Genomic DNA, 56,367 nt, shown 5'->3' with positions numbered 1-56,367 from the left:
CAATATAAAACCAAGATTATTACCGTACAACTGGTTTCATAAAGCAACCAAAACGGAGCCTGCCATGCCTGCCGATTCGCCCACCATCGCCGCCTCAACGCTCTCATCTAAAGTGGTGCTGCTATTCGCCACCGCCTGCGGCCTGGCGGTCGGCAACGTCTACTACGCCCAGCCGCTACTGGACGCCATGGCCCAAAGCTTCGGCCTGGCCCCGGCCACCGTGGGCATCGTCATCACGCTGACCCAGGTGGGCTACGGCCTGGGCCTGCTGTTGCTGGTCCCCCTGGGCGACCTGCTCGACCGCCGCCGGCTCATCGTCACCTAGACCCTGCTCTCGGTGCTGGCGCTGCTGGTCGTGGCCCTGGCGCCGAACGGTACCTGGCTGCTGCTGGGCATGGCGGGCGTCGGCTTGCTGGCGGTGGTGACCCAGGTCCTGGTGGCCTACGCCGCCAACCTGGCGCAACCGGAACAACGCGGGCGGGTAGTCGGCGTGGTCACCAGTGGCGTGGTACTGGGTATCCTGCTGGCGCGTACCGTGGCCGGGGGCATGGCCGACCTGGCGGGCTGGCGTTCGGTGTACCTGCTGTCCGCCGGACTGACCCTGATGGTGGCCCTGGCCCTGTGGCGGGTCTTGCCGGCCGTGCAGCGACCAGCGGCAGCCCAGGGCTACCTGCAACTGCTGGGTTCGCTGCTGTGCTTGTTCAAGGAGGAGAAGATCCTGCGTGACCGGGCCGTGCTGGCCATGCTGATCTTCGCCGCGGCCACCACCCTATGGACGCCGCTGGTGCTGCCCCTGAGCGCCCCGCCGCTGTCGCTCAGTCACACCCAGATCGGCCTGTTCGGCCTGGCCGGGGCCGCCGGCGCCCTGGGTGCGGCACGGGCCGGACAGCTGGCCGACCGGGGCCTGGCGCAATGGACCAGCGGCCTGGCCCTGGGCCTGATGCTGCTCTGCTGGATCCCCATCGGCCTGACCCAATGGTCGCTGTGGGCCCTGCTGGCTGGGGTAATCGGCCTCGACCTGGGCCTGCAGGCCGTGCATGTCACCAGCCAGAGCCTGATCTACAGTGTGCGACCCGAGGCCCAGAGTCGCCTGGCGGCCGGCTACATGCTGTTCTACTCCATCGGCAGCGCCGCGGGCTCCATCGCCGCCACCAGTACCTACGCCTGGGCCGGCTGGACCGGCGTCTGCCTGCTGGGCGCGGGCATCAACGCGATAGCGCTGGGCTACTGGCTGTGGAGCCTGGCCCCGCAGCGCCCGCGCGCCAGCCAGCCCTGCCCGCTGGAAAGCGCCTGACGCTCAGAAACCCACGTCCAGCACCACGTTATCCAGGTAGGTACCGGCCGGCGGCGTGCTCTGGTCGGTATAGATCCTGGCGTTGTAGTTGAACACCTGGCTGCCGGTGCCCAGGCCGTTGCCGGGGTTGACCTCGGCATCGGTACTGGAACGCCGGGCGCTGCCGACGCTGCCCCAGCGGGTGGTTCCGGCGCTCTTGAAGATGTCGTAGGCCAGGAAGTTGCCGCCGGAGACCATGCGCCGCCGACCGCCAACGCTGATCGGGTTCTGGCCGTCGCTCAAGCCCACGGTGTAGGCGCTGCCCTTGGTACAGGCCAGGTTGATGGTCTGCCCGCTGACCGTGGCAAAGGCGCTGATCACCGGTGCGCTGCCGAAGCTGATGTTGGGTGCGGTGATCACGCAGTCGTTGGACACCGTCATGTTCACCGTGAGGCTCTGGGTGCCGCTGCCCACATCCCGCCCCAGGCAGATACCCAGGGCACCGATCCCCGAGCAATAGTTCCAGCTCCAGAAGATGCTCAGGTTCTCGGTATAGACCCCCGCCGCGACATTGCCGCCGGTGACGGTGCCCAGGTAGATCGGTACCGTCTTGGCCACCGTGGGGCTGCCCAGCAGGCCCAGCAGGTCGATGATCGAATTGCGCGCGAAGTCGAAGGCCACGCCCCGGGTGATGGGATAGCTGGTGCTGTTGTTGGCATACAGGGTGTAGTTGATGACATCGCCGGTGGGCCCGACCATGCCACTGGTACTGGAGGTGATGGTGGCGTAGAAGTGGTCGGTGGTGACCAGCAGCGACAACAGCGAGCCGGTGCACCGCAGCCCGGCATTGGTGGTGGAGGCCGGTTGCGAGGTGGTGCGCACCAGGATCGAGCTGACGGTGCCGAACGCCGCCGGGGTGGTGCTGACCGTGGAACAGAGCGCCAGGGCCGGCAGGGCCAGCAGCCAGGCCAGCAAGCCCAGGCCCCATCGTCCCCATGCCCGGCCCCGGCCGGCCTTGAATCCATTCATCTGTCGTCCTCCTGTGGTGGCTACGCGGCTACTGGCAAGCCAGTGGGCCGATCAGCGGGATCTGCTGTTGCTCCAGGTCGATGTCGAACTGCGCCTGGCAATGGCTGCCATCGGCCAGGCCGACCTCCAGGGTGTTATGCGCCGAGAGGTTCTCCAGGTACACCAGGCCATCCCAGCCGACCACCGCCCGCGCCCCGCTCTGCTGGTGGATGACGCTACTGCCCAGGGGCAGTTCCTGCTGGCGAGCGTCCACCAGGACGATGCTCGCGGCGATCACCCGGGTCAGCGGGAACTCCAGCAGGTAGCCGCTGCCACGGCGCACCGCGACCCTTTGCTCGACGTTCGGGCTCTGCACGTTGGCCGGCAGGTTCAATGGATCGATCTCGTACTTGCCCCGGTAGTAGGCGCTGCTCCAGGGCACCAGCAGGTGGCCATTCTGGTCGGTCTGGCCCACCAGCTGGTTCTCGTAGCGCACCGGGATGTCCTTGTAGCCACCGGTGCTGACCACCACGAAGGCATCGTCGATACGGTTGGCGGCGAACACCTCGCGGTCCATCCAGACCAGCGAACCGCTGGCATCGGCCCAGCGCGTCTCGGCCTCGCGAGTGCCATAGACCCCGGCTTGCAGGCGCACCGACTGCAAGCGCCAGGTCAGGTCGGCCTGGCGGTAGTCCGGGCCATCGCCGGTGGCGTAGCCGAGGTTGTAGCCCAGCCCGCCCTCCAGCGGCACCGAGCGGCTGAAGTTGACCCGCTGGCGGTTTTCCCCGGCCTTGCTGCGCTCGTTGCTCAAGCTCAGGCTGCCATACATGTCGAAGGGCACCACCAACTGGGCCTGCATCGCCCACTGGCGTTCGCCGATCTCGCGGTTGGCCGACAGGTAGAAACTGCTGTTGCGCCACAGCGGTTTGCTCCAGGTCAGGTTCAGCAGCCGGGTGCGGGTCGAATCGGCGGCGCGCACGTCGAAGTAACCGGCGCCGAGGCTGCCGAAACGCTCCAGGTTCAGGCTCAGGGTCAATTGCTCGCTGCGCTGGCTGAGGCTGGTGTAGGGGCTATCCACCACCGTCAGGTCGGCGTACCGGTCGCGGCGCTGCACGCGCTGGTAGGACAGGCTGTAGCGCTGGCTGCTGTACTGGTAGCCGAAGCTCAGTTGCTGGCCGCCATTGCCGTCGAAGCGGCTCTGGCTGAAGGCGGTGTTGAGGATCCCGAACTGGCCCAGCCGCAGGTTGCCGCCGAGCCCGCCCAGGGCCAGGGACTGCGAGGCCTCGGCATGGCTTTCCAGGGTCAGGCTGTCGCTCAGGCCGTGGCGCAGGCTGGCGGAGGTCACGCCGGGGCCGTAGCCGAAGTCCCGCAGGGTGTAGTCGCGACGCAAGGTACCGGCGGCCACCGAGAAGTCCGTCAGGCCCTTCTGCAACAGGTTGCTGGTGACATAGAACGGCACGGTGGTGGACACCTGGCGTCCCAGGGCATCGGTGGTGACCACCACCGCCTCCCCCGCACCGTTGATGAAGGGAATGTTGGTCAGGGTGTAGGGCCCAGGTTGCAGTTCGGCGCTGCTGGCCTTGTAGCCATTGATGAACAGGTCCACCGAGCTGGGCACTGCCGCTTCCCCGGCGAACTGCGGCAAGGGATAGGTCACCAGGTCCGGGCGCACGGCGAAGTCCCTGGACAACTGGACCCCGCCCAGGCGCACCGAGCTGCTCCAGGGCAAGGCGCCGCTGACCAGGTCGCCAGCCTCGTAGGTCAGCATGCGTTCGTCATCGGAGAAGCGCCAAGTGGTGTCGTAGCGCCGATAGCCGTTGTTCAGCGAAGCGCTGCGGGCCCCGGACAGGGTCCGCCGGTATTGCCCGCTGTTGGAGAGCGTGCCCCAGCTATCGAACAGCCGCAGCTCGTTCCCCGCGGCCAGGTAGCTGCCGCCGTCGTCGGTGTCGTTGAAATAAAGGTCATAGTTGAGCAACGCGCCGAAGCTGCTCAGGGCCGGGGTCCGCGGATAGGCCTGGCGGCTGCCGATCAACTGCTCCGGCAACCAGTCCGGCGGTACGTTCAGCAACAGGCGCTGGCCCTGGCTGTCGTAATCGCTATGCAGCCCCGGCAAGGCTTCGAGATCGACTTCGCTCTCCAGTTGCTGCGCCAGCTTGATGCCCGTCTCGCGCAAGGCGCTGGCCGATATGAACAACCGCCCTGCACGTTGCTCCACCGCCACCACCTTGCCCGTATCCATCTGGTTGATCACCAACTCCAGGAACAGTTGCGCATCGGCCATCGACTCCAGGCTGCTGGGCGGTGGAGGCAGCTCGCCAGCCTGGATCGGGGCCGCCAGCAGCAAGCCCCACAAGCCAGCCAGCAGCCTTTTCCAGTACCAAGAGCGACGAGCCGGATCCTGGCTCATGAGCGGTTCAAGTCCATCCATGGACCTCTCCATCCCTGGGCGCATGGGCTAACGCCCGCGCCTCCGTCCTTGCCTCCTCCTTGCCGCCGACATCCGGGCGGCGATCTTCGCGCCGTTCAGCGTGAAGGTGGCAGGTCCTGGAACTGCGGCGCGCCATTGACCCGCAGTTGCAGGTTCGAATCGCCGGCCAGGGTTTCCGAGAGCGGCCAGCGCATCACCGCTCCAGGCAACACATAGCCCAACAGGCCCGGCGCCAGGGGGCGGTTCTGCCCGCCCTGCTTGAAGGCGACATCCGTCAGGCGGGCATGCACCGCGCCCTGGTTGCGCATTTCGAGGAAGGTCTTGCCATCGGCGTTCACCTTGCGCCAGCTGAGGTTGGGCACGCCGATGCTCTTGGGGTCCCTGGCCCGGGTGGTGTCTTCCTTGCTCCACAAGCCCGCACCATAGGCGAACAGCGGCACGGAATAACGCATCTGGAAACGAATCGCGGCCACACTCTTGGCATCGCTCTGGGGGCCTGGAGGGGTAGCGGAAGGGATTTCATCGATGATGATCCGATAGGCCAGCTCCTGGCCCGGCGGGATGTCCCGGGTACGGGTCAGGCGCACCAGCTGCTTTTGCCCGGGCTCGATCTTCGCCACCGGTGGGCTGCCGATCACATCCCGCTGGTTCTGGTACTGGTCGGCAAAATCGCTCTGGCTCCAGGCGAAGACCCGGATCTGCAGGTTGGCGGTCTCGCTGCCACGGTTCTCCAGCCACAACGCGCTGGCCTGCTGGTCGGCCTCCAGCACCGGGTCGATGGGCCAGATCAACACCGAACTGGCAGCCCAGGCTCCCGGGGCGCTGGACAACAGCCCGGCCAGTACCAGGTAACCGCAGGCCCGCAGGCCCCGTACAGATAAACGCATACTGCTACTCCTTGTCCGCCTGCCGGCTGGTCCTTGAATCGCCCCATCACCACGACAGCTGCACCTGCAGCACATCGCTGTATGTCCCCCCAGGCTGATTGCCCGGCAATTGCACCTGTCCATAGATCGGCAGGCTGATGTTATTGGCATCGCTGTAGGCCACCGCCACGCTCTGGCCGATCCCCAGGCTCTGGCTGTAGGCCGCATCCCGGAACAACTTGTAGGCCACCCGGGCGGTACCACTGGCAATCTGCATGTTCCGCCCGCCGTTGTTGTATTGGCCGCCGTCCACCGTCATGTTCAAGGTCACCCCCGGGGTGCACTGCAACTGCACGCCACCGGTCAGGGCCACGTTCACCGTGGCGGTGGACAACGCCGACTGCGTACCGAACGCCAGGCTGCCGTAGTTGCTCGCGCCCCCCACCACCAGGCACCCGGCAACGACGGTAGCACTGACCTGGAAACTCTGGCTGGTGGCCGCGGCGATCCAGCCGGGCCAGACAGCGGCACAGATCAGCGCCAGCAGCGCATGACCATGGCGAGCCATGGCATCAGAAGGTCAATTGCACGGACACCGTGTCGGTATAGGTGCCCGCTGGGAGCCCGGCCTTGCCCACTGCCTGGCCATAGATGTTGACCGTCTGGGCCACGCCGGTGCTCGGCGCCAGGGCGATCACCCCATTGATCGCCAGGATCTGCGAATGCCCGGCATCGGTATACAGGTCATAGGGCACGTAGTTGCCCACCCCGTCGTACAAGGCCCGGGTGCCGCCGGTGGACTTGCCGTCGTTGCTGCCGCCCTGCACGGTGATGCTCGGTGTGGTGCCGGCCGAACAGAGGATCGACAAGGCACCGCCACCGCCACCCAGCACCTGGCCGCTGGCGGTGGTGAACAGGCTGTTGGTGGTGCCGAAGTTCAGGGCCCCGAAGTTCAAGCCGGTGGTGCCGCCCACCCCGTTGACCTGGCAACTGCTGGTGAGGATCAGGGTCGAGGTGATCTGGCCGGTGACCGTGGTCGCCCCATGGGCCGTGGAGGCCATGAGCAGGCCCAGCAATGGCCAGCCGATTCGGGATACAAGCGCGTGCATGATGTACGTCCTCTCGTGGTTTACCAATCCAGCGTGATGGTCAGGGTGTCGGTGTAGACCCCTGCCGGAACCGCGCGGGTATTCGCGACCACCGAGCCGAACACCGGAATGGGGATCCGGCTGCCGCTGCTCACTGCGAAATTGCGCTGCTGGCCGATGCTGTAGCTATCGCTACCCGAGGCATCGACGAACAATCGATAAGGGATGGTCTGGCGGCCGTTGCTCAGGCGCCGGGTCGTGCCGTCGCCGTTGAGGCCGCCGTTGATGCTCACCGTGAAACCGGTGACCGAGGGATTGCAGGCCACCTGCAACTGGCCGTCGGCATCGTTGGTGAGGCTGGCCTTGATGGGGTTGACCCAGGTCGGCCCTTGCTGGCCGAAGTCGAGCATGCCCGGATCCGTGACGGGGTGGGTGGCGGAACCACCGCTGCTGACCTGGCAACTGGCGGTGATCACCAGGCGCGCCTGGATCTGCCCGCTGATGGCCGCTTGCGCATCCTCGACCACCAGGCACAGCGAACCCAGGGCGATGATCGTCCAGGCCTTGCCTTTCATTGCACCCATCCCGGTTCCATCAGGACTCCCACTTGAGCCGTGCACTTGCAGCGGCTGTTCCTGTTCTGCGCGAGATCCCCCGCGACAGCGTCGATGCCCCTGGCTACCAGGTCAGGGTCACCTTCAACACATCGGAATAACCCCCGGCCCGCGGAATCTCGGCCAAGGGCTCGATACGCCCGTACAAGGGCAGGTCCACCGTGCCGGAATCCGGCACCCGGCCACTGACCGGGACATTGACCGGCAACGGGATACGCCGCGCCGGGTCCTGGTAGAGGCGGTAAGGGATCGGCTTGCCGGCAGAATCAGCACCAGCCAGGTAGCGCACTTCGCCGACGCCGCCGTGCAGGCCGCCATCGATGCGCAACTGGTAGGGGGTATCGGGATTGCACTCCAGGCGTGGCTGGCGGCTGCCACCCAGCGCCGCACCCAACGGGCCGCGGGCGTCATCCAGGCGCGCGGTGGTGCCGAAGTCCAGGGTGCCGAGCTGGGCCACCCCCGCCTCGCGCTGCTGCCCTACCAACTGGCAACCACGCGCCACATCGACCCGGACCTGCACCTGCAAGTCAGCGGCTCCTGCCGTTACGCCGAGCAATGCGCTCATGACTGCCAAACCCTTACATCCATTCAAGGCCTCGATTCCCTGATGAGAAGCATTAGCTGCCATGAGGTTAGCAACCCGGGCCAAAACCGCCAGTTTGCGTATTAATTTGCCCCAGGGCCCGCCCCAGGCACTTGCGCAACCACAGCCATGCCTTTTCGAGATCGCCGGACGACTGGATTTCCATTGGTCAATTGGCTGCGGTGCTTTTAAGGTGGGCGCCCCGGAACCATCAGAGTCATCACCGTTGGCCGCTTTACCGCCAACACCTGCATCGATCCCATGGCGCTGGCGTTCTGCCAGGCCCGATCGGCAAACGGCAGCGCGCGCCGGGTCGACCCGGGATCACTTTCACCACAAGGCCCGGAACCTGGACTACACCCTGGGCCCTGGCCAGTTGCAGGAAGTCGGCCCCAAACATCCACTCGACCGAGTAGCCCCATGAGATCCATCACCGTTACCGAACTGGTCTGCCTGCACCTGCAGGATGCAACGCTCAAGCATTCATCGCTGTTTGGCCTGGAGCGTTTCTCTGCCGCTGAACTTGCGGCAAAAGGCTATGAACGAGTGGGCGATCCCCGGGACTTCCACCTGTATGAAAAAAACTGCGCGACACGCCATCACCAGCGAACACTGGAGGTGGGGTTCAAGTGCTACTTCCGTGATCGTCAGCTGGTCGGCAGTGGCTTCAACCTGTCTCCCGGGGCCCGCCTGACGTCCATGCTCAAGTACAGGAAACGCCTCGCGGCACGGGACAACATTCCCCCTTCGCAACTGGCGTTTTATTTCTCGGGCGACAAGAAAGAAGGCGCCGTGATTCTCGATGACCGGCACGTAATGCGTTTCAACCAGTGGAGCCACCAGGGCGCCTACCTGATAGCGACACTGGAGAGCGACCTCGACCTGAGCAACCCGCTGGGCAGGACCTCCACCAAGGCGGTGAAAATGACCCTTGAACATCACAGCCTGGAATCGATGCGGGATGGCGCCAGGAATCCCAGGCATCCCGCGGCATTTCGCCAACTGGCTAAAGCACTGCACGATGCAAGCATTTGACGGGGAACAGATCGTCCCTCTGGCAGAAGCGCGTTAGTGCGCCATTCAAGATGGCCAGCCGCAGGTGCTATCGGCGTTTGACGTGAGCCTGGCCATTCATGCGCACAGTCTCGCAGAGCTGGACAGCGCTGGAGCAAAGGCCGGGGACCCGCCCCTTGCGCCCGATGACAGGGCCTTCCAGGCGGACCGCAGCGGCCGCAGGATCGACCTCACCCTGACTGCCGATTGCGCCAGCCAACAGGGAGTGAGCCGCTCTGAACTTAAGGCTCCTGAAAACCCAGTGCCCCCTGGCCCGTCGGCGCAAAGCCGCCCAGGCAGCAAAAACCGCCGATCTCCTTTATCCTGCCCGCCCTTCTGCTGCTTTCGAGTGTTGACGCTGTTCATGGATACCCTTGCCCAACTGCGGGCCGGCCAGCTGGCCGGCATCAAGCGCCTGGACCTGTCCTGTGGCCTGACTGAGTTCCCCCGGGAGATCTTCGATCTCGCCGACTCCCTGGAGATCCTCAATCTCAGCGGCAACGCCCTGCGCAGCCTGCCCGACGACCTGCACCGGCTGCCCCACCTGCGCATCCTGTTCTGCTCGGACAACCTGTTCAGCGAACTGCCGGAATGCCTGGGCCGTTGTGCACACCTGAGCATGATCGGCTTCAAGGCCAACCGCATCGAACGGGTTCCGGCCGCCGCCCTGCCGCCCCAGCTGCGCTGGCTGATCCTCACCGACAACCGCATCACTGAACTGCCGGACGAACTGGGTCGGCGCCCGCTGCTGCAAAAACTCATGCTGTCCGGCAACCGCCTGAGCGCGCTGCCGCAAAGCCTGGAGCAGTGCCAGCGCCTGGAGCTGCTGCGGATCGCCGCCAACCGCCTGACCGAACTGCCGCCGTTCCTGCTGGCCTTGCCGAGCCTGACCTGGCTGGCCTATGCCGGCAACCCACTGGAATCCCAGGTCGATGCCGCAGCCCTGGCATCCACACCCAGTATTCCCTGGGAGCAACTGGTGCTGGCACAGCGCCTGGGCGAAGGCGCCTCCGGGGTGATCCACCAAGCGCAGTGGCAGGCTCCCGGGCAGCCAGCGCGGGCTGTGGCGGTCAAGCTGTACAAGGGCCAGATGACCAGCGACGGCTCACCGCTACATGAAATGCACGCCTGCATCAGCGCCGGCCTGCACCCGAACCTGATCCGGGTCGAGGGCCGCATCGTCGACCATCCCCAGGGCCAGGACGGCCTGGTGATGCAGTTGATCGACCCCAGCTATGCCAACCTCGCCGCGCTGCCGAGCCTGGACTCCTGCTCCCGGGACGTCTATGCGGAGGACGCGAGATTCAGCGCCGCGGTCATCCTGCGCATGGTTCGGGGCATCGCCTCGGTGGCCGGCCACCTGCACGCCCAGGGCATTACCCACGGTGACCTGTATGGCCACAACACCTTGTTCGATGCCCAGGGCGATTGCCTGTTGGGGGACTTTGGCGCAGCGTCGTTCCACGCCCAGGACGACACACCTCAGAGCCAGGCCCTGCAACGCCTGGAAGTACGGGCCTTCGGCATCTTGCTGGAGGAATTGCTCGATCGCCAGGATGGCTCGCTGGCCCCGGCGCAGCATCAGGGCCTGCGGGAACTGGTGCAACGTTGCCAGCAACCGCACGTCCTGGCGCGCCCGGCTTTCGAGCAGGTGATCCGCGAGTTGGACAACCTCTAGAAACGACTTCGCCGGCCAGCAGGCCCCCTTGCGGGAGCCCACTGGCCGGCGAACGAACCGTGCGGCGCGGCTTAGCCGGCCAGGCCGACGAACATGTCCTGGACGTCGTCGTGGTTATCCAGGCCTTCGAGGAACGCCTCGACTTCGGCCATCTGCTCATCGCTCAGGCCACTGACCGGGTTCTTCGGCTGGTAGCCCAGCTTGGCCGAGAGCACGGTGAAGCCTTGCTCCGGCAGGGCCTTCTGTACCGCGTCCAGGTCCGCAGGCTCGGTCAGGAACAGGGTGGCGCCCTCTTCGCCCGGCTCGAAATCCTGGGCCCCGGCCTCGATGGCCGCCAGTTCCGGATCGGCATCCGGAGTGTCCGGCGAGGCCTCGATCATGCCCACGTGGTTGAAATCCCAGGACACCGAACCCGAAGCGCCCAGCTGGCCCTTGCGGAAGGCCACGCGGATTTCCGCTACGGTGCGGTTGACGTTATCGGTCACGCACTCGACGATCAGCGGCACCTGGTGCGGGGCGAAACCTTCGTAGGTCACGCGGTGGTACTGCACGGTCTCGCCCAGCTGGCCCGAGCCCTTCTTGATCGCGCGCTCCAGGGTTTCGCGAGGCATCGAGGCCTTTTTCGCTTGCTCGACCACCAGCCGCAGGTGGGCGTTGGTGGCTACATCAGCGCCGTTGCGTGCAGCGATGGTGATCTCCTTCACCAGCTTGCCGAAGATCTTGCCCTTGGCATTGGCTGCTGCTTCTTTGTGTTTAACCTTCCACTGTGCGCCCATTACTCACTCTCTTTGATCTATGGCGTCGAGTTGGAATTGGCCGACGCGAGGCGCAAGTTTATACGTCCTCTGGGCCCTGATCGACCAAAAAGTCAGTGACCGGCCGAGCTCCGGCCCTTGTCGGACTTGCCGGGAGCGCAGCAGCGGCTCCCGGCGCGAGGACCTCAGGAGCGCACCGGCCTGGCCAGCAGGGGTTCGTTGGAGGCCTGCGCAGGCACCGGCTCGCCCCCCCTGGGCCGGCTGTTCCAGAACGGCACCAGCAACAATGCCGCCACCAGGGCGCAGCCGGCGAACAGCAGGAACACCGTCACCGTATCGAAGTAACCCGGCAACAGGCCGCCGAGGATCGCCCCCACCGAACCGCAACCGTTGACGAACCCGGCCGCCGTGGCCCCGGCCCCGGCCGCGCCGAAATCGATGGCCGCCGCGCCGCTGATCATCGAGTCCGGTCCGTACAGGGTCAGGCCCATGACGAACAGCAGCGCCACCACCAGCGCTACGCTGCCGCTATGCAGCGCGCCCATGAACAGTCCCAGGCTCAGGGTCAGGGCCAGCAAACTGAGGACGCAGGCCGGCATGCGCCGGGCGCCGAACAGCTTGTCCGAGGCCAGCCCGATCATGATCGGCCCCAGCAACCCGGCCAGCTCGAAGGCCGTGGGCACGATCGCCGCGCCGACCTTGCCCACCGAGGGCATCTGCTCGTAGACGATCACCGGCCCCCACAACAGGATCGCGTAGCGCGCCGGCTTGAGCAGGAAGTACGCCAGCCCCAGCACCAGCACCGTGCGATTACGCAGGATCGCCTGCAGTGGCGCCCAGACCCCAAGGCGACAACCCTGGGCAGGCTCCTGGGCCGTCGTCACCTCCTCCACCGCCGGCAGGCCCACGTCCTGCGGGGTATTGCGCTGGAAGATGAAGAACAACAACGCGGTCAGGCCCACCACCACCGCACTGGAGATGAACGCTGCATGCCAGGTTCCCACCAGGGTGTAGGCCCACCAGCCGGCGAAGGGCGAGGCCACCAGGCCGCCAAAGGCGTAGCACGAACTCCACAGGCCCAGGACCCGCCCCCGTTGCTCGGCGGGAAAGAAGCTGCCGATGTTCTTGCACAGCCCCGACCAGCCGGTGGATTGCGCCAGCCCCTGGACCAGCATGCAGGTGGCGAATATCGGCAAGGTGGCGAAGCTGCCCATCACCAGCGCCGCGGCAGCGGAAATCAACAGGCCGCCCAGCACCACCACCCGCGGGCCGAAGCGGTCGGCGAACATGCCCCAGGTGAACTGCCCCACGGCGTAGGCCGCCAGGTAGATGGCATCGAGGTTGGCCATGGCCATCTTGTCGAGGGTGAAGTCGGGATCGTCGGCGATCCCCAGCTTGGCGACGGAAAAGGCCTTGCGAGTGAAATAGAACGCCGCGTAGGCGATCCAGGTGATGGCGAAAATCTGCACGCGCCAACGTTTGATGGTGCCGATCTGCTTGTTCATCGTGATTCTGACCTCAGGGTGAGTGTGCCGGCTGGATGCGAAGCAAACGCCTGTGTTTTTTGTTGTTGAGCACGGCGGCAGGGCCCTTGTGGCGGGCGCTGCCGGTCAGACGGGGCCTGTTGCGCTCCCGGGCGGGAGGCTGCGATCGCACGCACAGGCCCCAGGACCCGGGGGCGATCGACCGACCGGTCACCGGGCCTTGAAAGATGGAAGCAATTAGCAATTAATAAATGAAATCGATTTATCGTATTTCAAATATAAGCCCAGCTTGTAAGAGGTCGTCGTCATGTCGGTTTCCCATGCGCAGTTGAAAGCCTTCCATGCCGTGGCCGTGCACGGCAGCTTCACCCGGGCCGCCGAGCGCCTGTACCTGACCCAACCGGCCGTCTCGGACCAGGTGCGCAAGCTGGAGGAGCGTTTTGGCGTCCTGCTGTTCCATCGCAACAAGCGCTCGGTGCAGCTCACCGACCTGGGGCAGCGGTTACTGGCCATCACCCAGCGCCTGTTCGTCGCGGAAGCGGAAGCCAAGGAACTGTTGCAGGACTCCCAGGCCCTGCAGACCGGCAGCCTGGTGCTGGCGGTGGATGCGCCAGTGCACGTGCTGGCGCAGGTCGCCCGCTTCTGCCAGTTGTACCCGGGGATCAACGTGCGCATCGAGACCGGCAACACCGACGAATCCCTGCTGCGCCTGTTCAGCTACCAGGCCGACCTGGCCCTGCTGGGACGCGAGGTGGACGACGAGCGCCTGTGGTCGCTGACCCTGTGCAATGACCCGATGGTGGCGTTCGTCTCGCGCAATCATCCCTGGGCCGAGCGCCAGTCCATCTGCCTGGCCGACCTCGACGATACGCCCATGGTGCTGCGGGAAACCGGCTCGGTGACGCGCCAGATCGTGGAGGCGGAAATGCACCGTGCCGGGCTGCGGATCCGCCCGGCGATCCAGGTCGAAGGCCGGGAAGCGGCGCGCGAGGCGGTGGTGGCGGGTATCGGCGTGGGTGTGGTGTCGGCGGCGGAATTCGGTGCCGACTCGCGGATCTGTGCCCTGCCTATCGTCGACTGCCAGCAGCGCATGACCGAGACCCTGGTGTGCCTGCGCGAACAGCGTTCGCGGCGGATCGTCGCCACCTTCCTCGACCTGGTGCTCGACAACCAACAGTCCCACCCGTAGCCGCTGCCGAGCCACGGCGAGGCTGCGCGAAGGTCCGCAAGGCCTTGCCCTGGAACCCTCCAGCGCCGCGTCTGCTACACAGCCGTACACAGCCTGCGCCAGCGGCTACCGGGCTTGCGGGGCCAGACCGATGAAGGCCTGGATCAGCCGCAGCTCCCGGCGCCGCTCCAGGCAGCCGATCATGTGCTGGTTGACCAGGCCCGCGCCACGAATCGGTACCACCCGCACCCGTGGGTCGTGGCCCACTTCCAGCGAACTGACGATCCCGACCCCCAGGTGCGCGGCCACCGCCTCGGTCACCGCCTCACGACTGTCCAGCTCCAGCAGCACCCGGGGCTGCACCTTGGCCAGGGTGCACGCCTCGTCGAAGGTGCGGCGGGTGATGGAGCTGGGCTCGCGCAGCACCATGATCACCTGGTCCAGCTGCTCGATGGCGATGCCTTCGGCCAGCTCCAGCCACTCATGGCCCTGGGGCACCAGGGCGCACATCCGCGACTGCCCGAGGCTTTGCAGGTGCAGGCCCTTGCGCTCCTCGACCTCGGTCAGCACCGCCACGTCGGCATGCTCCGAGAGCAACGCGGCCAGGGTCTCCTGAGCGTTACCCAGGCGCAGGTTGACGGTCACCCCCGGATAACGCTCGCGCAGGCGGGCCAGCATCGGCATGACCACGTGCGGGCCGTCCGCCGCCACTTCCAGGCGCCCGGTCAGCAACTGGCGATTGGCCTCGAGCATGGCCTGGGCTTCTTCGGCGAGGCCGAACATGGCGCGGGTGATGGCCGCCAGCTTGGTGCCCTCCTCGGTCAGCTCCACCCGTCGGGCAGTACGCCGCAGCAGGGTGATCTGGTAGTGCTCCTCCAGGGCCTTGATGTGCCCGGTGACCGCCGGTTGGCTGATGAACAGGCGTCCGGCAGCCCGAGTGAAGCTGCCTTCACGGGCCACGGCATCGAACGCACGCAGTTGGAACAAATTCATATCTATCGGCCTCACTTATGGCAGGCATAACAACAAACAATTTGATTGATGGTAAGGCAAATTGCAATTTAGTCGCCGTAGCTAGGGTCTGTTGCCATTTCGCCGCGACCGCGCCGGAGCCAGTTTTAGCGCGGGGCTAGGCAAGAGACGCGAGGTTTGGCCGTCCAAATGAGCCGTCGAGTAACGACGCGCCGCGCTAAAACCGGCCCGTCCCTTCGGGTTGCGCGGCAACGTGGTTTGCGTCGAAACGGCAACAGACCCTAACTCCCATCATCTTCGAGGACACAGCATGAGCATCGCCGAGCCAATCCTGCTTACCCCTGGCCCACTGACCACTTCCGCCCGTACTCGCCGGGCGATGCTGGTGGACTGGGGCTCCTGGGATGAACGGTTCAACCAGCTGACCGCCAGCCTGTGCACGCAATTGCTGGCCATCGTCAACGGCGCCGACAGCCATCATTGCGTACCCCTGCAGGGCAGCGGCACCTTCGCCGTGGAAGCCGCCATCGGCACCCTGGTGCCGCGGGACGGCAAGGTCCTGGTGCTGATCAATGGCGCCTACGGCAAGCGCCTGGCGAAGATCTGCGAAGTGCTCGGCCGTGACTTCAGTACCTTCGAAACCGCCGAGGACGAGCCCACTACCGCCGCCGATGTCGAGCGCCTGCTGCTGGCCGACCCGTCCATCAGCCACGTGGCGCTGATCCACTGCGAGACCAGCACCGGCATCCTCAATCCGCTGCCGGAGATCGCCCAGGTGGTCGCCCGCCACGGCAAGCGCCTGATCATCGACGCCATGAGTTCCTTCGGCGCCTTGCCCATCGATGCCCGCGAGATCGCCTTCGATGCGCTGATCGCCGCGTCCGGCAAGTGCCTGGAAGGCGTGCCTGGCATGGGCTTCGTCTTCGCTCGCAAGGAGTCCCTGGCCCAGGCGGCGGGCAACGCCCATTCCCTGGCCATGGACCTGCACGACCAGCACGCCTACATGGCCAAGACCGGCCAGTGGCGTTTCACCCCGCCGACCCACGTGGTGGCTGCGCTACACGAAGCCTTGCTGCAATACAACGAGGAAGGCGGCCTGCCGGCACGCCTGGCACGCTACAGCGACAACTGCCAGGCCCTGTTGCAAGGCATGGGCGAGTTGGGCCTGCGCAGCTTCCTGCCAGCGGCGATCCAGGCGCCGATCATCGTTACCTTCCACGCCCCACAAGACCCGCGCTACCAGTTCAAGGACTTCTACGAACGGGTCAAGGCCAAGGGTTTCATCCTCTACCCGGGCAAGCTGACCCAGGTCGAGACCTTCCGCGTCGGCTGCATCGGCCACGTCGACCGAGCCGGCATGCAGGCCGCGGTCGCTGCCGTGGCCCAGGTGCTGCGGGAAATGGAAGTACTGGATATCTGATCGCCCCATCACCGTGCCCGCCGGGCACGGCCGTCCTCGCCTCTTGTACAGGTCCTTGAACGATGAACTACACCAACCCCAACCAGCTGCAAGCCGCGATCCTCGATTGGGCCGGCACCGTGGTCGATTTCGGCTCCTTCGCCCCGACCCAGATCTTCGTCGAGGCCTTCGCCGAGTTCGATGTAGAGGTCTCCATCGAAGAAGCCCGCGGCCCGATGGGCATGGGCAAGTGGGACCATATCCGCACCCTGTGCGACCTGCCGCAAGTGGCCGAGCGCTACCGCAAGGCTTTCGGCCGCACCCCGACCGATGCCGACGTCACCGCCATCTACGAGCGCTTCATGCCGCTGCAGATCGAGAAGATCGCCGAGCACTCGGCCCTGATCCCCGGGGCTTTGGAGGTGATTGCCAAGCTGCGTGAGCAAGGCATCAAGATCGGCTCCTGCTCCGGTTATCCGAAGCTGGTGATGGACCGGGTGGTGGCCCTGGCCGCGACCAACGGCTATGTCGCCGACCACGTGGTAGCCACCGACGAAGTGCCCAACGGCCGCCCCTGGCCGGCCCAGGCCCTGGCCAACGTGATCGCCCTGGGCATCGACGATGTCGCCGCCTGCGTGAAGATCGACGACACCGTGCCGGGGATTCTCGAAGGCCGCCGCGCCGGGATGTGGACCGTGGCCCTGACCTGCTCGGGCAACGCCCTGGGCCTGAGCTACGAGGGCTACCGCGCCTTGGCCAGCGATACCCTGGCCAGCGAGCGCCAGCGTATCCACAAGCTGTTCGAGCCATCGCGCCCGCACTACATGATCGACACTATCGCCGACCTGCCCCAGGTGATCGCCGATATCAACCAGCGCCTGGCCCGGGGAGAAATGCCCCAGGGACAATAAGCCCTTCGATCAAGAACGACAGGACGGCGACTTTCACCAGTCGCCGTTTTTTTTCATCGACGTGAGACCAGAACCACCCACAAGCGACGAAAGCCCCCGGTGCGCCAGGCAAACCTAAAAAAAGCGGCTTACAGTTAAAGCACTCCGTCGCTCAAGAACGGAGGCTTCAGACCTGATGACCGAGGAAGCCCCCATGCCGTGGAAAAACACCGAGGCGCGCTATAGCACCATGACGATCGCCCTGCACTGGCTGATGCTGGTGCTGCTGGCCGTGGTCTACGCCTGTATCGAATTTCGCGGCATCTTCCCCAAGGGCAGCGGTGGCCGCACCCTGATCACCGAAGCCCACTTCATGCTCGGCCTGACGGTGTTCGTACTGGTCTGGCTGCGGTTGTTCGCCCGGGCCCAGGGCGTGGCGCCAAGGATCCAGCCCACGCCACCGCAGTGGCAGAGGCTGCTGGCGACGCTGATGCACTGGGCGCTGTACCTGTTCATGATCGCCATGCCGCTGCTGGGCTGGCTGACCACCAGTGCCAAGGGGCACCAGGTGATGTTCTACGGCCTGGACCTGCCGTTGCTGCTGCACGAGGACAAAGCCCTGGCCAAACAGCTCCAGGGCTGGCACGAGTTGCTGGGCACCCTGGGCTACTGGCTGATCGGCCTGCATGCCCTGGCCGGGCTCTATCACCACTATGTGATGCGCGACAACACCCTGCAGCGGATGTGGCGCCAGCGCGGTCAGGCCTGACCGGCGAAGCCGCGGCGCCCCTGCAACCCTCCGCTGTGGACGAAGATCAATCGACAACCCGGGGCGAAGCGCCCGGCCCGGACCTGCTCGTACAGGGCCAGCAGGGCCTTGCCGGTGTACAGCGGCTCCAGCGGCAGGCCGCTGGCCTTTTCGGTCTGCTCGATGAATGCCTCCAGCTCCCGGTCCACCTTGGCGAAGCCGCCACGGCTGGCGTCCAGCAAGGCATAACCTTCGAGCGCCCTGCCGGCTTCCCCCAGGATACCGGCGACTTGCTGCGGCACTCCGTGGTCCATCGGCACCGCCAGGGCACCATGCACCGGGTGCGTCCCGGCCTCGGCCAGCACCAGTCCGGCCAGCGTGGTACCCGTACCGGCGGCCAGCCACCAACCGTGGTAATCGCTCCAGCCCAGGGCCGGCAGTTGCGAGCGCACCTGCTCCAGCAGCGGCACGCAGCCCAATGCACCGGCCAGGCCGCCACCGCCCTCGGGTACCGGGTACAGGTCGGGGTACTGGGCCTGCCAGGGTGTCCAGAAGCCCGGTTGGTGGCGCGCCCGGTAGCCGCCGTAGCCAAGCCAGTGCAGTTGCATGCCGAAGCGCTCCAGGTCGAGCACGGTGGGTGTGTCCTGGCGCTGCCCGCGCAGCAGCCCGACCGTGGCGAAGGCGAAACGCTGGCCAGCGGCGGCCAGGGCATGCAGGTGATTGGAATGGGCGCCGCCGAGGCTGATGATGCCCTGCGCGCCCTGGCGGCGCGCCGCCTGCAGGTGGTGGTTGAGCTTGAACCACTTGTTGCCGCTGATCAGCGGGTCGATCAGGTCCAGGCGCAGTACTGCCACCTCGACCCCGGCCTGGTGCAGCCACTCCAGCTCCAGCCGCTGTAGCGGCGCCTGGGGCAAATGAGCGAAGGACTCGGCAAGGGACATCGCTGGCAACTCGGCAGACAGGGGGCGCGCATTCTAGCAACCCTGGACAAGATCGCCGTGCCCCAGCGACACAAGCTTCGTGTAGCCGCTGCCGAGGCCGGAGGGATCAGAGTTCGGCAGCCAGGCGCGAACCCTGGTTGATGGCGCGCTTGGCATCCAGCTCGGCCGCCACGTCGGCGCCACCGATCAGGTGCACGTTCTGCCCGGCGGCCACCAGGCCATCGTGCAGTTCGCGCAGCGGGTCCTGGCCGGCGCAAATCACCACGTTGTCCACCGGCAGCACCTGGGGCTCGCCCGCTTCGCCGATGCGGATATGCAGGCCGGCGTCATCGATCTTCAGGTACTCGACGCTGTTGAGCATCTGCACCTGCTTGTTCTTCAAGCCAGTGCGATGGATCCAGCCGGTGGTCTTGCCCAGGCCGTCGCCGACCTTGCTCTTCTTGCGCTGCAGCAGGAACACCTGGCGCGCCGGCGCATGGGGTTCGGCCTTGATCCCGACGATGCCACCGCGAGCCTGCAAGTGGGTGTCGATGCCCCACTCCTTCCAGAACGCCTCGCGATCCTGGCTGGTAGCCACGCCCTGGTGCACGAGGAACTCGGAGACGTCGAAGCCGATGCCGCCAGCACCGATCACCGCCACCTTCTGCCCCACCGGCTTGCGCTCGAGCAGCACGTCCAGGTAGCTCAGGACCTTGGCGTGTTCCACCCCGGGAATCGCCGGCACCCGTGGCGCGATACCGGTGGCGAGGATGATTTCATCGAACCCGCCGGCGACCAGTTGCTCGACATCCACCCTTGTATCCAGGCACAGCTCGACGTGGCTGGTCTGCAGCTTGCGCTTGAAGTAGCGCAGGGTCTCGTAGAACTCTTCCTTGCCCGGCACGCGCTTGGCGATATTGAACTGGCCACCGATCTCGCTGGCCGAATCGAACAGGGTCACCTGGTGCCCACGCTCGGCGGCCACGGTGGCGGCGGACAGACCGGCCGGGCCGGCACCGACCACGGCGATCTTCTTGATCTGCTGGACCGGCAGGTAGTTCAGCTCGGTTTCGTGGCAGGCACGGGGGTTGACCAGGCAGCTGGTCAGCTTGCCGCCGAAGGTGTGGTCCAGGCACGCCTGGTTGCAGCCAATGCAGGTGTTGATCTCGTCGGCGCGGCCGGCGGCGGCCTTGTTGACGAAGTCCGGATCGGCCAGGAACGGCCGGGCCATGGACACCATGTCGGCATCGCCCTCGGCCAGGATCTGCTCGGCCACTTCCGGGGTATTGATGCGGTTGGTGGTGATCAGCGGGATCCCCACCGAACCCCGCAGCTTGGCCGTGACCTTGCTGAACGCGGCGCGCGGCACCTTGGTGGCGATGGTCGGGATGCGCGCTTCGTGCCAGCCGATGCCGGTGTTGATGATGGTGGCGCCGGCCTTTTCGATGGCCTGGGCCAGTTGCACGATCTCTTCCCAGGTGCTGCCGCCTTCCACCAGGTCGAGCATCGACAAGCGGAAGATGATGATGAAGTTCGGGCCTACCGCCTCACGCACCCGACGCACGATCTCCAGCGGCAGGCGCATGCGGTTCTCGTAGCTGCCGCCCCAGCGGTCGGTACGGTGGTTGGTATGGGCGGCGAGGAACTGGTTGATGAAGTAACCCTCGGACCCCATGATCTCGACGCCGTCGTATTCGGCCTTCTGGGCCAGGGTCGAGCAGGTGACGAAGTCGCGGATCTGCTTCTCGATTCCCTCCTCGTCCAGCTCCTTGGGCTTGAACGGGTTGATCGGCGCCTGGATGGCGCTCGGCGCGACCTGCTTGGGGCTGTAGGCGTAACGCCCGGCGTGCAGAATCTGCATGCAGATCTTGCCACCGGCCTCGTGCACCGCGCGGGTGACGATCAGGTGCTTCTGCGCCTCTTCTTCGGTAGTCAGCTTGGCCGCTCCGGAATACACCCCACCTTCATCGTTGGGGCCGATGCCGCCGGTGACCATCAGGCCCACGCCGCCACGGGCGCGCTCGGCAAAATACGCCGCCATGCGCTCGAAGCCGCCAGGCTTTTCTTCCAGGCCGGTGTGCATGGAGCCCATCAGGGTCCGGTTGCGCAGGGTGGTGAACCCCAGGTCGAGGGGGGCCAGCAAATGCGGGTACGGGGCAGCAGCCATGGCGTCACTCCAGATCGGGCTATCACGGTAGGTGCGGAAGCTCTGCGGCTTCCGTCGGTAGTGCGGCACAGACTAAAAGCACACCCGCTGTAGGCTCAATGACCGTAACTGACAAGTTATTGATCCAAACGTACAGCGGCCCTTGGCAAGCGCCGGTCGCCGCCCTACCCTAGGCGACGAATCCTGCACACGGTTGTCGACTGTTTTCCCATGCGCAAACTTCTGTACATCATCCTCGCCCTGGCCCTGGTCGCCGCCATCAGCAGCTATGGAGCCTGGACCTGCGACCGCCCGGGGGCGCACTACCTGTCGGACCTGCGCATCACGCTGGCGGTGGACCATGGCGTGCCCGCCGACCACGGCAACCTGCTGGCGATCCAGCCGGAGCTGTTTCCCACTGACTACCAGAGCAGCGCGCGCCTGCACCGTAAGCTCGCGGCTTACCTGCAGCAGGCTCGTGAGCGCGGCCTGGTGAATGCCAAGACCATCGTCGTGCTGCCGGAACATATCGGTACCTGGCTGATGGTCAGTGGCGAGAAGAACGAGTTGTACCAGGCCACCACCTTGAAGGAAGCCATGAACTGGCTGGCGGTGAGCAACCCGCTGCTGTTCGTCAAGGCCCTGGCTGCCGCCAAGGGCACCAGCCGGCTGGACGACGCCCACCTGCGGATGAAAGCCCAGCAGATGGCCAGGGATTACCAGGAGCTCTTTGGCGGCCTGGCCCGGGAATTCCAGGTGACCCTGGTGGCCGGCTCCATCGTGCTTCCCGACCCCAGCGTCAACCAGGGCAGCCTGCAGGTGGGTACTGGCGCCCTGTACAACAGCGCCCTGGTGTTCGGCAGCGATGGCCAGCCCATTGGCCAGCCGCAGCGCCAGATCTATCCCAGCCTCTCCGAGAGCGGCTATATCCAGGGCGATGCCGAGGCAGCGCCGCAGGTCTTCGAAACCCCGGCCGGACGTCTCGGGGTACTGATCGGCAGCGATAGCTGGTATCCGCAGAACTACCGCAAGCTCGACGCACAGCAGGCACAGCTGGTGGCTGTACCGGCCTTCATCATGGGCAAGGGCCACTGGGAGCAGCCTTGGCGCGGCGACCACAGCGCAGCCCTCGAAGCCCTCGCGCCGAATACCAGCGAGGGCACTGCCTGGCAGCACCTGACCCTCACCAGCCGTACCTCCCGGAGCCTGGCCAGCGGCGGTGCCAGCGTATTCCTGCGTGGCCAGTTCTGGGACCTGGGCACCAGTGGCCAGAGCTTCCTGAGCAGCGCTGGCCAGACCTTCGCCGACGATGGCAGCCGTGGCGCCCGTCTGCTGAATCTCTGGCTGTAGATCCTTGAGAAGCGCACCGATGCGCCTGGGCGACCTGTCGGTGGGTTTCGTCCATAGCCTGGCGGATGCGGTCCGCAGCCATGGCCAGGACCCTGTTCCCCTGCTGGAGCAGTACGGATTGGACAGCGCGCGCCTGGCCGAAGCCGGGGCGCGCCTGTCGATCCCGCGCTACATGCGCCTGGGCCACGGGGCGATCCAGCTCACCGGCGATCCGGCCCTGGGGCTGCGCATGGGCCGCCTCAGCCGCCTGAGCCAGGCGGGCCTGGCCGGTGTCACCGCCGCCCAGGCGCCCACCGTGCGTGAAGCGGCACGCTGCCTGACGCGCTTCGAAGCCCTGTACGGCTCCAACTATCGCGGTCAATCGAGCTTCTGCGAGGACGCCGACGGCGCCTGGCTGCGCTTCTACTCCATCAGCCCATACAACGCCTACAACCGTTTCGTGGTGGACTCGATCATCTCCGGCTGGTTGCAGCAGTTGTCCAACCTGGCCGGGCAAGCGCTGCATGCGCAACGGATCGACATCGAGTTCCAACAGCCCGACTACCACGAAGCCTATGCCCTGCTCGGCCCTGCTACGGTGCACTTCGGCGCCGAGCACAACCAACTGCGCCTGGACCAGGCCAGCCTGGCCCTGCGCAACCCCGAGCACTGCCCGAGTACCTGGCGCCACCTGCTGCTGTTGTGCGAAAGGGAACTGGAGCAACTGACCCGCACCCGCAGCCTGCGCGAACGCATCATTCAGTTGCTCGGACCTTTGCTCAACGGTGGCCGGGAGCCGGACCTGGAGGAAGTGGCGGCGCGCCTGAAGCTGCCGACCTGGACCTTGCGCCGCAAGCTGGCCGAGGAAGGTACGCAGTTCCGGGCGATTCTCAACGACACCCGGCGCGACCTGGCCATGACTTACATCCGCGACACCGAACTGGCGTTCGGCGAGATTGCCTATCTGTTGGGGTTCGCCTCAGCCGAGGCATTTCAGCGGGCCTTCAAGCGCTGGAACGGCCAGACTCCGGGGGAGTTTCGTCGCAGCCACCGCCAGTTCGGCTAAAAAAAAGCCACCGGCTTTACAGCTCGGTGGCATCGTCTGCTGGCTCTAGAGGATCCAGCTCAAAAGCCTGGTACTCCAGCAGTTCCTCTTGATACTCGTCCATGCGGACTCCTTTGCACGTGGGTTCAATGCCCTGGATCACCGTCGGGACCAGCATAAGTTGCCGGTATGACAGAAAAAATACTACCCCCTCGGTCAACTTTTCTGCCATTGAAACGTAACGGCAGGTAAGAAATTTACCGAAAATCCGTACAAGGGTTTCAGGACGAGTGACGGCGTACGCAGTAACGCGCGACAAGACAGGGAAGCAATAACTCGGAAGGAGTTGCCCAGGTGCGGCCCAGACGACGCCGGGCAACACCTTTGCACTATGGCCTCAGCGGCTGCTGCCAGGCAGGGCCTGGATCGGCTCGCTCGGTGGCGGCAGGGTACTGGCTGGTGGCGGGGTGATGGTTTCACCCGCCGGAGCTGGCTCACTGACGGGTGCCGGTACTATGGGCGCGGCCTCCACCGGTGGCGCCAGCGGCTGGGAAGCCGCCGGCTCGACAGCCGGGGCTGCCGGTGGTGCCGGTGCCGCCGCGGCAGGCTGCGGAGCGGTTTGCGGCTTGGGTTCTGGCTGGGAATCGGCTGGGTTGTCCGGCTTGCTCTCCGGAACCCCCAGGTCGGCCTTGGGTTTTTCCTCGATGTGCGCTGCGGCCTTGGCCTCCTGGGGCAGGAACAGCTCCAGCAAGGCGAAGTAGCGCTCATAGAACTTGGCGGAAGACACGGTCTCGCTGGCCACCTTGACCATCGAGTCGTCGGTGGAGCCGATGGGCATCGACACCGAGCCCAGTACCCCTACCCCGAGGCTCGCCGAGTTGTTCAGCTTCTTCAGGGCGTAGCGGTCCTGCAGGGCATTGGCGAATACCGTCGAGCGATGTCCTGCGGTACCGTCCTTGGCGCAAACCACGTTGAAGCTGATTTCCAGATGGGTCTCGCCGGTCTGCTGGAAACTCTTGTGGCCACTGACCAGCTTCGGATCGTTGCTGGTGATGATGTAGCCCTGGCTGAGCAACGCACGTCGCGCGGCTTCGCAGGAGGCGGCATCGCTGACGGGGTAATTACGCGAAAAGGTGCCGGAATCGTCGAAGCTTTCATGCTCGTAGATGGCGGTCTTGTTCGATGAACAACCGGCGACTGCGGACAACAGCAACACTCCGGCTGCAACGCGCAGGTGAAATGATCTAAACATCGAAAATCCTGAGGAAAACGCTTCGGCGCGTATTGTGCTACAGATCAGCATCGCGCAGTTCGGCTAATTGATGGCGTTGATCTCACGCAAGGTTACTGACCACCGTTTACCGGAAAAAGTCGTTCGCTCAAATGTTCGATCAGTACTCGCAGCTTGGCAGCGGCATGCCGGCTCGACGGCCACAGCAACCAGAAGGTGCCGTTGAATTCCAGGTATTCGTCGAGTACCGCCTGCAGCTCTTGGCGCTCGATGGCGGACCGCACCATGAAGTCCGGCAAGCAGGCAATGCCCAGGCCGCTGCGGGCTGCTTGCTCCAGTGCTTCGGTGGAGCTGCTGGTCAAGCGAGTCGGCAACAGCGGTTCAGGCTGGTGGAGCCGAGGCTTGAATGGCCAGGCCTCAAGCTTGCCGGTGTGATGGAAGATGTGCCGCAGGCAGGCGTGCTCATGCAGCTCCTGGGGCGACTGGGGCAGCCCGCGGGCCTGGAAGTAGCCGGGGCTGCCCACCAACACCATGCGGAAACGCCCCACCTGACGGGCCAACAAGCGTGAATCCTTGGGGTTGCCGGTGCGTACCACCAGATCGAAGCCCTCTTCCACTACGTCCACCATACGGTCGGACAGGTCGACATCCAGCTCGATCTGCGGATAGCGCAACATGAACTCCGCCAGCACCGGCATCAACAGGCTATGGGCCTGGGGCGCGCTGATCCGCAGTTTGCCCACGGGGGCACTGGCCGAATCGCATAACTGGAATTGCGCCAGCTCGACCTCGGCGGCAATCCGGCGGCAACGCTCAAGGAGCCCCGCCCCTTCGGCGGTAAGGCTGATACTGCGGGTGGTGCGATGAAAGAGGCGGGTTTCCAGCCGCTCCTCCAAGCGCGCAATGCTTTTGCCCACGGCCGAGGACGACACCCCCAGGAGGCGCCCGGCCTCGGTGAAGCTGCGAGTCTCCGCCACCTGCATGAACACCGGGATACTGCCCAACCAATCCATTGTCGACTCCGGAATTAAGGACTTGTATGTCCGATAAGTTCGGAACCTTAGCCTATTTTTCCCTGATAGACAGCGCCCTACCCTGTATCTCCCTTTTCACCATGGAGCCTTCCATGAATCACCCAGTCGATGCCTGCGAGCTGCTGCCCCCTGTCACTGAAACGTCTGAACGCCTTCCCGTCGGCGGCCTTCTGGCCCTGGCGAGCGCAGGCTTCATCACCCTGTTGACCGAAGCCATGCCGGCCGGATTACTGCCACAAATGAGCCAGGGCCTTGAGGTTTCGCCGCCTCTGATCGGGCAACTGGTCACCCTGTATGCCTTGGGTTCGCTACTGGCGGCAATTCCCCTGGTGACCCTGACTCAAAGTTGGCGACGGCGCCCCCTGTTGCTGATCGCCATTGGCGGGTTCGCCATCGTCAACAGCATCACCGCTCTTTCCAGCGACTACAGCCTGACCCTGGTCGCCCGATTCTGCGCTGGGGTCTTCGCCGGTTTGCTCTGGGCCCTGCTCGCCGGCTACGCCAGCCGCATGGTGGCGCCTCACTTGCAGGGACGGGCGATCGCCATGGCCATGCTCGGTGCGCCTGTCGCGTTGTCCATCGGTATTCCGGCGGGGACCTTGCTCGGCAACATGGTGGGTTGGCGCATGAGTTTCGCCATCATGACGCTACTGACCCTGGGGTTGGTCGTCTGGGTACTCCGGCAGGTGCCGGACTTCCCGGGGCTACGCCCCCAGAAACGCCTTCCCCTGCGTCGGGTCCTGGCATTACCGGGCGTCAGGCCGGTGTTGTTCGTGACCTTCACCTATGTGTTGGGCCACAACATTCTCTACACCTACATTGCGCCCTTTCTTGAACCCGTCGGCCTTGGCGGACAGATCGAACGTGTGCTGCTGGTATTCGGCCTGGCCGCCCTGCTGAGTATCTGGGCGATCGGGTTGCTGATCGATCGCTGGCTAAGGGCACTGGTGCTGGTCAGTTGCCTGCTGTTCATCGCCTCGACCCTGCTGCTGGGGCTGCTTCCCCAGGGACCGACGACGATCTATGCCGCCACGGTGATCTGGGGGCTTTCGTTCGGAGGTATTCCCACCCTGTTGCAGACCGCACTGGCCAAATCTGCTGGCGAACATGCCGACACCGCGCAATCGATGCTGGTGACCTTGTGGAACCTGGCGATCGCCGGGGGCGGCCTGGGCGGCGCAATGCTGCTCCAGGGGCCGGGGGTGACCAGCTTTCCCTGGGTGATCGGCGGCCTGCTGCTGATGGCCCTGCTGGTAGCGATTGGAGCGAAGCAACAAGGGTTTGCGGTTTACCGCTAACCGCTCACGGATAGGGATCAGCCCCGCAAAAAAAGACCCCGGCTTTTAGGCCGGGGTCTTTTCAACACAGGGAAACAGGCATCAGTAACGCTTGATATCCGCCTGGTTTTCCAACTGCTTGCGATAGGCCGCAAAGTCTTGCTGGCCTACGCGCGAGGCCAGGAAGCGGCGGTACTGGGCCTTCTCTTCCTCGGTCGGCGCCGCGGCTTCATTGACCGCGTTGAGCTGCAGCACCAGCAGGTTGCCGTTAGGCAGGGTCACGCTGGTGAAGCTCGGCTTGTCCTTGGACTCAGGCTTGCTCATGCGGAACAGTGCCTGCAGCACGGTCGGATCGATACCTTCCTGGCCACGGGTAACGGCTTTCGCCACTTTCCAGTCCTGGCCGTCCACCGGCTTGCTCAGCGCAACCTTGCCATCACGCAGGCTGGCGATCAGTTCTTCAGCCTTGGTCTTGGCCGCAGCACTGGCGTGCTCCTTGGCCAATTGCGTGCGAATGGAACTGGCTACGCTGTCCAGGGGCAGTTGCTCGGGCTTGCGGTGCTCCTTGGCACGCAGTACCACGACGGTTTCCGGATCCAATTCGATGGCACCGCTGTTGGCACCCTCGTCGAGGACTTCGGTACTGAAAGCCGCCTGGATCACCGCGCGGTTGGCCGCAATACCGTCGCCACCCTCACGGCCGAACGGCGCGGAGGTATGCACGGTGAGCTTCAAGTCCTGGGCCGGCTGGGCCAGGTCGGAGGCTTCGAACGACGAGTCTTCCAGCTGCTTGGTGGCATCCACGAAACGCTGTTCGACCTGTTGCGCCTTCAGCTCGCGGGTCAACTTGTCCTTGAGGCTGGCGAAGCTTGGCACTTCAGGCGCTTCGACACCGAGCAGCTTGATCAGGTGGAAACCGAAATCACTGCGTACCGGGGCGGAGACCTGGTCCTTGTTCAGCGCATACAGCGCTTTCTCGAAGGCTGGATCGTAGACACCGGGGCCTGCGTAACCCAAGTCACCGCCGTTGTTGGCCGAACCTGGATCCTGGGAGAACTCCTTGGCCAGCGCCTCGAACTTCTCGCCCTTGGCCAGGCGAGCCTGGATGTCTTCGATCTTGGCCTTGGCCTGGGCTTCATCGACCTTGTCGTTGACTTCGATCAGGATGTGCGCGGCACGGCGCTGCTCGGCCAGGTTTCCGATCTCTTTCTGATAGAGCGCTTGCAGGTCTTCGTCCTTGACGCTGACCTGGTCGAAGAACGCGGCTTTCTTCAGCTCGATGTAGTCGATCACCACTTGGTCAGGAGTCATGAACTCCTTGGCGTGCTGGTCGTAATAGGCCTTGACCTCGTCATCGGTCAGCTTGATGGCTGCCGGATCGGCCTTGACGGTGAGGGAAGCGAAGTCGCGGGTCTGCTTTTCCAGACGGGCGAAAGCCAGCACCTGGGCGTCGGTGACGAAACCGCTGCCAGCCAGGCCGGCGCGGATCTGGCCAATGAGCATTTCCTGGCTGAGCATCTGCCGGAACTGCATGCGGCTGTAGCCCAACTGGCGAATGACCTGGTCGAAACGCTCGGGGCTGAACTTGCCTTCAACCTGGAATTCCGGCGTTTGCAGGATCACCTGGTCCAGGGCACCTTCGGAGAAGGCGAACTTGGAGTCCTGGGCACCTTGCAGCAGCAACTTGCGGTCGATCAACCCTTTCAGGGCCGCTTCACGCAGCATCTTCTCGTCGAGCAGGGAGGCATCGAAGTCCTTGCCCAATTGCTGCATCAGCTGGCGGCGTTGCATGTCGACGGCCTGGCTCAACTCGTTCTGAGTGATCTCCTCGCCGTTGACCTTGGCCGCATCCTGTTTATGGCTAGTCGCGTTGAAAATGGCATCGAAACCGGTCAACGCCATCAACGCGACGATGACCCCGATGATGGTTTTGGCAATCCAGCCTTGTGAATTGTCCCTGATATTCTGCAGCATGCGTCCCCCAGAAACGGCTGTACTTCTGTTCAAGCAACCGTGGAGCGTGGGTAGAGTCCGGATAGAAGAAAGGCGCATCCGAGGATGCGCCTTCTCGTAACTGGCGGAGCGGACAAGAGCTGAACCTGCGACTCTCGACGTGAACCGGTAGCACCGGTCGACTGGCGCCCCGCTGCCAGATCAGGCATGACCCCGACCCGGATGGGCAAAGGCCCTGAAGAAACTTAGTTGACCGCTTCTTTCAGAGCTTTACCGGCTTTGAAACCTGGCTTTTTAGCAGCAGCGATTTCCAGAGTCTTGCCGGTCTGTGGGTTACGACCAACACGAGCTGGACGATCAGTTACCGAGAAAGTACCGAAACCAACCAGCACAACAGAGTCACCGGCCTTCAGAGCGCCAGTAACGGATTCGATCACTGCATCCAGCGCACGGCCAGCAGCAGCTTTCGGGAGATCAGCAGATGCAGCGATAGCATCAATCAGTTCCGACTTGTTCACTCTAAGTCCCCTTATATATCTATGAGTATGATTCTAAGTTTTTTGGTGAAAGCAAAAACGAGTGCTGAATGGCCTACAGGCATTTAAGAGCCGCTTTATAACAAGGGCTCTAAAAAGCTGTCAAGGAAGCCCCCCAGGCTAATGCGTACTAATGCGTGCTAATTCTTTCCTTAGAGTCAGACTCGCGTTTTTCGTCCTTTGCAACTATCTCGGGAGCCACATCCGGCAAGGGCTCCGGCGCGTATTGCAGCGCAATTTGCAGGACTTCGTCAATCCATTTAACTGGTTTGATCTGCAGATCCTGCTTGATATTGTCAGGAATTTCTTTCAAATCGCGAACGTTCTCTTCAGGGATGATCACGGTCTTGATTCCGCCCCGATGAGCCGCCAGTAGTTTCTCTTTCAAACCACCGATAGCCAATACCTGACCACGCAGAGTGATCTCACCGGTCATCGCTACATCGGCTCGTACCGGAATGCCGGTCAGGGCCGAAACCAGTGCCGTGCACATGCCGATGCCCGCGCTTGGACCGTCTTTCGGGGTTGCGCCTTCGGGCATGTGGATATGGGTGTCGCGCTTCTCGTGGAAATCCAGCGGAATGCCCAGGCTCTTGGCGCGGCTGCGCACTACGGTCTGCGCTGCAGTGATCGATTCGACCATGACATCGCCCAGGGAACCGGTCTTGATCAGTTGCCCCTTGCCTGGCACCACGGCCGCCTCGATGGTCAACAGCTCACCACCCACCTGGGTCCACGCCAGGCCGGTCACCTGGCCGATCTGGTCCTGCTGCTCGGCCAGGCCGTAGCGGAATTTGCGCACGCCGAGGAAATGCTCCAGCAGGTCGGAAGCGACCTTCACCGAGAAGCGTTTTTCCATCGCGTGTTCCTTCACCGCCTTGCGGCAGACCTTGGCGATCTGGCGCTCCAGGCCGCGCACACCGGCTTCGCGGGTGTAGTAGCGGATGATGTCGCGGATCGCCGCCGGATCGAATTCCAGCTCGCCCTTCTTCAGGCCGTTGGCCTGGATCTGCTTGGGCGCAAGGTACTTGACCGCGATGTTGATCTTCTCGTCCTCGGTGTAGCCGGGCAGGCGAATCACTTCCATCCGATCCAGCAGGGCCGGTGGAATGTTCATCGAGTTGGAGGTGCAGAGGAACATCACATCGGACAGGTCGTAGTCGACCTCCAGGTAGTGATCGTTGAAATTGTGGTTCTGTTCGGGGTCCAGTACCTCGAGCAGTGCCGACGCAGGATCGCCGCGCATGTCGCTACCCATCTTGTCGATTTCATCGAGCAGGAACAGTGGGTTGCGCACGCCAACCTTGGTCATCTTTTGAATCAATCTTCCCGGCATCGAACCGATGTAGGTCCGACGATGCCCACGAATTTCCGCTTCGTCACGCACACCACCCAGGGCCATGCGCACGAACTTGCGGTTGGTGGCGTTGGCGATCGATTCCGCCAGGGAGGTCTTGCCGACCCCGGGCGGGCCCACCAGGCACAGTACCGGGCCACGAATCTTCTTCACGCGCTTCTGCACGGCGAGGTATTCGAGGATCCGTTCCTTGACCTCTTCCAGGCCGTAGTGGTCGGCATCGAGGATGTCCTCGGCACGCGCCAGGTCCAGGCGCACCTTGCTCTGGGCCTTCCACGGCACCTGCACCAGCCAGTCGATGTAGGAGCGAACCACAGTGGCCTCGGCGGACATCGGCGACATCTGCTTGAGCTTGTTCAGCTCCGCCTGGGCCTTGGCCATGGCGTCCTTCGGCAGTCCGGCGGCATCGATGCGCTTCTTCAGCTCTTCGATTTCGTTGTGGCCTTCGTCACCGTCGCCCAGCTCTTTCTGAATGGCCTTCATCTGCTCATTCAGGTAGTACTCGCGCTGGCTGCGCTCCATCTGCTTCTTGACGCGGCCACGGATGCGCTTTTCCACTTGCAGCAGATCGATCTCGGCATCCAGCAGGGCCAGGACATGCTCGACCCGTGCGGACAGGTCGATGATCTCGAGGATTTCCTGCTTCTGCTCGATCTTCAGCGCCATGTGTGCCGCCATGGTATCCACCAGGCGGCTGGGCTCATCGATACTGTTGAGGGAAGAAAGAACCTCGGCAGGTACCTTCTTGCCCAGCTGTACATATTGCTCGAACTGGGACAGCAAGCTGCGGACGAAAACTTCCGACTCGCGGTCGGGGGCTTCGACCTCATCAATCAGGGCGACTTCGGCACGGCAGTGGCCGTCCACTTCGCTGAAGCGTTCGACAGCGCCGCGCTGCTCACCCTCGACCAGCACCTTGACGGTGCCATCGGGCAATTTGAGCAACTGCAGCACAGTCGCAATGGTACCTACGCGATAGAGCGCATCCTCACCGGGATCGTCATCAGCAGGGTTTCTCTGTGCCAGCAGCAGAATCTGCTTGTCGCCCGTCATCGCTGCCTCGAGGGCTTCGATCGACTTCTCGCGCCCCACGAACAGCGGGATAACCATGTGCGGATAAACCACGACATCACGCAATGGCAGGAGAGGCAATTCGATGGTTGTCTTCATGATTTCGCCTCTACGGCGGCCATACGGCCGTAAACAGGTGGAAGTAAGCGTGAAACCAAGATGGGGGCTGCCTGAAAAAAAAACAAGCTCAAAGACAGCGTTTCAAAGACGCTAAAAACAAAGGGGCCCGAAGGCCCCTTCTTTCACTCAAACAGCCCGAAGCTTACGCGTCGGGAGCTGCCTTGGCAGCCGGCTCACTGTTTTCATAGATGAACAGTGGCTGGGACTTGCCTTCAATAACGCTTTCGTCGATCACTACTTTACTCACCTCGGACTGCGAGGGGATCTCGTACATAGTGTCGAGCAGTACGCCTTCGAGAATCGAGCGCAGACCACGGGCGCCAGTCTTGCGTTCCAGAGCCCGCTTGGCCACGGCCTTCAGTGCGTCGGCACGGAACTCCAGGTCGACACCTTCCATCTCGAACAGCTTGCCGTATTGCTTGGTCAAGGCGTTCTTCGGTTCGGTGAGAATCTGGATCAGCGCAGCTTCATCCAGCTCGTCCAGGGTTGCCAGGACCGGCAGGCGGCCCACGAACTCTGGAATCAGCCCGAACTTGACCAGATCATCAGGCTCGACTTCACGCAGGGACTCGCCAACCTTCTTGCCCTCTTCCTTGCTGCGAACTTCGGCGTTGAAGCCGATGCCGCCGCGAGTGGAGCGGTTCTGGATGACCTTCTCCAAGCCGGAGAACGCACCACCACAGATGAACAGGATGTTGCGGGTGTCGACCTGCAGGAACTCCTGCTGGGGATGCTTGCGGCCACCTTGGGGCGGAACCGAGGCAACCGTGCCTTCGATCAGCTTCAACAACGCCTGCTGCACACCTTCGCCGGAAACATCCCGAGTAATCGAAGGGTTGTCGGACTTGCGGGAAATCTTGTCGATTTCGTCGATGTAGACAATGCCCATCTGGGCTTTCTCCACATCGTAGTCGCACTTCTGCAGCAGCTTCTGAATGATGTTCTCGACGTCCTCACCCACGTAGCCGGCTTCGGTCAGGGTGGTAGCGTCGGCAATGGTGAAAGGCACGTTCAACAGGCGCGCCAGGGTTTCGGCCAACAGTGTTTTACCCGAACCTGTAGGGCCGATCAGCAAGATGTTGCTCTTGCCGAGCTCGACATCGTCACTTTTCTTGTCACGCTGGTTCAGGCGCTTGTAGTGGTTGTACACCGCTACCGCCAGAACCTTCTTCGCACGCTCCTGACCAATCACATACTGATCAAGGATGCCGCTGATTTCTTTAGGCGAAGGCAATTTATGCGCGCTGCTCTCGGCCTGTGCCTCCTGCACCTCCTCACGGATGATGTCATTGCACAGGTCGACGCACTCGTCGCAGATAAAGACCGAGGGGCCGGCAATCAATTTGCGTACTTCATGCTGGCTTTTGCCACAGAAGGAGCAATAAAGCAGTTTGCCGTTGTCCTCGCCGTTGCGGGTGTCAGTCATTCGATCGATCCAAATCCGATAGGCTTGCAACACAAGATGAAGGCAATTGCGGGCTTTTTCAAGTCCGCAGGCGGCCGGTCAAACCAGCCACCTACATTCAAGTTGCTTAGGCGGGCATTTGACGCTTGTTGATCACGGAGTCGATCAGGCCGTACTCCGCCGCGCGCTCGGCGCTCATGAAGTTGTCGCGCTCGGTGTCACGCTCAATGGTTTCCAGGCTCTGACCAGTGTGGTGGGCCAGCAGCGAGTTCAGGCGCGAACGGATGTGCAGGATTTCCTTGGCATGGATGTCGATATCCGACGCCTGACCTTGGAAACCGCCGAGCGGTTGGTGGATCATCATGCGCGAGTTCGGCAGGCAGTGACGCTTGCCAGCCGCTCCACCTGCAAGCAGGAATGCGCCCATGCTGCATGCCTGGCCGATGCAAATGGTGGAAACATCAGGCTTGATGAACTGCATGGTGTCGTAGATCGACATGCCGGCGGTCACCGAACCACCTGGCGAGTTGATGTACAGATGGATGTCCTTGTCCGGGTTTTCGGCTTCAAGGAAAAGCAGCTGTGCCGCAACCAGGTTGGCCATGTAGTCCTCTACCGGGCCAATCAGGAAGATCACTCGCTCCTTGAGGAGGCGCGAGTAGATGTCGTAGGCACGCTCGCCACGGGCGGACTGCTCGATAACCATCGGGACCAGACCACCTGCGGCCTGAATGTCAGAGCTCTGCTGATAATAAGAATTGCGGGACATGTCCTGCAGTCACTCCCAAATAGTCATGTCTTGAATACGCATAAGCCAGCACGAAGGCTGGCTTATGGTGTGTGCTTCGAACGAAAATAGGATCAGTCGGCTTGAGGTGCTTCTACCGGCTTGACCGCTTCTTCGTAAGAGACCGATTTGTCGGTCACGCTAGCTTTCTGCAGAACAGTATCCACAACTTGTTCTTCCAGCACAACCGAACGCACTTCGTTCAGTTGCTGCTCGTTCTTGTAGTACCAGGACACGACTTGCTCTGGCTCCTGGTAGGCCGAAGCCATTTCCTGGATCAGTTCACGAACGCGTGCTTCGTCAGGCTTGAGGTCGAATTGCTTGACCACTTCAGCAACGATCAGGCCCAGCACTACGCGGCGCTTGGCTTGCTCTTCGAACAGCTCGGCTGGCAGCTGGTCCGGCTTGATGTTGCCACCGAACTGCTGAACAGCCTGAACGCGCAGACGGTTGACTTCGTTATCCAGCAGAGCCTTCGGTACTTCGATCGGGTTGGCGGCCAGCAGACCGTCCATGACCTGGTTCTTCACCTTCGACTTGATGGCCTGACGCAGTTCACGCTCCATGTTCTTGCGAACTTCGGCACGGAAACCATCCAGGCCAGCTTCCTTGATACCGAATTGAGCGAAGAACTCTTCGGTCAGTTCAGGCAGCTTGGGCTCGGAAACGCTGTTGACGGTAACGGTGAACTCGGCAGCCTTGTTGGCCAGGTCCAGGTTCTGGTAGTTCTCGGGGAAGGTCAGGTTCAGAACGCGCTCTTCACCAGCCTTGGCGCCAACCAGACCATCTTCGAAGCCCGGGATCATGCGACCGGAACCCAGGACCAGCTGAGTGCCCTTGGCCGAACCGCCAGCGAAGGCTTCGCCGTCAATCTTGCCAACGAAATCAATGTTCAGCTGGTCATCGTTCTGGGCAGCACGGTCGGCCACTTCGAAACGAACGTTCTGCTTGCGCAGGATTTCCAGCATGTTGTCCAGATCGGCATCAGCCACTTCGGCGCTCAGGCGCTCGACAGCGATACCTTCGAAACCAGCAACGGTGAACTCCGGGAACACTTCGAAAGTGGCAACGTATTCCAGGTCCTTGCCTTTCTCCAGCACCTTGGGCTCGACCGAAGGAGCGCCAGCCGGGTTCAGCTTCTGCTCGACAACAGCTTCGTAGAAGGAAGCCTGGATCACATCACCAACTGCTTCTTGACGTGCATCAGCCTCATAACGCTGACGAATCACGCTCATTGGAACCTTGCCAGGACGGAAGCCTGGGATTTTGGCCTTTTGGGCAGTCTGCTGCAGACGCTTGTTGACCTGGCTCTCGATGCGCTCAGCCGGCACGGTGATGCTCATGCGGCGCTCAAGAGCAGAAGTATTTTCAACAGAAACTTGCATGGATATTCCTCGTTGCACAGACGATTAGCCGGCCGTTTTCCGACCCCAGAATCAAGGGCATGCATTCTAGTGGGTCGAACTGAAGAAGTCACCCTACTGAAAACGGGTAAAAAGCGGCCAGCAATGTGAAGACGGGGACAAAGGTTACAGCCCCGCCATGAGAGCAAATACTACGAGCCGAACCAGGACCTCTGCATCAGCCCTTCTATATATAGAAGGAACCTGGCGAGCCCCTCGAACGCACCAGCCAACAGCAGCCATTCGCCGGGAAAACTAGCAAATGCCGCACGGGCATTCACTATCTGGCGCGCCGCGCGCGCGGCGCAACCAAGACCGGAAACGAAAACGGCGCAGACCTTTTCAGGTACTGCGCCGTCATCTGCTATTAACTAGCTACTTTATTGGTGCGGACGAAGAGACTCGAACTCTTACACCTTGCGGCGCTGGAACCTAAATCCAGTGTGTCTACCAATTCCACCACGTCCGCGTAACAAGCTTTTAAAGCAAAGGCGCCAGACTTTTAATCTGGCGCCTTTCGAATATGGGGTGGACGATGGGGATCGAACCCACGACAACAGGAGTCACAATCCTGTGCTCTACCAACTGAGCTACGCCCACCATATTGCGTTACTTGTGCCAAAGCTGCCTAATGGCGCACCCGGCAGGACTCGAACCTGCGACCATCCGCTTAGAAGGCGGATGCTCTATCCAGCTGAGCTACGGGCGCCTTATTAATCTGTATTCTTAGATGACTACAAACTAATTGCTTCAGTCGTTACGAGTTAAACATCAACTCTGCCCGACCTTCTTAACCAGTGCTAGGCTGTGCCCGACAAGTGCGACGAATGTTATAGACGAGCCGTTAGGCCGTCAACTCTTTTTTAAAAAAAATTCATTTAATTAAAGGAGTTAGGGCAATTCACGAACCAAGCGCCTTTGCCCTCTCGTCCCGACATGCGAGAATGCGTTCTCATTTTCTCTCCCTCTCGATGGTTAATCACGCGTCATGACTGCACAACTAATCGACGGCAAAGCGATCGCCGCTAGCCTGCGCCAGCAGATCGCCAAGCGTGTCGCCGAGCGTCGCCAGCAAGGCCTGCGTACTCCTGGTCTTGCGGTGATTCTGGTCGGCAGCGACCCGGCCTCCCAGGTCTATGTCTCGCACAAGCGTAAAGACTGCGAAGAGGTAGGCTTCCTTTCCCAAGCCTACGATCTACCGGCCGATACCACCCAAGAAGCCCTGGCCGGCCTGATCGACCGCCTCAACGATGACCCGAATATCGATGGCGTCCTGCTGCAACTGCCTCTGCCGGAACACCTGGACTCTTCTCTATTGCTGGAGCGCATCCGCCCAGACAAGGACGTGGATGGCTTCCATCCTTATAACGTCGGGCGCCTGGCCCAGCGCATCCCGCTGCTGCGCCCCTGCACCCCCAAGGGCATCATGACCCTGCTGGAGAGCACCGGTGCCGACCTGTACGGCATGGATGCGGTAGTCGTAGGCGCATCCAACATCGTCGGCCGCCCCATGGCCATGGAGTTGTTGCTGGCAGGCTGCACCGTGACCGTGACCCATCGCTTCACCAAGGACCTGGCCGGCCATGTCGGCCGTGCCGACCTGGTGGTCGTGGCCGCCGGCAAGCCGGGCCTGGTCAAGGGCGAATGGATCAAGGAAGGCGCGATCGTCATCGACGTCGGCATCAACCGCCAGGAAGACGGCAAGCTGGTAGGCGACGTGGTGTATGACACCGCCCTGCCCCGCGCCGGCTGGATTACGCCGGTGCCAGGTGGCGTAGGCCCCATGACTCGCGCCTGCCTGCTGGAAAACACCCTGTACGCCGCCGAAACGCTGCACAGCTAAGTTTTCCCGTTCTTGAAAAAGCCCGCCATTGGCGGGCTTTTTCATTCCGTAAATGCACTATTCTCGACGCTCTCATCGCCAGCGGCTCTCAAGGCTCCCGTCCCTGGCGCCAGGGACCGGCCAGACACTACCGTTCAGCAAAAACTTGGGTTTTTTCTTGGTTTTTAAGGGCTTTCGCCTGACTGCTGAAGAGCAATCGACAGTTCTTCAGCCATACTCATAAAATGTAACGTTTTTCCAAGAAAGCCCGTTGCAAGACGGCGTATCCATCCTATCGAGTCCACCAGCGTGAAAATTCGTCTCTCCATCCTCAGCTTGTTGTTTGCTGTGTCCGGTACCCTGGTCGCGCACAGCGTCGGCGCCACCGAAACCACCGCGGCGCCAAGAGACACTTCACAATTGCACATCGCCTCCGGCAGCGCCCTGCTGCTGGACCTGCAGACCAACAAAGTCATCTATTCAAGCAACCCGGACGTCGTGGTGCCCATCGCCTCGGTCACCAAACTCATGACCGCCATGGTGGTGCTGGACGCCAAGCAGCCCATGAACGAATACATTTCCGTCAATATCAGCGATACCCCGGAAATGAAAGGCGTGTTCTCCCGAGTCAAGCTCAATAGCGAACTCAGCCGCCATGAAATGCTCCTGATCACCCTGATGTCCTCGGAAAACCGCGCCGCCGCCAGCCTGGCCCACCATTATCCGGGTGGTTACGCCGCCTTCATCGCCGCGATGAACGCCAAGGCCAAGTCCCTGGGCATGACCCACACCCGCTACGTGGAGCCCACCGGCCTGTCGATCCATAACGTGTCCACCGCCCGCGACCTGAGCAAGCTGCTGCTGGCCGCACGCAAATACCCGCTGCTCAGCGAACTGAGCACCACCAAGGAAAAGACCGTGGCATTCCGCAAGCCCAACTACACCCTGGGCTTTCGCAATACCGACCATCTGGTGAACAAGGAAAAATGGGACATCAAGATCACCAAGACCGGCTTCACCAACCAGGCCGGTCATTGCCTGGTGCTGGTGACCAGCATGGGCAATCGTCCGGTGGCCCTGGTGATTCTCGATGCCTTCGGCAAGTACACCCACTTCGCCGATGCCAGCCGGATCCGCAACTGGGTAGAGACCGGCAAGAGTGGCTCGGTGCCGGATGTGGCCCTGCGCTACAAGGCCGAGAAGAACCTCAAGAGCCGGCAGGTGGGAGCCACCCAGGCCTCCCACTGATCCGCAGCTCTCTCCTGCAATAACGGCGCCCTCGGGCGCCGTTGTCGTTACTGAAGACTCAACGTTTATCGAGGGCCTTGCCGGCCCTGGCGGCTGCCTGCTCCTGGCCGACCTGGGCCAGTTCATTGACCGCCTTCAGCCAACGCTGGCGATCGACCCCCGCCGGCAGTTGCTCGGGAGCCTGGATCAGCACCGCGAAGCTACCGGCATCCTTCCAGGCTGACTCGAACTCGCCGAATTCCATCAACTGCCGACGCAACTTGGCACCGCGCAACAACACCGTCTGCTTGTCCCGGTTGTAACCCGCCAGCACCGCATAACGCGGCTCGGTCCAGAACTTGCCTTCGGTAAAACGTACCAGCACTGGATAACCCGCAGCCACCTGGGTCAGCAGGGCCGCCAGGTTATCGTCCAGGGGGTAGACCACCATGCCGTATTCCCGGGCCAGCTTCTGCATGTTCTGCTGCAACTGGGCCTCGGCTCCCGGCAAATGCAGGGGCTTGTCCAGCAACCCCGGGGTGATCACGATGCCCTGCTGCGACAGCATGCTGGCCAAGGCCCCCGGCCCGCTCTGGTACATCTCGCCACGGAAGAACGGCACGCTGCTCAGTTCCACCCGCTCAGGCAGGCGCTTGAACTGCGGCTGCACGCTGCCGGCACAACCGACCAGGCCCAGGACACAGGCGCCGGCCAGCAGCGCCACTCGAAATCGAGGAAATACCCGCACCATCATCGCTCTCTATATCTGCTGCCGGGCGACCCGCTCCCGGCTGGGGCCCTGATCATAGGGCTCTCGCGAGCAGGGGTATAGCGCCGGAGGGCAGTTAATTTAAAACCATAGAGCGAACTGTTCGAAGACTCTCGACTATTGGTCAATAGCTTGAAACACAGAGGCTACTAGACTGTCGATTAGTAAGAGTGTGTGCCCCACAAGGGCACGAAAGGAGGCACTTATGAGCCTGACGACAACGATCCTGATGCTGGTCCTGGGCTGGCTGGCCGTAGCCGGCGCCATGCTCTGGGGCGTGTTGCGCATCACCCGGCGCCATCACCATCCACGGCAACCCGCCGCCCCCGTGCAAAAGACCGATCGCCGCCCCGCCACCGTCCATTGACTGACCACAAGCCCAGAAACCAAGCGGCCGCCCGACTCCAGGGAGTCAAGGCGGCTGCGGGGCATGCCTGCCGTCCAGGTCAGGCCTGGGCCTGGCGCTTCTGCCGGGCCCGGCGGGCCAGCATGTTCAGGCACTCGATGGCAGCCGAGAACGCCATCGCCGCATAGACATAGCCCTTGGGCACGTGGGCACCGAAACCTTCGGCGATCAGGGTCATGCCGATCATGATCAAGAAGCCCAGCGCCAGCATCACCACGGTCGGGTTGTCGTTGATGAACTTGGCCAGCGGCTCGGCGGCCAGCAGCATCACCAATACCGAGACCACTACGGCGATGATCATGATCGGCAGGTGCTCGGTCATGCCCACGGCGGTAATGATGCTGTCGATGGAGAACACCATGTCCAGCAGCAGGATCTGGCCGATCGCCGCGGCGAAACCGATGGCCACGCTGGGCGTCTCGGGCTTGGCCTCTTCAGGCTTGGAATCCATGCTGTGATGGATTTCCGTCGTGGCTTTCCATACCAGGAACAGGCCGCCGGCGATCAGGATCATGTCCTTCCAGGAGAAGCTCTGCCCCATCACCTCGATCACAGGCTCGGTGAGCTGGACAATGAACGCCACCGTGCTGAGCAAGGCCAGGCGCATGAACAGGGCCATGCCGATACCCAGCCGCCGCGCCTTGGCCCGATGCTGTTCCGGCAACTTGTTGGTGAGGATGGAAATGAAGATCAGGTTATCGATGCCAAGCACGATCTCCATCACCACCAGGGTAGCTAAGGCGACCCAGGCGGTAGGGCTGGCGGCAAGTTGTAAAAGGTAATCCATGGGGCAATCCTGACTCGGTTGAATGAAAGATCAGATTTCCTGGGACGATTCGGCCTGCTTGGCGTCCTTATCCTGGTCTTTTTCCTTGCCGACGACACCGCGGGTGGCATCGCTCAGGGCCTGTTCCGCCGCCTTGTGAGTGTCGTCGATGGCTTGCTTGGCCGCTTGCGCCGTTTTGTCCAGCACTTGCTGGGCACTCTTCTGCGCCTGATCACAGCCCGCCAGGGTCAGCATAGATAGGGCCAGCACCGTGACCGCGCCCAGGTTCTTCAATGACATGCTCTTTCCTCGATAGAACGGCAGGACCAAGGGGTGGCCCGTCGATGGCGTGGCATTCTAAGGAGCGCAATACTTCAGGAAAATTCGTATTTTCAGCAGTTATACTTCGATTTTTACGAATATAGGCCAGCCATGCTCAACTACCGCCAACTGCACTACTTCTGGGTCGTGGCCAAGACCGGCAGCATCGTCCGCGCCTGCGAGCAACTGAACCTGACGCCCCAGACCATCAGCGGGCAGATCACCTTGCTGGAGCAGACCTATGGCGTGGAGCTGTTTCGCCGGGTCGGGCGCCAGCTGGAACTGACCGAGGCCGGGCGCCAGACGCTGCCCTACGCCGAGCAGATGTTCCAGCTCGGCGGCGAACTGGAGGCCATGCTCCGGGCCCGCCCCGATGAACAGCAGATCCAGTTCCGCGTGGGAGTGGCGGATGTGGTGCCCAAGTCCATCGTCTACCGGCTGATCGCCCCGACCATGGAGCTGAGCGAGCCGATCCGCCTCACCTGCCGCGAAGACAAACTGGAACGCCTGCTCGCCGACCTGGCCATCCAGCGCCTGGACCTGGTGATTTCCGATAGCCCCATGCCAAGCCACCTGGATATCAAGGGCTACAGCCAGAAGCTGGGGGAATGCGGGATCAGTTTCTTCGCGACTGAGCAGTTGGCGCGCCTGCATGGCGCCGACTTTCCCCGTGGCCTGCACGGGGCACCACTGCTGATTCCCGGACAGGAAACCGTGGTCCGCAGCCGCTTGCTACGCTGGTTCGCCGAGCAGCAACTGCAGCCGCGGATCATCGGGGAGTTCGACGACAGCGCCCTGATGCAGGCCTTCGGCCAGTCCGGGAGCGGTATTTTCATCGCCCCCAGCGTGATCGCCGATGAGGTGCGCCGACAATATGGCGTGCAGCTGATTGGCCAGACCGACGCCGTGGCCGAGTCGTTCTATGCCATTTCCGTGGAGCGCAAGGTCAAGCACCCCGGCATCGTGGCCATCACCGAAGGGGCGCGACGCGAATTGTTCACGCCCCTGGGCCACTGAACCTCAGGAAGCGCAGGCCTGGGGAGCGGCCTCCACCTTCATCAGCAGCACCGCCAGGAAGATGGACAGCAGGATGAAACCAGCCGCCGTGAACCCCAGGTGGCCCAGGCCAAAGGTATCGATCACCCGGCCGCCGACCATTGCCCCCAGGCCCACGCCGACGTTGGCCCCGGCGATGTTCAGCGAGGCGGCGAACGCCGGTGCCTGCGGGGCGGCTTTCATCATCCGCACATGGCTGACCAGGAACATCGCCGCCTGGGTCATGCCCCAGATTCCCATGGCCGCCGCCAGCCCCAGGGTCGAGTGAATGCTCGGCACCAGGGCCACCATGCCGCCCATCATCAAGGCACAGAACACCATCGAGGCGATCAGCGGATGGCGGTCCACTACCCGGCCTCCCAGGGAGTTGCCGATCAGCCCTACCGCGCCGAAGCCCATCAGGCACCAGCCCACCAGGGTGCCGTTGAAGCCGGCCAGGCGCTCGAGGATATCCGCCAGGTAGGTATAGGCGGTGAACATGCCACTGAACACCAGGATCGACAGCAGCACATGCCCGAGCATCAGCGGATTGCGCAGGATGCGAAACTGCGAGCCCAGGCTGGCCTGTTCGTCATGCACCGCAGTCTTGGGCAAGTAGAGGAACAAGAGCAGTGCCTTGGCAAAGGCCACCAGGGCGAGGATGGCGAACGCGCTGCGCCAGCCGAAGACGTCGGCGATCAGGGTGCCCACCGGAATCCCGAATACCGTGGCGCAGACGATGCCGAAACCGATCTTGGAGATGGCGCGCCCGGCATCGTCCGGTCCGACGATATCCACCGCGGTTTCACTGGCCAGGGCCCAGAACACCGGCAACCCGAGGGCCGGCACCAGCCGGGCGAAGGCCATCACCCAGATGTTCGGCGCCAGGGCCGCCACGGTATTGGACAGGCCGAACAGCACCAGCACGATGATGAACAGCTGCTTGCGCGGGAAACGTGCGAAGTAGGCGGTCAGGAACGGGCCGAACGCGGCGACGGTGAACGCGAACAGGGTCACCAGCAAGCCGGCCTGGGACACGCTGACCTGCAAGTCGCGGGCGATCGCCGGCAACAGGCCGACGATCACGAACTCCGTGGTCAGGATGGTGAAGCCCGCGGCCGATAACAGCAGGATGGGAAACAGCATGAAAACTCCAGCGACGACGAATGACAGCGAGGCCCGAAGGGCGCGCTGAGCGGATAGGAAAAAAGGGATGGCGAATACTAACAGACCGGGTCCGGGTCAAGGCAACCTCAAGCTGTTATCCCGGCTGCCGACAAGTGGCAGATCGTCACATCGGCACGGGAAGCCGGGCCTGCTGTGCTAAAGTCCGCTCCCTGCCCCAAACGGACACCGGGCAAGCGCCTGCCACGTGATCGACCCGAGCGTCCGTTGCTTTCCGACCGCAGCCTTGTGTCGCGGTTCAGTCCCGAGGCAGCGCCCTGCGGGACCGCCAATACGCACTGCACATTAAAAAAACAGAGATACCTTCATGAGCGCTTCACCTCCCTCTTTCCTGCAATCCCTCAAACGCCTGAGCCTGGTGACCCAGATCGTCATCGGCCTGATTGCCGGCATCGCCCTGGCACTGCTGGCGCCCGAGGCGGCCAAGTCCACCGCCTTCATCGGCAAGGTGTTCGTCTCGGCGCTCAAGGCCGTGGCGCCAATCCTGGTATTCGTGCTGGTCATGGCGTCGATCGCCAACCACAAGCATGGCCAGGAAACCCACATCCGGCCGATCCTGGTGCTCTACCTGCTGGGCACCTTCGCCGCCGCGGTGGTGGCCGTGATCGCCAGCAGCCTGTTCCCGTCGTCCCTGGTGCTGGTCACCCATGACGTGGCCGTCAGTGCCCCGGGCGGTATCAGCGAAGTCCTGCAAAGCCTGCTGCTGAGCGTGGTGGACAACCCGGTCAGCGCGCTGATGAACGCCAACTTCATCGGCATCCTGGCCTGGGCCATCGGCATGGGCGTGGCCATCCGCCATGCCGGGGAAGCCACCCGCAACGTGCTCGACGACCTGTCCAGCGGCGTGACCCTGATCGTGCGGGTGGTGATCCGCTTCGCGCCCCTGGGGATCTTCGGCCTGGTGGCCTCGACCCTGGCCACTTCCGGCTTCGATGCCCTGCTCGGCTACCTGCACCTGCTGGCTGTGCTGATCGGCTGCATGCTGTTCGTGGCGCTGGTGATGAACCCACTGATCGTCTACTGGAAGATCCGCCGCAACCCCTTCCCCCTGGTACTGACCTGCCTGCGCGAAAGCGGTATCACGGCCTTCTTCACCCGCAGCTCGGCAGCCAACATCCCGGTCAACCTGGAACTGAGCAAGCGCCTGGGCCTGCATGAAGACACCTACTCGGTGTCCATTCCCCTGGGCGCCACCATCAACATGGCTGGCGCTGCGATCACCATCACCGTGCTGACCCTGGCCGCCGTGCACACCCTGGGCATCGCCGTGGACCTGCCCACCGCCGTGCTGCTGAGCGTGGTCGCGGCCATCTGCGCCTGCGGTGCGTCCGGCGTCGCCGGCGGTTCGCTGCTGCTGATTCCGCTGGCCTGCAGCCTGTTCGGCATCCCCAGCGAAATCGCCATGCAAGTGGTGGCCGTGGGCTTCATCATCGGCGTCCTGCAGGACTCGGCGGAAACCGCGCTGAACTCCTCCACCGACGTGCTCTTCACCGCTGCGGCCTGCATGGCCCAGGAAGACAAGGGCCAGGCATCCGCCTGATTGCGCCCCATTGAAAAAGCCCGGCCAGGTTGACCCTGGCCGGGCTTTTTCATGCCTGCAACACAGTCGGGAGCGGGATCAGAAGGCGCCCATGTAGTCACGCTTGCCCACTTCCACGCCGTTGTGGCGCAGGATGGCGTAGGTGGTGGTGACGTGGAAGAAGAACTGCGGCAGGCCGTAGCTCAGCAGGTAGGACTGGCCGCTGAAGCGCTTCTCTTTCGGAGTACCCGGGCGGGTGACGATCTCGATGCCTTCCTTGCCGTCGACCTGGGCCGGCTGGATGGTGTCGAGGAAGGCCAGGACCTTGGCCAGCAGCGCCTGGAGCTCGGCGAAGGTGGTTTCGCTGTCCTCGTACTTGGGCAGCTCGATCTCGGCCAGGCGCGAGGAGACGCCCTTGGCGAAGTCCACGGCGATCTGTACCTGGCGCACCAGCGGGAACATATCCGGATACAAACGCGCCTGGAGCAAGGCCGCAGGCTCGATGTTCTTCGCCGTGGCATGGGCCTCGGCCTTGTGCAACACATCGCTCAGGGCCGTGAGCATCTGCTTGAAAACAGGAACGGAAGCGGCGTACAGGGAAATGGTCATGACAGTCTCGATCAACGGTGATGGGAATACAGCGCGCGCGGATTATAGCCCCAGGCCGTGACCCGGTGCGTCCTGCGCAATGCTCTGGCGGTAGACGCTGGGGGCCACGCCGAACCAGCGCTTGAAGCTCTGGGAAAAACTCGACAGGTCGCTGAAGCCCAAACGCTCGGCGATCTGGCCCAGGCTCAAGGCGGGATTGGCCAGCAGCTCCAGCGCCCGGGCCCCGCGCTGTTCGGCCAGCAACTGGCGATAGCTGGTGCCCTCCTCCTGCAAACGCCGCTTCAGAGTGCGCACGCTGGTGTGAATCAGGCGGGCCATGCCCGGCAAGTCCGGTACGCTGCCGGGGGGCTGCGCGTCCAGTTGCAGGCGCACCTGCGCGGCGCTGCCCTGGGACGCCTGCCGACGCTCCAGCAACTGCGCGCACATCTGCTCGCACATCGATACCGTGACCGGATTGGCCTGGGGCAAGGGACGCTGGAGCAAGCGCCGGTCGAACACCAGGGCATGATGGGCCGCACGAAATTCCGGGACCAGGCCGAAAATCCGCCGGGCCTCATCCACGCCATGCTGCACCGACGGAGCACCACGGCGGGTCAGCCGCAGCAGGCGAAAATCCTGGCCGACGATTTCCTTCATCAATACCGCCGCCGCGGCCATGTCCCGCTCCAGCAGGAAAGTCCGCACCCGAGCGTCCGCCACCGCCGGCTCGCCAAAGGTCAGCACCCCAAGGCCGGGTTCCTGGTGATAGCCGATAGAGGCGAAGGCATAGGTCAGGGGCAGGAAACGCAGGGCCAGGCGCAGGGCATCGGCCGGGGTCGCGCTGCTGATCAAGCCATAACCGAACAAACCATAGGTGGAAAAGTGATAGCGCAAGCCCACTTCATGGCCCAGCCCCGGCGGATGCCCCAGCAAGGCCAGCAAGTTGCCCACCAGTCGCAACTCCTGGGCCGCCGACAACAGGCTGTTGGGGTCCTGCAATTGCTCCAGGGACAGCCCCGAGCCGGCCAGCAGGCGCGTCTGCGCCAGATCCCGCTCAAGACCGAAGTTCACCAGCAACAGGGCGCTGGAGGGTCCGCGGGTGAATGACTGAATGTTCATGGGTCAGCTCATCGCAGCATGCTTTGGCCCAAATACTAAAGTACTTGTCCCCTTCCAGCATGGGGTCGGCGCTCGATTGCCTGCATGCTTGCTCCACCAGGCTCGTAGTCTCCCCTCGGGAAGTGGCCACATCCCACCACAACAATAACAACGAGGTCGTCATGCCAGCATCCACCACTGCTTCGAACTCCGCACCCGACGCCAGCCAGCCCCTGGAGGCCATCATCATCGGCGCCGGCTTCGGTGGCCTGGGCATGGGCATCGCCCTGCGCAAGGCCGGGGCCAGCCGCTTCGTCATTCTGGAGAAAGGCCAGGACGTCGGCGGAGTCTGGCGCGACAACAGCTATCCCGGGGCCGCCTGCGACGTGCCCTCGCACCTCTACTCGTTTTCCTTCGAGCCCAATCCCCACTGGTCCCGGACCTTCGCCCCCCAGGCGGAAATCCACGCCTACCTGCAGCACTGCGCCAAAAGCCATGGCCTGGAACCGTTCATCCGGTTCGGCGCCGAGGTCCGCCAGGCCAGCTTCGACCAGGAGCTGGGCTGCTGGCAGGTGACCTGCAACGACGGCCAGGTGCTGCTGGCGCGCCTGCTGATCAGCGCCACCGGCCAACTGAGCCGGCCAGTGCTGCCGAAGCTGGCGGGCATGGAGAGCTTCGCCGGCCAGGTATTCCATTCCGCTACCTGGAACCACGACTACTCCCTGGCCGGCAAGCGGGTCGCGGTGATCGGCACCGGAGCCTCGGCGATCCAGTTCGTGCCGCAGGTCGCCGCCCAGGTCGCGGCGCTGAAAGTCTTCCAGCGCTCGCCGGCCTACATCATGGCCAAGGCCGACCGTCCCTACAGTCCCCGGGAAAAACAGCGTTTCGCCCGCTACCCGCTGTGGATGAAGCTGGTGCGCGCCGGCCATTACCTGCACTTCGAGTCCCGCGCCCTGGGTTTCACCCGCTTGCGCGGCCTGATGCGCTGGGCCGTGGGCCGGCCCTTCCAGAAGTTGCTGGAGACTTCGGTGTCCAACCCGCGGCTACGCCGCCAGATGACCCCGGACTATCCCATCGGCTGCAAGCGCATCCTGCTGTCCAACGACTACCTGGCCACCTTCGACCAAGCCCATGTGCAATTGCTGACCCAGGGCATCAAGCGCATCACCGAGCACGGTATCCAGACCCAGGACGGCGAGCAGCACGATGTGGATGCGATCATCTACGGCACCGGCTTCGCAGCCACCGAGTTTCTCTCGCCGATGCGCATCACCGGCCGCAACGGGCTCGATCTGAACCAGGCCTGGCAACAGGGCGCGGCCGCCTACCTGGGACTCAGCGTGCCCGGCTTCCCGAACTTCTTCATGCTCTACGGCCCCAACACCAACCTGGGCCACAACTCCATCATCCATATGCTGGAAAGCCAGATATCCCATGTGCTGAAGGCTCGCCAGGCACTGCTGGCCAGCGGCGCCCGCACCCTGGAAGTGGACGAACGCCCGCACCGGCGCTTCCAGTTGCGGATCCAGCAACGCCTGGCCAATTCGGTATGGAGCGGCTGCAAGAGCTGGTATGTGGATGAGCAAGGTCACAACAGCACCAATTGGCCCGGCTTCACCTTTACCTATCGCTGGCTGGCACGATACGCCGGGCTGGCGGCCTACCAACTGTCCAGCCCGCTGGACCCGGCCTCGCCGGCGAGCGGGCGCAGCATCGCAGCCCCCCGGGACTGGCTGGAGCGGGCCAACGCGGCCTTCCTCAGGCTGTTCCTGCGCTGCACCTTCAGGGCCTTGATCGGCCCGCCACGGGCCCTGGCCAGCCAGCGCAAGCTCGTCGCCGGCATGTCCTGGCTGATGCCGCCAGCCCTGGGAGTCGCTCGGCGGCGCACGCACCTGGGCCAGGTACCGGTGCAGATCATCGAACCCAAGGCCACTGTCGCCAGGGGCACGATCCTCTACCTGCACGGCGGCGCGTTCTGCCTCGGCAGCCCGGACACCCACTACAGCGTCACCAGCCGCCTGGCCAAGGAAAGCGGCTGTGCCATCTGGGTCCCCGACTACCGACTGGCCCCGGAGCACCCTTACCCGGCGGGCCTGGACGACTGCCTGGCCTGCTATGACGCGATCCGCGCCCAGGGTTGTCCGGCCGAACAACTGTTGATCGCCGGCGACTCCGCCGGGGGTGCGCTGGCGTTGGCCCTGGCCCTGGCCTTGAAGAAACGGGGCGACGGCATCGCCGCCGGGCTCATGCTGCTGTCGCCAGTCACCGACCCGACCCTGGCTGGCCCCAGCTTGCAGAGCCGCCAGGGCGTAGATCCGATGATTCGCCGCGACTGGCTGGAACAGGCCCTGCAAGCCTATGGCGCGCCCGATCAAGACCTGTTGCACCGCCCCCTGGAGGCCGAGCTGGACGGCCTGCCACCGATGCTGGTGCAGGTGGGGGACCAGGAGCTGCTGCTGTCCGACTCCTGCCGCCTGGCCGAGCACGCCCGGGCCTGCGGGGTACCTTGCGAGCTGGAAATCCACCACGAGCGCTGGCATGTCTTCCAACTGCAGGCGTTCTACCTGCGCTCGGCCAGGAATGCCCTGCGCAGCCTGGCGCGTTTCGCCCGGGAGCGCCTGGAGCAACCACCAGCAACCGATGCCCGACGGTCACCTGCAACGGCAAAAGCGTCCACGCAAGCACAACCCGGTTGATCGCCAGCGGCCACGCCCTCACGCGGGCGTGGTCCGGCACCCGGTTGCATGCCTGCCACCAAGTTCTGATGGCCAGAAACCGCTTCTGCGGGTAAAACAGAGCCCCTCGAAAGCGGCCGTCATGGCCGTGGATATCCCCAGTGCCCAGCAGGCGTCCTGAGCGGGATATCCACGCGTCTTTCCATCAGTCATCAAGGGAGCAGTACTCATGAGCAGCGAGCACGAAACCTTTCGCGAACCCCTGCGTCTTGGCAGCACGGAAATCCGCATCCTGGGTTCGTTGATCGAAAAACAGGCCACCAATCCGGAAACCTATCCCCTGACCCTCAACGCCCTGGTCATCGCCTGCAACCAGAAGACCAGCCGCGAGCCGGTGATGAACCTGACCCCAGGCCAGGTCGGCCAGAGCCTGCGCACCCTGGAGGCGCAGGGTTTCACTCGCCTGCAGATGGGCAGCCGCGCCGATCGCTGGGAGCAGCGCCTGGAAAAAGCCCTGGAACTGGTACCGGCGCAATTGATCCTCTGTGGCCTGATGTTCCTGCGTGGCCCGCAGACCGTGAACGAACTGCTGACCCGCAGCGGGCGCATGCACGACTTCGAAGACAGCGAGCAGGTCCTGCACCAGCTCGAGCGCCTGGTGGCCCGCGGCCTGGCCTTGCACCTGCCGCGCCAGGCCGGCCAGCGCGAAGACCGCTACACCCACGCCCTGGGTGACCCGGCGGACATCGAGGCGATCCTCGCCGCCCGCGGCAATCCGGTGGAACGCAGCAGCGGCGGCAATGTGTCACTGGAGCGCATCGAAGAACTGGAAGCGCGGATCGCCGCCCTCGAAGAACGCCTGGCCCGCCTGGAAGGCTAGGCCCTGGCCACTGCCGAAGGTTGCGACAATCGCGCGCCTTCGGCTCATCGGCCCCTTCAGCCCCGGGCGAAGGCCACGGCCTGCTGGAACTGCTCTTCGCTCGGGCGTACGCCGGTGTACAGCACGAACTGCTCCAGGGCCTGGATGGCAATCACTTCAAGCCCGGTGATGACCCGCTTGCCCGCAGCCCGCGCCTGTACGATCAATGGCGTCTCGGCCGGTACCGCCACCACATCGAACACAATATCCGCCGCGGCGATGGCTTGGGCCTCGAAGGCCAGTTGCTGCGCCTCGGGCCCGCCGCTCATGCCGATCGGCGTGACGTTGACCAGCATCCGCGGACGCAGGCTGCCCAGCTCCGCCTGCCACTGGTAGCCCAGGGAGCTGGCCAGGGCGCGGCCGGCCACTTCATTGCGGGCCACGATCACGCCATGGGCATAACCGCCGTCGCGCAAGGCACTGGCCACCGCCTTGGCCATGCCACCGCTGCCGCGCAGGACGAAGGTGCAATCCTTGGGCACGGCATGGGCCGCCAGCAACTGCGCCACGGCAATGTAGTCGGTGTTGTAGGCCTTCAAATGACCGTTGGTGTTGACGATGGTGTTGATCGAGGCAATGGCCCGGGCCGAGTCGTCCAGCTCGTCCACCAGGGCGATGCAGTCTTCCTTGAACGGCATGGAGACGCCGCAGCCACGGATACCCAGGGCCCGGATCCCACCGACCGCACCCGGCAGGTCCTGGCTGCTGAAGGCCTTGTAGTAGAAGTTCAGCCCCAGTTGCTCATACAGGTGATTGTGAAAGCGCAGGCCGAAGTTCCCCGGACGCCCGGACAACGACATGCACAACTGGGTGTCTTTATTGGGGTTCATTTGCATCTTCATCTCCTCGCTTGGCACTTTCGGATAGACGGGATTGGTCGGCCAGCCGCTTGTGCCCGATCATATCGGCGCTTGTTCAAAGGGCTCCAGCCGTCCAGGGATAACGGTAAAGAGACCGGTACAGACCTTACACAACATTTACTCAGCGACTGTGCAGATTTTGCGATAACCGCTGTCCTAGAAGTATCCCCGCGTCAGTTCTTGAGTCTGGTGCAGACCATAAACGCAGGGGTTGAACCGAGGAAAAACCATGATCTCCAAAATCCCCAAGATAGCCCTGCTCATTGGTGCACTCGCTGTCGCCGGCCAGGCATCCGCCCATGGCGGTGGCTGGGCCGGGCCCGCCGCGCTGGGTGCGGTCGTCGGCGCCGCCGTCGTGGGTTCGGTGATCGCCAACCAGGATCGCCCGGTCTACGTGCAACAGGCCCCGGTGTATGTGCAACCAGCCCCGGTGTACGCCGCCCCACCGCCCCCTCCGGTCTACTACCAGCCGGCACCGGTCTATGTGCAACAGCCGATCTACTATCGCCCGGCACCGGTCTACTACGGGCCACCCCGTGGCTACTACGGCCATCCTCATTACTACTACGGCCCTGGCCGCTGGTAAGCCAACCCAGGTTCCCGAAACAGGCCCCGCCCTCCAAGGCGGGGCCTGTTGCATTCCGGCTCCAGCCGAATGTCTGAATAATTCTGCAGAATGTCGTGACTGGAACAGTACTTGCGTTTAAATCCGGCAATAGTGTGCCGATCCCAAGGAAGCCCCGGGCGAAATGGGATGGTCATGTTTGTGTCATCCAAGGGCTGCAAGATCGATTCAGTCCGATCGCCCCCAGGCCCATAACAACAAGGACGCTCCCCATGCCTACGCAAAATCCGCACCGCGTTGCCGGCCTCTGCACCTCCAGCCGGGTGTATGACGCCCTGACCGAGCTCAAGCACCTGGAGGGCCATCGCAACGCCAAGTTCCTGTCCCTGCTGACCCAGAACCTGGTGCGCAAGGGCCTGCTCAACGAGCATGAGGTGCTGCAGATGCTCGACCAGGTCGTGGACTGATCCCGCGCGCACCGTGGGTGAATATCCTGCCCAGCCATCGATGTCCATTATCGATCCGGGTGATTTTTCGTAGCACTGGACACTTTGTAAGGTAACCGCTCCCATAGAGGAGCTTTCCATGCCCAAGGTCCAGATCATGTCCGTCATCGGCAGCGCCGTCCCCGCCCCACTGCGGGAATCGGGCTTGCTCGCCTGCTGGTACCTGGTCCGCGATGGCGAGACCGTCAGCGGCCCCCTGGCTTCATTAACCGCTGCCCAGGCCCTTTCCCGGCAACTGGATCGCCAGCCGGTGCACGCCTAGCTGCCTGAACGTTGACCGCAAGCGCGATGTCCCGAAGCTCCGGCACCAGGCCGTTCAGGGCAAGGGCAAGCGCGCCCGCGGCCGGGTCTCGACGAACAGCCCCCAGCTGGACAGGAACAACGCGGCGATCAACGGGCCGATGACGAAGCCATTGAGGCCGAAGATCGCCAGGCCGCCAAGGGTCGAGACCAGGATCAGGTAATCCGGCATCCGGGTGTCCTTGCCCACCAGGATCGGTCGCAGCAGGTTGTCCACCAGGCCGATCACCAGTACCCCGAACAAGCCCAGCACCACGCCCTGCCAGATTGCCCCGCTGAGCAGGAAGTACACCGCCACCGGCCCCCAGACCAGTCCCGCACCCACTGCCGGCAACAGCGACAGAAAGGCCATCAGCACCGCCCACAGCAATACGCTGGGAATATCGAGGAACCAGAAGATCAACCCGCCCAGGGCGCCCTGGGTCACCGCCACCAGCACATTGCCCTTGACCGTGGCCCGCACCACCCGGGTGAACTTCAATTGCAGGCGCCGCTTCTGGTATTCCGCCAGCGGTACCGCGGCGCGGATCTTGCGCACCAGCTCCGGGCCATCGCGCAGGAAGAAGAACAGCAGGTAGAGCATGACGGAGAAACCCACCAGGAACTCGAAGGTGCCCTGGCCGAAACTGAACGCCTGGGTCGCCAGGTAATGGCTGCCCTGCATCGCCCCCTTGGCCACCTTTTCCTGCAGGCCCTGGAGCTCCCCCAGGCCGAAGCGGTCCAGCAAGCCCTGGACAGGCGGCGGCAAGCGATGCTTGAACAGCTCCAGGTAGCCGGCGATGTCCAGTTGCCCGCTCTCGATCTTGCGATACAACTCGGCGCCTTCCTGGACCAACAGCACGCTGATGGCGATCACCGGCAGGATGGCGATCACCAGGCAAATGCCCAGGGTGCACAGCGAGCACAGGTTGCGCCTGCCCCCGAGGCGCAGCAGCAGGCGGCGCTGCAACGGTGCGAAGAGAATGCCGAGGATCACCGCCCAGAACAGCGCGCCGTAGAACGGCAGCAAGATCCAGATGAAGGCCACACTGACCAATGCCAGCAACAGCAGCAGGCTCTTGTTTTGCAGGTTGTTCTGATTCATGTCCGGTCCAGGTCGGTCAACGCCGGTTGGCGTCCTGGGATTTAGTCCACCGTCGCGTCGCCAAGTGCCGTTTTTTCTCTAGCGGATATAGATCCAGGTCAATGAATGCCCGCGGGCGCTGCCTTACCCTCGCGACCTTTTGCGACCGACAGCCCCATGACGCTCCTCGCCAAACCCGAACTCCTGGCCCCAGCCGGCACCCTGAAGAACATGCGCTACGCCTTCGCCTATGGCGCCGACGCGGTGTATGCCGGACAACCGCGCTATAGCCTGCGGGTGCGCAACAACGAATTCGACCACGCCAACCTGGCCCTCGGCATCCGCGAGGCCCAGGCCCAGGGCAAGCGCTTCTACGTGGTGGTCAACATCGCCCCGCACAACGCCAAGCTCAAGACCTTCCTCAAGGACCTGGCACCGGTGATCGAAATGGCCCCCGACGCGCTGATCATGTCCGACCCGGGGCTGATCATGCTGGTACGCCGGCACTTCCCGGCCATGCCGATCCACTTGTCGGTGCAGGCCAATACGGTGAACTGGGCCAGCGTCGAGTTCTGGCAGCAGCAGGGCCTGAGCCGGATCATCCTGTCCCGGGAGCTGTCGCTGGAGGAAATCGAGGAAATCCGCCAGCAGGTGCCGGCCATGGAGCTGGAGGTCTTCGTCCACGGCGCCCTGTGCATGGCCTATTCCGGGCGCTGCCTGCTCTCGGGCTACATGAACAAGCGCGACGCCAACCAGGGCACCTGCACCAACGCCTGCCGCTGGAAATACAAGGCCGAGCAAGCCACCGAAAACGACCTCGGGGAGATCGTCCAGACCTTCGAACCCGAGCCGACCCTGGGCCTGGGCGCCCCCACCGACCAGGTGTTCCTGCTCCAGGAAGCCAATCGTCCGGACGAGCAGATGCCGGCCTTCGAGGACGAGCACGGCACCTACATCATGAACGCCAAGGATCTGCGGGCGGTGCAGCACGTGGAGCGCCTGACACGCATGGGCGTGCACTCGCTGAAGATCGAGGGCCGGACCAAGTCCCACTTCTACTGCGCCCGTACCACCCAGGTCTATCGCCGGGCCATCGACGACGCCGCAGCCGGGCGCGAGTTCGACCGCAGCCTGATGAACGACCTGGAATCCCTGGCCCAGCGCGGCTACACCGAGGGCTTCCTGCGCCGCCACGTGCATGACGAATACCAGAACTACCAGAACGGCAGCTCGGTGTCGGAGCGCCAGCAGTTCGTCGGCGAGCTCACCGGGCTGCGCCGCGACCGCCTGGCCGAGGTCAAGGTGAAGAACCGCTTCGCCCTGGGCGACCACATGGAGCTGATGACGCCCAAGGGCAACTTCCACTTCGACCTGCATGAGCTGCACAACGCCCAGGGCCAGGCCATCGAAGTGGCCCCGGGCGACGGCCATACCGTGTACCTGCCGATTCCCGACCAGGTGGACCTGCGCTTCGGCCTGCTGATGCGCGATATCGGCGCCTGAGGCACGACGCCCTCACCCTTCTCCCCTGTCCGAGCACCGTCCGGCGTGAACCACGCCGGATGCGGACATCCCCTGCGGTCCTGCCCAGGACCCGTCACGAAAGCCTGGTAAGCCTGATCGACAACGGTCTGCGGCCGCTGCCCGGATATCGTTGATATCAGGCCTGTCGCTGCCGGCAAACGCCCGCAGCGACAGGCCTGGCTGCCCCGGCCCACGCGGCTGGGAGAATAGGCGGGACGTTATACTTTTCGGCCGCGAAAGCAGACCGCGTTCGCGAAAAAGCAGCTCCTGCAGTAGCAGAATTACAACGATAAATACAAAGGAATGTCTTGATTATGTCCGACTCCAATCTGCATCGGCTTGCCAGCCAATTCTCTCCCAGACCCATGGAAAACCGCCTGGAACTGCGCCATCTGCGCTACTTCAAGGCGGTGGCCGAAGAGCTGAGCTTCACCCGTGCGGCGCAGAAGTTGCACATGGCGCAACCCCCGCTGAGCCAACAGATCAAGCAGCTGGAAGAAGATCTCGGCGCCCTGCTGTTCGAGCGCCAGAGCCGGCCGCTACGCCTGACCGAGGCCGGCGGACAATTCCTGCTCAAGGTCCGGGCCATCCTCGATGCCGTGCAGTCCAGCGTCAGGGAGATCCGCGGCCTGGCCGAAGGCCATACCGGGCGCCTGTCCATCGGCTTCGCCGGCTCGGTGATGTACAACCGGCTGCCGGAAGTGCTGGGGCTGTTCCAGCAGTGCTACCCGGAGGTGGAACTGTCGTTCAAGGAACTGCTGGCGGCGGACATCGCCCCGGCGCTGCTGGAGCATCACATCGACATGGGCTTCGCCCGGCCCCCGATCGATGACGACCCGGCGATCGAGCAGCGCTTGCTGCTCAAGGAACCGCTGGTGGTGGCGCTCCCGGCCCGGCATCGCCTGGCCGGGCGCAAGCACCTGGAACTCAAGGACCTGGATAACGAGAAGACCGTTCTCTATCCGCGTTATCCGCTGCCGAGCCTGACCGACCGGATCCTGTCCCACCTCGAACCGCTGGGGATCAAGTTACGCATCGTGCAACAGATCGAGAACCTGCAAGCCGCCCTGGGCCTGACCAGGGCCGGAGTGGGGCTGACCTTCGTGCCCCAGAGCGTCGGCGCCGAGCAACGCCAGGGCATCGTGTTCCTGCGGATTCGCGGCAACCCGCTGCATTCCCCCCTGAGCGCCGCCTGGCTGCCGGCCTCCAACTCGGTGGCCCTGCGCAACTTCCTGCCCCTGCTCGGCCTGTTGGGAGAAGACCCCCAGGCCCTACCTGCCCCCGGCAACCGGGATAATGGCCCCGGTGACATAGCTCGCCGCGGCTGAGGCCAACCAGCACACGCAGTCGGCCACCTCCTCCGGCAATCCTGCCCTGCCTGCGGGCACTCCCGTGGACATCTCAGACAACCGCTCGGGTTTTCCGGCTGCGGCGTGCAACCCTGTCTCGATCAAGCCTGGAGCCACGGCATTGACCCTGATTCCTTCGTCGGCGACTTCCTTGGCCAAGCCCCGGGTCAAGCTGTCGATGGCCCCTTTCGTCGCGGCGTAGTGGATCCACTCCCCGCCCCCGCCCAGTTCGGCGGCCCGGGACGACAG

50 protein-coding genes, 3 tRNA genes and 1 pseudogene are annotated in these 56,367 nt (G+C 63.6%); 22 read left to right on the top strand and 32 right to left on the bottom strand.

The features are described 5' to 3' along the window. Window positions 1-64: 64 nt before the first annotated feature. A pseudogene (locus CAG11_RS24945) lies at window positions 65-1,294 on the top strand (MFS transporter). Between the two features lie 3 nt (window positions 1,295-1,297). On the opposite strand, the gene CAG11_RS24940 reads toward CAG11_RS24945, so the two are convergent. The 7 genes from CAG11_RS24940 to CAG11_RS24910 all read right to left on the bottom strand — a co-directional run bounded on the left by CAG11_RS24940 (window position 1,298) and on the right by CAG11_RS24910 (window position 7,842). Then, entirely contained in the window at window positions 1,298-2,302 is a 1,005-nt protein-coding gene (locus tag CAG11_RS24940; protein ID WP_085598489.1) for a spore coat U domain-containing protein, read from the bottom strand. Window positions 2,303-2,330: 28 nt separating this feature from the next. After that, window positions 2,331-4,688, bottom strand: a complete 2,358-nt coding sequence (locus CAG11_RS24935) for a fimbria/pilus outer membrane usher protein (protein ID WP_085598487.1) — start codon at window positions 4,686-4,688, stop codon at window positions 2,331-2,333. Between the two features lie 116 nt (window positions 4,689-4,804). Next, window positions 4,805-5,596, bottom strand: coding sequence for a molecular chaperone (locus CAG11_RS24930; protein ID WP_085598485.1), 792 nt, complete (start codon window positions 5,594-5,596; stop codon window positions 4,805-4,807). A 46-nt stretch (window positions 5,597-5,642) separates the two neighbouring features. Then, on the bottom strand, window positions 5,643-6,143 hold the full coding sequence (locus tag CAG11_RS24925; RefSeq protein ID WP_085598483.1) for a spore coat U domain-containing protein: 501 nt from the start codon (window positions 6,141-6,143) through the stop codon (window positions 5,643-5,645). 4 nt (window positions 6,144-6,147) lie between these two features. Then, window positions 6,148-6,684 (bottom strand): spore coat U domain-containing protein, encoded by a 537-nt coding sequence (locus CAG11_RS24920; RefSeq protein WP_085598481.1) that lies wholly within the window; start codon window positions 6,682-6,684, stop codon window positions 6,148-6,150. 20 nt (window positions 6,685-6,704) lie between these two features. Next, window positions 6,705-7,238 carry a spore coat U domain-containing protein gene (locus CAG11_RS24915; protein WP_085598479.1) on the bottom strand — a complete coding sequence of 178 codons (534 nt, stop codon included), beginning with the start codon at window positions 7,236-7,238 and terminating at the stop codon, window positions 6,705-6,707. Window positions 7,239-7,341: 103 nt separating this feature from the next. Beyond that, on the bottom strand, window positions 7,342-7,842 hold the full coding sequence (locus CAG11_RS24910; RefSeq protein WP_177409175.1) for a spore coat U domain-containing protein: 501 nt from the start codon (window positions 7,840-7,842) through the stop codon (window positions 7,342-7,344). Between the two features lie 438 nt (window positions 7,843-8,280). Here CAG11_RS24910 and CAG11_RS24905 point away from each other — a divergent pair, with 438 nt between their 5' ends. Continuing rightward, the gene (locus CAG11_RS24905) at window positions 8,281-8,895 is read left to right on the top strand and encodes a hypothetical protein (RefSeq protein ID WP_085598475.1); all 615 of its coding nucleotides are present in this window, start codon (window positions 8,281-8,283) and stop codon (window positions 8,893-8,895) included. Window positions 8,896-9,277: 382 nt separating this feature from the next. Next, window positions 9,278-10,591, top strand: coding sequence for a leucine-rich repeat-containing protein kinase family protein (locus CAG11_RS24895; RefSeq protein ID WP_085598471.1), 1,314 nt, complete (start codon window positions 9,278-9,280; stop codon window positions 10,589-10,591). 71 nt (window positions 10,592-10,662) lie between these two features. Here the strand turns inward: CAG11_RS24895 and CAG11_RS24890 are convergent, their stop codons facing one another. Further along, window positions 10,663-11,367, bottom strand: coding sequence for a YebC/PmpR family DNA-binding transcriptional regulator (locus CAG11_RS24890; protein ID WP_068583007.1), 705 nt, complete (start codon window positions 11,365-11,367; stop codon window positions 10,663-10,665). Window positions 11,368-11,531: 164 nt separating this feature from the next. After that, window positions 11,532-12,851: an MFS transporter gene (locus CAG11_RS24885; protein WP_085598469.1), complete on the bottom strand. Its 1,320-nt coding sequence runs from the start codon at window positions 12,849-12,851 to the stop codon at window positions 11,532-11,534. Between the two features lie 286 nt (window positions 12,852-13,137). Between CAG11_RS24885 and CAG11_RS24880 the strand changes: the two genes are divergently transcribed. Next, window positions 13,138-14,019 carry a LysR substrate-binding domain-containing protein gene (locus CAG11_RS24880; RefSeq protein ID WP_085598467.1) on the top strand — a complete coding sequence of 294 codons (882 nt, stop codon included), beginning with the start codon at window positions 13,138-13,140 and terminating at the stop codon, window positions 14,017-14,019. Window positions 14,020-14,124: 105 nt separating this feature from the next. Here the strand turns inward: CAG11_RS24880 and CAG11_RS24875 are convergent, their stop codons facing one another. Then, a complete protein-coding gene (locus CAG11_RS24875) occupies window positions 14,125-14,991 on the bottom strand; it encodes a LysR substrate-binding domain-containing protein (protein WP_085598465.1) in 867 nt (288 codons plus the stop codon). Window positions 14,992-15,280: 289 nt separating this feature from the next. On the opposite strand from CAG11_RS24875, the gene CAG11_RS24870 reads away from it, so the two are divergent. The 3 genes from CAG11_RS24870 to CAG11_RS24860 all read left to right on the top strand — a co-directional run bounded on the left by CAG11_RS24870 (window position 15,281) and on the right by CAG11_RS24860 (window position 18,028). Then, window positions 15,281-16,390, top strand: a complete 1,110-nt coding sequence (locus tag CAG11_RS24870; protein ID WP_085598463.1) for a 2-aminoethylphosphonate--pyruvate transaminase — start codon at window positions 15,281-15,283, stop codon at window positions 16,388-16,390. Window positions 16,391-16,452: 62 nt separating this feature from the next. After that, window positions 16,453-17,280, top strand: a complete 828-nt coding sequence (gene phnX, locus CAG11_RS24865) for a phosphonoacetaldehyde hydrolase (RefSeq protein ID WP_085598461.1) — start codon at window positions 16,453-16,455, stop codon at window positions 17,278-17,280. 193 nt (window positions 17,281-17,473) lie between these two features. Beyond that, the gene (locus CAG11_RS24860) at window positions 17,474-18,028 is read left to right on the top strand and encodes a cytochrome b (RefSeq protein ID WP_085598635.1); all 555 of its coding nucleotides are present in this window, start codon (window positions 17,474-17,476) and stop codon (window positions 18,026-18,028) included. Here CAG11_RS24860 and CAG11_RS24855 read toward each other — a convergent pair. Beyond that, complete coding sequence (locus tag CAG11_RS24855) at window positions 18,019-18,948, bottom strand: 1-aminocyclopropane-1-carboxylate deaminase/D-cysteine desulfhydrase (protein WP_085598459.1); 930 nt, start codon at window positions 18,946-18,948, stop codon at window positions 18,019-18,021. The genes CAG11_RS24860 and CAG11_RS24855 overlap by 10 nt on opposite strands. A gap of 106 nt (window positions 18,949-19,054) precedes the next feature. Continuing rightward, window positions 19,055-21,094: an FAD-dependent oxidoreductase gene (locus tag CAG11_RS24850; RefSeq protein WP_085598457.1), complete on the bottom strand. Its 2,040-nt coding sequence runs from the start codon at window positions 21,092-21,094 to the stop codon at window positions 19,055-19,057. Window positions 21,095-21,304: 210 nt separating this feature from the next. Here CAG11_RS24850 and CAG11_RS24845 point away from each other — a divergent pair, with 210 nt between their 5' ends. Together CAG11_RS24845 and CAG11_RS24840 are read left to right on the top strand one after the other, a co-directional pair. Next, complete coding sequence (locus tag CAG11_RS24845) at window positions 21,305-22,423, top strand: carbon-nitrogen hydrolase family protein (protein ID WP_085598455.1); 1,119 nt, start codon at window positions 21,305-21,307, stop codon at window positions 22,421-22,423. Between the two features lie 4 nt (window positions 22,424-22,427). Further along, on the top strand, window positions 22,428-23,468 hold the full coding sequence (locus tag CAG11_RS24840; RefSeq protein ID WP_085598453.1) for an AraC family transcriptional regulator: 1,041 nt from the start codon (window positions 22,428-22,430) through the stop codon (window positions 23,466-23,468). Between the two features lie 376 nt (window positions 23,469-23,844). On the opposite strand, the gene CAG11_RS24830 is transcribed toward CAG11_RS24840, so the two are convergent. Further along, window positions 23,845-24,699 (bottom strand): DUF2242 domain-containing protein, encoded by an 855-nt coding sequence (locus tag CAG11_RS24830; protein WP_085598449.1) that lies wholly within the window; start codon window positions 24,697-24,699, stop codon window positions 23,845-23,847. 92 nt (window positions 24,700-24,791) lie between these two features. After that, window positions 24,792-25,691: a LysR family transcriptional regulator gene (locus tag CAG11_RS24825; RefSeq protein WP_085598447.1), complete on the bottom strand. Its 900-nt coding sequence runs from the start codon at window positions 25,689-25,691 to the stop codon at window positions 24,792-24,794. 113 nt (window positions 25,692-25,804) lie between these two features. Here CAG11_RS24825 and CAG11_RS24820 point away from each other — a divergent pair, with 113 nt between their 5' ends. After that, a complete protein-coding gene (locus tag CAG11_RS24820) occupies window positions 25,805-27,010 on the top strand; it encodes an MFS transporter (RefSeq protein ID WP_085598445.1) in 1,206 nt (401 codons plus the stop codon). Between the two features lie 81 nt (window positions 27,011-27,091). Here the strand turns inward: CAG11_RS24820 and CAG11_RS24815 are convergent, their stop codons facing one another. From CAG11_RS24815 to CAG11_RS24775, 9 genes are all read right to left on the bottom strand, one after another. Beyond that, window positions 27,092-28,963, bottom strand: a complete 1,872-nt coding sequence (locus CAG11_RS24815) for a SurA N-terminal domain-containing protein (protein WP_085598443.1) — start codon at window positions 28,961-28,963, stop codon at window positions 27,092-27,094. A gap of 224 nt (window positions 28,964-29,187) precedes the next feature. Further along, a complete protein-coding gene (locus CAG11_RS24810) occupies window positions 29,188-29,460 on the bottom strand; it encodes an HU family DNA-binding protein (protein WP_022639715.1) in 273 nt (90 codons plus the stop codon). 148 nt (window positions 29,461-29,608) lie between these two features. After that, entirely contained in the window at window positions 29,609-32,005 is a 2,397-nt protein-coding gene (gene lon / locus CAG11_RS24805; RefSeq protein WP_085598441.1) for an endopeptidase La, read from the bottom strand. A gap of 163 nt (window positions 32,006-32,168) precedes the next feature. Continuing rightward, window positions 32,169-33,452: an ATP-dependent Clp protease ATP-binding subunit ClpX gene (gene clpX, locus CAG11_RS24800; RefSeq protein WP_085598439.1), complete on the bottom strand. Its 1,284-nt coding sequence runs from the start codon at window positions 33,450-33,452 to the stop codon at window positions 32,169-32,171. A 106-nt stretch (window positions 33,453-33,558) separates the two neighbouring features. Further along, entirely contained in the window at window positions 33,559-34,200 is a 642-nt protein-coding gene (gene clpP, locus CAG11_RS24795; RefSeq protein WP_016965272.1) for an ATP-dependent Clp endopeptidase proteolytic subunit ClpP, read from the bottom strand. A 92-nt stretch (window positions 34,201-34,292) separates the two neighbouring features. Then, the gene (gene tig / locus CAG11_RS24790; protein WP_031320173.1) at window positions 34,293-35,603 is read right to left on the bottom strand and encodes a trigger factor; all 1,311 of its coding nucleotides are present in this window, start codon (window positions 35,601-35,603) and stop codon (window positions 34,293-34,295) included. Window positions 35,604-36,005: 402 nt separating this feature from the next. Beyond that, window positions 36,006-36,090: transfer RNA gene (locus tag CAG11_RS24785), tRNA-Leu, on the bottom strand. 55 nt (window positions 36,091-36,145) lie between these two features. After that, a tRNA-His gene (locus CAG11_RS24780) sits at window positions 36,146-36,221 on the bottom strand. Window positions 36,222-36,253: 32 nt separating this feature from the next. After that, window positions 36,254-36,330: transfer RNA gene (locus tag CAG11_RS24775), tRNA-Arg, on the bottom strand. A gap of 279 nt (window positions 36,331-36,609) precedes the next feature. On the opposite strand from CAG11_RS24775, the gene folD reads away from it, so the two are divergent. Both folD and pbpG read left to right on the top strand, forming a co-directional pair. Beyond that, on the top strand, window positions 36,610-37,464 hold the full coding sequence (gene folD, locus CAG11_RS24770; RefSeq protein WP_022639734.1) for a bifunctional methylenetetrahydrofolate dehydrogenase/methenyltetrahydrofolate cyclohydrolase FolD: 855 nt from the start codon (window positions 36,610-36,612) through the stop codon (window positions 37,462-37,464). 288 nt (window positions 37,465-37,752) lie between these two features. Further along, a complete protein-coding gene (gene pbpG / locus CAG11_RS24765; protein WP_085598437.1) occupies window positions 37,753-38,691 on the top strand; it encodes a D-alanyl-D-alanine endopeptidase in 939 nt (312 codons plus the stop codon). Between the two features lie 58 nt (window positions 38,692-38,749). Here pbpG and CAG11_RS24760 read toward each other — a convergent pair whose 3' ends face one another. After that, window positions 38,750-39,421, bottom strand: coding sequence for a peptidase C39 family protein (locus CAG11_RS24760; RefSeq protein WP_085598633.1), 672 nt, complete (start codon window positions 39,419-39,421; stop codon window positions 38,750-38,752). A gap of 223 nt (window positions 39,422-39,644) precedes the next feature. Here CAG11_RS24760 and CAG11_RS33860 point away from each other — a divergent pair, with 223 nt between their 5' ends. Beyond that, complete coding sequence (locus tag CAG11_RS33860) at window positions 39,645-39,806, top strand: hypothetical protein (protein WP_177409173.1); 162 nt, start codon at window positions 39,645-39,647, stop codon at window positions 39,804-39,806. 79 nt (window positions 39,807-39,885) lie between these two features. Here CAG11_RS33860 and CAG11_RS24755 read toward each other — a convergent pair whose 3' ends face one another. Both CAG11_RS24755 and CAG11_RS24750 read right to left on the bottom strand, forming a co-directional pair. Further along, complete coding sequence (locus tag CAG11_RS24755) at window positions 39,886-40,632, bottom strand: TerC family protein (protein ID WP_085598434.1); 747 nt, start codon at window positions 40,630-40,632, stop codon at window positions 39,886-39,888. Window positions 40,633-40,662: 30 nt separating this feature from the next. Next, entirely contained in the window at window positions 40,663-40,911 is a 249-nt protein-coding gene (locus CAG11_RS24750; RefSeq protein ID WP_085598433.1) for a hypothetical protein, read from the bottom strand. Between the two features lie 132 nt (window positions 40,912-41,043). Between CAG11_RS24750 and nhaR the strand changes: the two genes are divergently transcribed. After that, the gene (nhaR, locus tag CAG11_RS24745; RefSeq protein ID WP_085598431.1) at window positions 41,044-41,949 is read left to right on the top strand and encodes a transcriptional activator NhaR; all 906 of its coding nucleotides are present in this window, start codon (window positions 41,044-41,046) and stop codon (window positions 41,947-41,949) included. Window positions 41,950-41,952: 3 nt separating this feature from the next. Here the strand turns inward: nhaR and CAG11_RS24740 are convergent, their stop codons facing one another. Continuing rightward, complete coding sequence (locus CAG11_RS24740) at window positions 41,953-43,113, bottom strand: MFS transporter (RefSeq protein ID WP_085598430.1); 1,161 nt, start codon at window positions 43,111-43,113, stop codon at window positions 41,953-41,955. Window positions 43,114-43,459: 346 nt separating this feature from the next. Between CAG11_RS24740 and sstT the strand changes: the two genes are divergently transcribed. Beyond that, entirely contained in the window at window positions 43,460-44,692 is a 1,233-nt protein-coding gene (sstT, locus tag CAG11_RS24735; protein ID WP_085598428.1) for a serine/threonine transporter SstT, read from the top strand. Between the two features lie 78 nt (window positions 44,693-44,770). Here the strand turns inward: sstT and CAG11_RS24730 are convergent, their stop codons facing one another. After that, a complete protein-coding gene (locus CAG11_RS24730; protein WP_085598426.1) occupies window positions 44,771-45,280 on the bottom strand; it encodes a DUF1993 family protein in 510 nt (169 codons plus the stop codon). A gap of 42 nt (window positions 45,281-45,322) precedes the next feature. Next, window positions 45,323-46,378: an AraC family transcriptional regulator gene (locus tag CAG11_RS24725; protein ID WP_085598425.1), complete on the bottom strand. Its 1,056-nt coding sequence runs from the start codon at window positions 46,376-46,378 to the stop codon at window positions 45,323-45,325. A 161-nt stretch (window positions 46,379-46,539) separates the two neighbouring features. On the opposite strand from CAG11_RS24725, the gene CAG11_RS24720 reads away from it, so the two are divergent. Then, window positions 46,540-49,053 (top strand): alpha/beta hydrolase fold domain-containing protein, encoded by a 2,514-nt coding sequence (locus CAG11_RS24720; RefSeq protein WP_085598423.1) that lies wholly within the window; start codon window positions 46,540-46,542, stop codon window positions 49,051-49,053. 208 nt (window positions 49,054-49,261) lie between these two features. Continuing rightward, entirely contained in the window at window positions 49,262-49,912 is a 651-nt protein-coding gene (locus CAG11_RS24715; protein WP_085598421.1) for a YceH family protein, read from the top strand. Window positions 49,913-49,968: 56 nt separating this feature from the next. Here the strand turns inward: CAG11_RS24715 and CAG11_RS24710 are convergent, their stop codons facing one another. Further along, window positions 49,969-50,787, bottom strand: a complete 819-nt coding sequence (locus tag CAG11_RS24710) for a shikimate 5-dehydrogenase (RefSeq protein WP_085598631.1) — start codon at window positions 50,785-50,787, stop codon at window positions 49,969-49,971. Between the two features lie 253 nt (window positions 50,788-51,040). On the opposite strand from CAG11_RS24710, the gene CAG11_RS24705 reads away from it, so the two are divergent. The 3 genes from CAG11_RS24705 to CAG11_RS24695 all read left to right on the top strand — a co-directional run bounded on the left by CAG11_RS24705 (window position 51,041) and on the right by CAG11_RS24695 (window position 52,144). Beyond that, complete coding sequence (locus CAG11_RS24705) at window positions 51,041-51,397, top strand: hypothetical protein (protein WP_022639747.1); 357 nt, start codon at window positions 51,041-51,043, stop codon at window positions 51,395-51,397. 251 nt (window positions 51,398-51,648) lie between these two features. Beyond that, window positions 51,649-51,843 carry a hypothetical protein gene (locus CAG11_RS24700; protein ID WP_022639748.1) on the top strand — a complete coding sequence of 65 codons (195 nt, stop codon included), beginning with the start codon at window positions 51,649-51,651 and terminating at the stop codon, window positions 51,841-51,843. 118 nt (window positions 51,844-51,961) lie between these two features. Further along, complete coding sequence (locus tag CAG11_RS24695; protein ID WP_085598419.1) at window positions 51,962-52,144, top strand: hypothetical protein; 183 nt, start codon at window positions 51,962-51,964, stop codon at window positions 52,142-52,144. 54 nt (window positions 52,145-52,198) lie between these two features. Here the strand turns inward: CAG11_RS24695 and CAG11_RS24690 are convergent, their stop codons facing one another. Next, the gene (locus tag CAG11_RS24690) at window positions 52,199-53,266 is read right to left on the bottom strand and encodes an AI-2E family transporter (protein WP_085598417.1); all 1,068 of its coding nucleotides are present in this window, start codon (window positions 53,264-53,266) and stop codon (window positions 52,199-52,201) included. Window positions 53,267-53,422: 156 nt separating this feature from the next. On the opposite strand from CAG11_RS24690, the gene yegQ reads away from it, so the two are divergent. Together yegQ and CAG11_RS24680 are read left to right on the top strand one after the other, a co-directional pair. Beyond that, the gene (gene yegQ, locus CAG11_RS24685) at window positions 53,423-54,748 is read left to right on the top strand and encodes a tRNA 5-hydroxyuridine modification protein YegQ (RefSeq protein WP_085598415.1); all 1,326 of its coding nucleotides are present in this window, start codon (window positions 53,423-53,425) and stop codon (window positions 54,746-54,748) included. A gap of 335 nt (window positions 54,749-55,083) precedes the next feature. After that, the gene (locus CAG11_RS24680) at window positions 55,084-56,097 is read left to right on the top strand and encodes a LysR family transcriptional regulator (RefSeq protein ID WP_085598413.1); all 1,014 of its coding nucleotides are present in this window, start codon (window positions 55,084-55,086) and stop codon (window positions 56,095-56,097) included. Here the strand turns inward: CAG11_RS24680 and CAG11_RS24675 are convergent. Further along, entirely contained in the window at window positions 56,041-56,325 is a 285-nt protein-coding gene (locus CAG11_RS24675; RefSeq protein ID WP_256579911.1) for an SDR family oxidoreductase, read from the bottom strand. The two genes, CAG11_RS24680 and CAG11_RS24675, sit on opposite strands and share 57 nt — an antisense overlap. Window positions 56,326-56,367: the final 42 nt, after the last annotated feature.

It is taken from the genome of Pseudomonas sp. B6(2017), from assembly GCF_002112765.1.
Classification (GTDB): domain Bacteria; phylum Pseudomonadota; class Gammaproteobacteria; order Pseudomonadales; family Pseudomonadaceae; genus Aquipseudomonas; species Aquipseudomonas piscis.
Note: the sequence above shows the minus strand (reverse complement) of the source record. Positions and strands in the feature narration are given on the sequence as shown.

Bases quoted from the DNA above. Each gene is read 5' to 3' on its own strand.
- CAG11_RS24940 (WP_085598489.1), bottom strand. From the start codon at position 2,302: ATGAATGGATTCAAGGCCGGCCGGGGCCGGGCATGGGGACGATGGGGC.
- CAG11_RS24935 (WP_085598487.1), bottom strand. From the start codon at position 4,688: ATGAGCCAGGATCCGGCTCGTCGCTCTTGGTACTGGAAAAGGCTGCTG.
- CAG11_RS24930 (WP_085598485.1), bottom strand. From the start codon at position 5,596: ATGCGTTTATCTGTACGGGGCCTGCGGGCCTGCGGTTACCTGGTACTG.
- CAG11_RS24925 (WP_085598483.1), bottom strand. From the start codon at position 6,143: ATGGCTCGCCATGGTCATGCGCTGCTGGCGCTGATCTGTGCCGCTGTC.
- CAG11_RS24920 (WP_085598481.1), bottom strand. From the start codon at position 6,684: ATGCACGCGCTTGTATCCCGAATCGGCTGGCCATTGCTGGGCCTGCTC.
- CAG11_RS24915 (WP_085598479.1), bottom strand. From the start codon at position 7,238: ATGAAAGGCAAGGCCTGGACGATCATCGCCCTGGGTTCGCTGTGCCTG.
- CAG11_RS24910 (WP_177409175.1), bottom strand. From the start codon at position 7,842: ATGAGCGCATTGCTCGGCGTAACGGCAGGAGCCGCTGACTTGCAGGTG.
- CAG11_RS24905 (WP_085598475.1), top strand. From the start codon at position 8,281: ATGAGATCCATCACCGTTACCGAACTGGTCTGCCTGCACCTGCAGGAT.
- CAG11_RS24895 (WP_085598471.1), top strand. From the start codon at position 9,278: ATGGATACCCTTGCCCAACTGCGGGCCGGCCAGCTGGCCGGCATCAAG.
- CAG11_RS24890 (WP_068583007.1), bottom strand. From the start codon at position 11,367: ATGGGCGCACAGTGGAAGGTTAAACACAAAGAAGCAGCAGCCAATGCC.
- CAG11_RS24885 (WP_085598469.1), bottom strand. From the start codon at position 12,851: ATGAACAAGCAGATCGGCACCATCAAACGTTGGCGCGTGCAGATTTTC.
- CAG11_RS24880 (WP_085598467.1), top strand. From the start codon at position 13,138: ATGTCGGTTTCCCATGCGCAGTTGAAAGCCTTCCATGCCGTGGCCGTG.
- CAG11_RS24875 (WP_085598465.1), bottom strand. From the start codon at position 14,991: ATGAATTTGTTCCAACTGCGTGCGTTCGATGCCGTGGCCCGTGAAGGC.
- CAG11_RS24870 (WP_085598463.1), top strand. From the start codon at position 15,281: ATGAGCATCGCCGAGCCAATCCTGCTTACCCCTGGCCCACTGACCACT.
- phnX (WP_085598461.1), top strand. From the start codon at position 16,453: ATGAACTACACCAACCCCAACCAGCTGCAAGCCGCGATCCTCGATTGG.
- CAG11_RS24860 (WP_085598635.1), top strand. From the start codon at position 17,474: ATGCCGTGGAAAAACACCGAGGCGCGCTATAGCACCATGACGATCGCC.
- CAG11_RS24855 (WP_085598459.1), bottom strand. From the start codon at position 18,948: ATGTCCCTTGCCGAGTCCTTCGCTCATTTGCCCCAGGCGCCGCTACAG.
- CAG11_RS24850 (WP_085598457.1), bottom strand. From the start codon at position 21,094: ATGGCTGCTGCCCCGTACCCGCATTTGCTGGCCCCCCTCGACCTGGGG.
- CAG11_RS24845 (WP_085598455.1), top strand. From the start codon at position 21,305: ATGCGCAAACTTCTGTACATCATCCTCGCCCTGGCCCTGGTCGCCGCC.
- CAG11_RS24830 (WP_085598449.1), bottom strand. From the start codon at position 24,699: ATGTTTAGATCATTTCACCTGCGCGTTGCAGCCGGAGTGTTGCTGTTG.
- CAG11_RS24825 (WP_085598447.1), bottom strand. From the start codon at position 25,691: ATGGATTGGTTGGGCAGTATCCCGGTGTTCATGCAGGTGGCGGAGACT.
- CAG11_RS24820 (WP_085598445.1), top strand. From the start codon at position 25,805: ATGAATCACCCAGTCGATGCCTGCGAGCTGCTGCCCCCTGTCACTGAA.
- CAG11_RS24815 (WP_085598443.1), bottom strand. From the start codon at position 28,963: ATGCTGCAGAATATCAGGGACAATTCACAAGGCTGGATTGCCAAAACC.
- lon (WP_085598441.1), bottom strand. From the start codon at position 32,005: ATGAAGACAACCATCGAATTGCCTCTCCTGCCATTGCGTGATGTCGTG.
- clpX (WP_085598439.1), bottom strand. From the start codon at position 33,452: ATGACTGACACCCGCAACGGCGAGGACAACGGCAAACTGCTTTATTGC.
- clpP (WP_016965272.1), bottom strand. From the start codon at position 34,200: ATGTCCCGCAATTCTTATTATCAGCAGAGCTCTGACATTCAGGCCGCA.
- tig (WP_031320173.1), bottom strand. From the start codon at position 35,603: ATGCAAGTTTCTGTTGAAAATACTTCTGCTCTTGAGCGCCGCATGAGC.
- folD (WP_022639734.1), top strand. From the start codon at position 36,610: ATGACTGCACAACTAATCGACGGCAAAGCGATCGCCGCTAGCCTGCGC.
- CAG11_RS24760 (WP_085598633.1), bottom strand. From the start codon at position 39,421: ATGGTGCGGGTATTTCCTCGATTTCGAGTGGCGCTGCTGGCCGGCGCC.
- CAG11_RS33860 (WP_177409173.1), top strand. From the start codon at position 39,645: ATGAGCCTGACGACAACGATCCTGATGCTGGTCCTGGGCTGGCTGGCC.
- CAG11_RS24755 (WP_085598434.1), bottom strand. From the start codon at position 40,632: ATGGATTACCTTTTACAACTTGCCGCCAGCCCTACCGCCTGGGTCGCC.
- CAG11_RS24750 (WP_085598433.1), bottom strand. From the start codon at position 40,911: ATGTCATTGAAGAACCTGGGCGCGGTCACGGTGCTGGCCCTATCTATG.
- nhaR (WP_085598431.1), top strand. From the start codon at position 41,044: ATGCTCAACTACCGCCAACTGCACTACTTCTGGGTCGTGGCCAAGACC.
- CAG11_RS24740 (WP_085598430.1), bottom strand. From the start codon at position 43,113: ATGCTGTTTCCCATCCTGCTGTTATCGGCCGCGGGCTTCACCATCCTG.
- sstT (WP_085598428.1), top strand. From the start codon at position 43,460: ATGAGCGCTTCACCTCCCTCTTTCCTGCAATCCCTCAAACGCCTGAGC.
- CAG11_RS24730 (WP_085598426.1), bottom strand. From the start codon at position 45,280: ATGACCATTTCCCTGTACGCCGCTTCCGTTCCTGTTTTCAAGCAGATG.
- CAG11_RS24725 (WP_085598425.1), bottom strand. From the start codon at position 46,378: ATGAACATTCAGTCATTCACCCGCGGACCCTCCAGCGCCCTGTTGCTG.
- CAG11_RS24720 (WP_085598423.1), top strand. From the start codon at position 46,540: ATGCCAGCATCCACCACTGCTTCGAACTCCGCACCCGACGCCAGCCAG.
- CAG11_RS24715 (WP_085598421.1), top strand. From the start codon at position 49,262: ATGAGCAGCGAGCACGAAACCTTTCGCGAACCCCTGCGTCTTGGCAGC.
- CAG11_RS24710 (WP_085598631.1), bottom strand. From the start codon at position 50,787: ATGCAAATGAACCCCAATAAAGACACCCAGTTGTGCATGTCGTTGTCC.
- CAG11_RS24705 (WP_022639747.1), top strand. From the start codon at position 51,041: ATGATCTCCAAAATCCCCAAGATAGCCCTGCTCATTGGTGCACTCGCT.
- CAG11_RS24700 (WP_022639748.1), top strand. From the start codon at position 51,649: ATGCCTACGCAAAATCCGCACCGCGTTGCCGGCCTCTGCACCTCCAGC.
- CAG11_RS24695 (WP_085598419.1), top strand. From the start codon at position 51,962: ATGCCCAAGGTCCAGATCATGTCCGTCATCGGCAGCGCCGTCCCCGCC.
- CAG11_RS24690 (WP_085598417.1), bottom strand. From the start codon at position 53,266: ATGAATCAGAACAACCTGCAAAACAAGAGCCTGCTGCTGTTGCTGGCA.
- yegQ (WP_085598415.1), top strand. From the start codon at position 53,423: ATGACGCTCCTCGCCAAACCCGAACTCCTGGCCCCAGCCGGCACCCTG.
- CAG11_RS24680 (WP_085598413.1), top strand. From the start codon at position 55,084: ATGTCCGACTCCAATCTGCATCGGCTTGCCAGCCAATTCTCTCCCAGA.